Annotated in this window: 54 protein-coding genes and 1 pseudogene (2 of these 55 cut by a window edge); 36 read left to right on the forward strand and 19 right to left on the reverse strand. The window is 66.4% G+C overall.

Going from position 1 to position 55,139, the window contains the following annotated elements; all coding sequences use genetic code 11:
* Positions 1-665 (reverse strand): annotated as a pseudogene (locus BBA01S_RS43220) (2-hydroxyacid dehydrogenase) (its annotated part extends 286 nt beyond the left edge of the window); the annotation flags it as partial.
* A gap of 64 nt (positions 666-729) precedes the next feature.
* Positions 730-1,656 (reverse strand): AraC family transcriptional regulator, encoded by a 927-nt coding sequence (locus BBA01S_RS43225; protein WP_042298068.1) that lies wholly within the window; start codon positions 1,654-1,656, stop codon positions 730-732.
* Positions 1,657-2,067: 411 nt separating this feature from the next.
* Between BBA01S_RS43225 and BBA01S_RS28930 the strand changes: the two genes are divergently transcribed.
* The gene (locus tag BBA01S_RS28930; protein ID WP_027819497.1) at positions 2,068-3,120 is read left to right on the forward strand and encodes an NAD(P)-dependent alcohol dehydrogenase; all 1,053 of its coding nucleotides are present in this window, start codon (positions 2,068-2,070) and stop codon (positions 3,118-3,120) included.
* A 159-nt stretch (positions 3,121-3,279) separates the two neighbouring features.
* Here BBA01S_RS28930 and BBA01S_RS47100 read toward each other — a convergent pair whose 3' ends face one another.
* A complete protein-coding gene (locus BBA01S_RS47100; protein ID WP_156966120.1) occupies positions 3,280-3,474 on the reverse strand; it encodes a hypothetical protein in 195 nt (64 codons plus the stop codon).
* Positions 3,475-3,489: 15 nt separating this feature from the next.
* Here BBA01S_RS47100 and BBA01S_RS28940 point away from each other — a divergent pair, with 15 nt between their 5' ends.
* Positions 3,490-4,446: a LysR family transcriptional regulator gene (locus BBA01S_RS28940; protein WP_027819498.1), complete on the forward strand. Its 957-nt coding sequence runs from the start codon at positions 3,490-3,492 to the stop codon at positions 4,444-4,446.
* A 70-nt stretch (positions 4,447-4,516) separates the two neighbouring features.
* On the opposite strand, the gene BBA01S_RS28945 is transcribed toward BBA01S_RS28940, so the two are convergent.
* Entirely contained in the window at positions 4,517-5,212 is a 696-nt protein-coding gene (locus BBA01S_RS28945; RefSeq protein ID WP_042298090.1) for a C39 family peptidase, read from the reverse strand.
* Positions 5,213-5,573: 361 nt separating this feature from the next.
* Between BBA01S_RS28945 and BBA01S_RS28950 the strand changes: the two genes are divergently transcribed.
* A complete protein-coding gene (locus tag BBA01S_RS28950; protein WP_027819500.1) occupies positions 5,574-6,428 on the forward strand; it encodes a helix-turn-helix domain-containing protein in 855 nt (284 codons plus the stop codon).
* Here the strand turns inward: BBA01S_RS28950 and BBA01S_RS28955 are convergent.
* A complete protein-coding gene (locus BBA01S_RS28955; protein ID WP_027819501.1) occupies positions 6,425-8,278 on the reverse strand; it encodes an ATP-binding response regulator in 1,854 nt (617 codons plus the stop codon). The two genes, BBA01S_RS28950 and BBA01S_RS28955, sit on opposite strands and share 4 nt — an antisense overlap.
* Before the next feature lie 10 nt (positions 8,279-8,288).
* On the reverse strand, positions 8,289-8,897 hold the full coding sequence (locus BBA01S_RS28960) for a molybdopterin-dependent oxidoreductase (RefSeq protein WP_084162613.1): 609 nt from the start codon (positions 8,895-8,897) through the stop codon (positions 8,289-8,291).
* A gap of 219 nt (positions 8,898-9,116) precedes the next feature.
* Here BBA01S_RS28960 and BBA01S_RS28965 point away from each other — a divergent pair, with 219 nt between their 5' ends.
* From BBA01S_RS28965 to BBA01S_RS28975, 3 genes are all read left to right on the forward strand, one after another.
* Positions 9,117-10,064 carry a phosphoribosyltransferase gene (locus BBA01S_RS28965; RefSeq protein ID WP_027819503.1) on the forward strand — a complete coding sequence of 316 codons (948 nt, stop codon included), beginning with the start codon at positions 9,117-9,119 and terminating at the stop codon, positions 10,062-10,064.
* Between the two features lie 146 nt (positions 10,065-10,210).
* Complete coding sequence (locus BBA01S_RS28970; RefSeq protein ID WP_027819504.1) at positions 10,211-10,837, forward strand: glutathione S-transferase family protein; 627 nt, start codon at positions 10,211-10,213, stop codon at positions 10,835-10,837.
* Positions 10,838-10,913: 76 nt separating this feature from the next.
* A complete protein-coding gene (locus tag BBA01S_RS28975; RefSeq protein ID WP_027819505.1) occupies positions 10,914-11,540 on the forward strand; it encodes a Fur family transcriptional regulator in 627 nt (208 codons plus the stop codon).
* Between the two features lie 155 nt (positions 11,541-11,695).
* Here BBA01S_RS28975 and BBA01S_RS28980 read toward each other — a convergent pair whose 3' ends face one another.
* The 3 genes from BBA01S_RS28980 to BBA01S_RS28990 form a co-directional block, all read right to left on the reverse strand.
* Positions 11,696-12,106 (reverse strand): response regulator, encoded by a 411-nt coding sequence (locus tag BBA01S_RS28980; protein ID WP_084162614.1) that lies wholly within the window; start codon positions 12,104-12,106, stop codon positions 11,696-11,698.
* A 233-nt stretch (positions 12,107-12,339) separates the two neighbouring features.
* Entirely contained in the window at positions 12,340-14,046 is a 1,707-nt protein-coding gene (locus tag BBA01S_RS43230; protein WP_084162615.1) for a cryptochrome/photolyase family protein, read from the reverse strand.
* On the reverse strand, positions 14,006-14,698 hold the full coding sequence (locus tag BBA01S_RS28990) for a TetR/AcrR family transcriptional regulator (protein WP_042298069.1): 693 nt from the start codon (positions 14,696-14,698) through the stop codon (positions 14,006-14,008). Before BBA01S_RS28990 ends, BBA01S_RS43230 begins: the two co-directional genes overlap by 41 nt.
* 117 nt (positions 14,699-14,815) lie before the next feature.
* Between BBA01S_RS28990 and BBA01S_RS28995 the strand changes: the two genes are divergently transcribed.
* Both BBA01S_RS28995 and BBA01S_RS29000 read left to right on the forward strand, forming a co-directional pair.
* Entirely contained in the window at positions 14,816-16,333 is a 1,518-nt protein-coding gene (locus tag BBA01S_RS28995; protein WP_027819508.1) for an MDR family MFS transporter, read from the forward strand.
* Between the two features lie 137 nt (positions 16,334-16,470).
* Positions 16,471-17,784, forward strand: a complete 1,314-nt coding sequence (locus BBA01S_RS29000) for an MFS family transporter (protein ID WP_027819509.1) — start codon at positions 16,471-16,473, stop codon at positions 17,782-17,784.
* Positions 17,785-17,820: 36 nt separating this feature from the next.
* On the opposite strand, the gene BBA01S_RS29005 is transcribed toward BBA01S_RS29000, so the two are convergent.
* A complete protein-coding gene (locus tag BBA01S_RS29005) occupies positions 17,821-19,257 on the reverse strand; it encodes an aminotransferase-like domain-containing protein (protein WP_027819510.1) in 1,437 nt (478 codons plus the stop codon).
* Positions 19,258-19,395: 138 nt separating this feature from the next.
* Between BBA01S_RS29005 and BBA01S_RS29010 the strand changes: the two genes are divergently transcribed.
* The gene (locus BBA01S_RS29010; protein ID WP_042298070.1) at positions 19,396-20,298 is read left to right on the forward strand and encodes a DMT family transporter; all 903 of its coding nucleotides are present in this window, start codon (positions 19,396-19,398) and stop codon (positions 20,296-20,298) included.
* 113 nt (positions 20,299-20,411) lie between these two features.
* A complete protein-coding gene (locus BBA01S_RS29015; protein ID WP_027819512.1) occupies positions 20,412-20,954 on the forward strand; it encodes a GNAT family N-acetyltransferase in 543 nt (180 codons plus the stop codon).
* A 36-nt stretch (positions 20,955-20,990) separates the two neighbouring features.
* Here the strand turns inward: BBA01S_RS29015 and BBA01S_RS29020 are convergent, their stop codons facing one another.
* Positions 20,991-21,881: a LysR family transcriptional regulator gene (locus tag BBA01S_RS29020; RefSeq protein WP_027819513.1), complete on the reverse strand. Its 891-nt coding sequence runs from the start codon at positions 21,879-21,881 to the stop codon at positions 20,991-20,993.
* 113 nt (positions 21,882-21,994) lie between these two features.
* On the opposite strand from BBA01S_RS29020, the gene tam reads away from it, so the two are divergent.
* The gene (tam, locus tag BBA01S_RS29025) at positions 21,995-22,804 is read left to right on the forward strand and encodes a trans-aconitate 2-methyltransferase (protein WP_027819514.1); all 810 of its coding nucleotides are present in this window, start codon (positions 21,995-21,997) and stop codon (positions 22,802-22,804) included.
* 117 nt (positions 22,805-22,921) lie between these two features.
* Positions 22,922-23,797 (forward strand): mechanosensitive ion channel family protein, encoded by an 876-nt coding sequence (locus BBA01S_RS29030; protein WP_027819515.1) that lies wholly within the window; start codon positions 22,922-22,924, stop codon positions 23,795-23,797.
* On the opposite strand, the gene BBA01S_RS29035 is transcribed toward BBA01S_RS29030, so the two are convergent.
* Positions 23,794-24,339: a putative glycolipid-binding domain-containing protein gene (locus tag BBA01S_RS29035; protein WP_027819516.1), complete on the reverse strand. Its 546-nt coding sequence runs from the start codon at positions 24,337-24,339 to the stop codon at positions 23,794-23,796. The two genes, BBA01S_RS29030 and BBA01S_RS29035, sit on opposite strands and share 4 nt — an antisense overlap.
* 209 nt (positions 24,340-24,548) lie before the next feature.
* Between BBA01S_RS29035 and BBA01S_RS43235 the strand changes: the two genes are divergently transcribed.
* The 7 genes from BBA01S_RS43235 (at position 24,549) to BBA01S_RS29070 (ending at position 30,503) form a co-directional block, all read left to right on the forward strand.
* Complete coding sequence (locus tag BBA01S_RS43235) at positions 24,549-25,484, forward strand: urea transporter (RefSeq protein WP_042298071.1); 936 nt, start codon at positions 24,549-24,551, stop codon at positions 25,482-25,484.
* Between the two features lie 10 nt (positions 25,485-25,494).
* On the forward strand, positions 25,495-26,268 hold the full coding sequence (locus BBA01S_RS29045) for a class II aldolase/adducin family protein (RefSeq protein WP_027819517.1): 774 nt from the start codon (positions 25,495-25,497) through the stop codon (positions 26,266-26,268).
* A 40-nt stretch (positions 26,269-26,308) separates the two neighbouring features.
* Positions 26,309-26,497 carry a 4-oxalocrotonate tautomerase gene (locus tag BBA01S_RS29050; RefSeq protein WP_027819518.1) on the forward strand — a complete coding sequence of 63 codons (189 nt, stop codon included), beginning with the start codon at positions 26,309-26,311 and terminating at the stop codon, positions 26,495-26,497.
* A gap of 443 nt (positions 26,498-26,940) precedes the next feature.
* Positions 26,941-28,419, forward strand: coding sequence for a cytochrome ubiquinol oxidase subunit I (locus BBA01S_RS29055; protein ID WP_042298072.1), 1,479 nt, complete (start codon positions 26,941-26,943; stop codon positions 28,417-28,419).
* Positions 28,420-28,493: 74 nt separating this feature from the next.
* A complete protein-coding gene (gene cydB / locus BBA01S_RS29060) occupies positions 28,494-29,498 on the forward strand; it encodes a cytochrome d ubiquinol oxidase subunit II (RefSeq protein ID WP_027819520.1) in 1,005 nt (334 codons plus the stop codon).
* A complete protein-coding gene (locus BBA01S_RS47655) occupies positions 29,473-29,622 on the forward strand; it encodes a hypothetical protein (RefSeq protein WP_167336051.1) in 150 nt (49 codons plus the stop codon). The genes cydB and BBA01S_RS47655 overlap by 26 nt, the downstream gene beginning before the upstream one ends.
* An 83-nt stretch (positions 29,623-29,705) precedes the next feature.
* Positions 29,706-30,503 carry a hypothetical protein gene (locus tag BBA01S_RS29070; RefSeq protein WP_027819521.1) on the forward strand — a complete coding sequence of 266 codons (798 nt, stop codon included), beginning with the start codon at positions 29,706-29,708 and terminating at the stop codon, positions 30,501-30,503.
* Positions 30,504-30,518: 15 nt separating this feature from the next.
* Here BBA01S_RS29070 and BBA01S_RS29075 read toward each other — a convergent pair whose 3' ends face one another.
* Entirely contained in the window at positions 30,519-31,196 is a 678-nt protein-coding gene (locus BBA01S_RS29075; RefSeq protein WP_027819522.1) for a methyltransferase family protein, read from the reverse strand.
* 103 nt (positions 31,197-31,299) lie between these two features.
* Positions 31,300-32,151: an arylamine N-acetyltransferase family protein gene (locus BBA01S_RS29080; protein WP_027819523.1), complete on the reverse strand. Its 852-nt coding sequence runs from the start codon at positions 32,149-32,151 to the stop codon at positions 31,300-31,302.
* Positions 32,152-32,532: 381 nt separating this feature from the next.
* On the opposite strand from BBA01S_RS29080, the gene BBA01S_RS29085 reads away from it, so the two are divergent.
* From BBA01S_RS29085 to BBA01S_RS29110, 6 genes are all read left to right on the forward strand, one after another.
* The gene (locus tag BBA01S_RS29085) at positions 32,533-33,939 is read left to right on the forward strand and encodes a carbohydrate porin (protein WP_245641625.1); all 1,407 of its coding nucleotides are present in this window, start codon (positions 32,533-32,535) and stop codon (positions 33,937-33,939) included.
* Positions 33,940-34,035: 96 nt separating this feature from the next.
* Positions 34,036-35,196, forward strand: coding sequence for a hypothetical protein (locus BBA01S_RS29090; protein ID WP_042298073.1), 1,161 nt, complete (start codon positions 34,036-34,038; stop codon positions 35,194-35,196).
* 3 nt (positions 35,197-35,199) lie between these two features.
* Entirely contained in the window at positions 35,200-36,513 is a 1,314-nt protein-coding gene (gene efeB / locus BBA01S_RS29095; RefSeq protein ID WP_027819526.1) for an iron uptake transporter deferrochelatase/peroxidase subunit, read from the forward strand.
* Positions 36,514-36,591: 78 nt separating this feature from the next.
* On the forward strand, positions 36,592-37,611 hold the full coding sequence (locus BBA01S_RS29100) for an iron ABC transporter substrate-binding protein (RefSeq protein WP_027819527.1): 1,020 nt from the start codon (positions 36,592-36,594) through the stop codon (positions 37,609-37,611).
* Between the two features lie 77 nt (positions 37,612-37,688).
* Positions 37,689-39,332, forward strand: a complete 1,644-nt coding sequence (locus BBA01S_RS43240) for an ABC transporter permease (protein ID WP_245641623.1) — start codon at positions 37,689-37,691, stop codon at positions 39,330-39,332.
* A gap of 30 nt (positions 39,333-39,362) precedes the next feature.
* Positions 39,363-40,421: an ABC transporter ATP-binding protein gene (locus tag BBA01S_RS29110; protein WP_027819528.1), complete on the forward strand. Its 1,059-nt coding sequence runs from the start codon at positions 39,363-39,365 to the stop codon at positions 40,419-40,421.
* On the opposite strand, the gene BBA01S_RS29115 is transcribed toward BBA01S_RS29110, so the two are convergent.
* Complete coding sequence (locus BBA01S_RS29115; protein ID WP_027819529.1) at positions 40,409-41,278, reverse strand: LysR substrate-binding domain-containing protein; 870 nt, start codon at positions 41,276-41,278, stop codon at positions 40,409-40,411. The two genes, BBA01S_RS29110 and BBA01S_RS29115, sit on opposite strands and share 13 nt — an antisense overlap.
* Before the next feature lie 116 nt (positions 41,279-41,394).
* On the opposite strand from BBA01S_RS29115, the gene BBA01S_RS29120 reads away from it, so the two are divergent.
* Complete coding sequence (locus BBA01S_RS29120) at positions 41,395-42,333, forward strand: DMT family transporter (RefSeq protein ID WP_027819530.1); 939 nt, start codon at positions 41,395-41,397, stop codon at positions 42,331-42,333.
* A gap of 51 nt (positions 42,334-42,384) precedes the next feature.
* Here BBA01S_RS29120 and BBA01S_RS29125 read toward each other — a convergent pair whose 3' ends face one another.
* On the reverse strand, positions 42,385-43,683 hold the full coding sequence (locus tag BBA01S_RS29125; RefSeq protein WP_027819531.1) for an MFS transporter: 1,299 nt from the start codon (positions 43,681-43,683) through the stop codon (positions 42,385-42,387).
* 215 nt (positions 43,684-43,898) lie between these two features.
* On the opposite strand from BBA01S_RS29125, the gene BBA01S_RS43245 reads away from it, so the two are divergent.
* The 8 genes from BBA01S_RS43245 to mdcH are packed head-to-tail and all read left to right on the forward strand — an operon-like array spanning position 43,899 to position 51,011.
* Complete coding sequence (locus tag BBA01S_RS43245) at positions 43,899-44,765, forward strand: GntR family transcriptional regulator (protein WP_084162616.1); 867 nt, start codon at positions 43,899-43,901, stop codon at positions 44,763-44,765.
* A complete protein-coding gene (mdcA, locus tag BBA01S_RS29135) occupies positions 44,749-46,443 on the forward strand; it encodes a malonate decarboxylase subunit alpha (RefSeq protein WP_027819532.1) in 1,695 nt (564 codons plus the stop codon). The genes BBA01S_RS43245 and mdcA overlap by 17 nt, the downstream gene beginning before the upstream one ends.
* A gap of 5 nt (positions 46,444-46,448) precedes the next feature.
* Entirely contained in the window at positions 46,449-47,390 is a 942-nt protein-coding gene (locus tag BBA01S_RS43250; RefSeq protein WP_042298074.1) for a triphosphoribosyl-dephospho-CoA synthase, read from the forward strand.
* Entirely contained in the window at positions 47,378-47,692 is a 315-nt protein-coding gene (locus BBA01S_RS29145; protein ID WP_027819533.1) for a malonate decarboxylase subunit delta, read from the forward strand. The genes BBA01S_RS43250 and BBA01S_RS29145 overlap by 13 nt, the downstream gene beginning before the upstream one ends.
* On the forward strand, positions 47,689-48,573 hold the full coding sequence (locus BBA01S_RS43255) for a biotin-independent malonate decarboxylase subunit beta (RefSeq protein WP_042298075.1): 885 nt from the start codon (positions 47,689-47,691) through the stop codon (positions 48,571-48,573). The genes BBA01S_RS29145 and BBA01S_RS43255 overlap by 4 nt, the downstream gene beginning before the upstream one ends.
* On the forward strand, positions 48,570-49,394 hold the full coding sequence (gene mdcE, locus BBA01S_RS29155; RefSeq protein ID WP_027819534.1) for a biotin-independent malonate decarboxylase subunit gamma: 825 nt from the start codon (positions 48,570-48,572) through the stop codon (positions 49,392-49,394). The genes BBA01S_RS43255 and mdcE overlap by 4 nt, the downstream gene beginning before the upstream one ends.
* Positions 49,394-50,071 carry a malonate decarboxylase holo-ACP synthase gene (locus BBA01S_RS29160; protein WP_027819535.1) on the forward strand — a complete coding sequence of 226 codons (678 nt, stop codon included), beginning with the start codon at positions 49,394-49,396 and terminating at the stop codon, positions 50,069-50,071. The genes mdcE and BBA01S_RS29160 overlap by 1 nt, the downstream gene beginning before the upstream one ends.
* 4 nt (positions 50,072-50,075) lie before the next feature.
* Complete coding sequence (gene mdcH / locus BBA01S_RS29165; protein ID WP_042298076.1) at positions 50,076-51,011, forward strand: malonate decarboxylase subunit epsilon; 936 nt, start codon at positions 50,076-50,078, stop codon at positions 51,009-51,011.
* A gap of 94 nt (positions 51,012-51,105) precedes the next feature.
* On the opposite strand, the gene BBA01S_RS29170 is transcribed toward mdcH, so the two are convergent.
* Together BBA01S_RS29170 and BBA01S_RS29175 are read right to left on the reverse strand one after the other, a co-directional pair.
* Positions 51,106-51,705 carry an alpha-ketoglutarate-dependent dioxygenase AlkB family protein gene (locus tag BBA01S_RS29170; RefSeq protein ID WP_027819537.1) on the reverse strand — a complete coding sequence of 200 codons (600 nt, stop codon included), beginning with the start codon at positions 51,703-51,705 and terminating at the stop codon, positions 51,106-51,108.
* Positions 51,706-51,829: 124 nt separating this feature from the next.
* Positions 51,830-52,153 carry a hypothetical protein gene (locus BBA01S_RS29175; protein ID WP_027819538.1) on the reverse strand — a complete coding sequence of 108 codons (324 nt, stop codon included), beginning with the start codon at positions 52,151-52,153 and terminating at the stop codon, positions 51,830-51,832.
* 437 nt (positions 52,154-52,590) lie between these two features.
* On the opposite strand from BBA01S_RS29175, the gene BBA01S_RS29180 reads away from it, so the two are divergent.
* Both BBA01S_RS29180 and BBA01S_RS43260 read left to right on the forward strand, forming a co-directional pair.
* Positions 52,591-53,748, forward strand: coding sequence for a metallophosphoesterase (locus tag BBA01S_RS29180; RefSeq protein ID WP_027819539.1), 1,158 nt, complete (start codon positions 52,591-52,593; stop codon positions 53,746-53,748).
* A gap of 127 nt (positions 53,749-53,875) precedes the next feature.
* Positions 53,876-54,982: an AI-2E family transporter gene (locus BBA01S_RS43260; protein ID WP_042298077.1), complete on the forward strand. Its 1,107-nt coding sequence runs from the start codon at positions 53,876-53,878 to the stop codon at positions 54,980-54,982.
* 25 nt (positions 54,983-55,007) lie between these two features.
* Here BBA01S_RS43260 and BBA01S_RS29190 read toward each other — a convergent pair whose 3' ends face one another.
* Positions 55,008-55,139: the final stretch of a heavy metal sensor histidine kinase gene (locus BBA01S_RS29190; protein ID WP_027819540.1), read on the reverse strand. Its footprint extends 1,317 nt past the window's final position; 132 of the gene's 1,449 nt are visible here — the last part of the coding sequence; its start codon lies off the right edge, out of view; the stop codon is at positions 55,008-55,010.

The raw sequence follows: 55,139 nt of genomic DNA on the forward strand, positions 1-55,139 counted from the left end.
ACGGCGCGATCGACCAGGTGCTGCGTCTGCGCGCCGCCGGGCGTGGCGATCACGAGGCAATCGCTCCACTGCGCGAGCGCGAGCGTGGATTCGAAGTAACGCGCGGTCGTCGCTTCGCGCGGCTTGCGGTTGTGATAACCGATGACCATGTCGAAGCCCGCCGCGCGCCGCGCAATTTTCGCGCCGATATGCCCGTAGCCGACGATGCCGAGGCGCCGCCCCGTGAGCGTGGGCCGCATCGGCAAGGCGTCGCGCCAGACGCCCGCACGGCAGGCGGCGTCGTATTGGGGCACCGCACGCACGGCGGCGAGCAGCAGCGCCATCGCATGATCGGCGACGCAATCGGCGTTCACGCCCGCGCCGTTGCACAGCGCGATGCCGCGCGAGCGCGCATGGTCGAGCGCGATGTTCTCGTAGCCCGCGCCCAGTGCCGCCGCCAGTTCGAGTGCGGGCATGGCATCGATTTCGTCTGCGGTAAGGCCCGTCGTGCCGTTCGTGAGCACCGCGCGCACGGCCCCGCCCTGCTGCTCGACCGCCGCCGCGCGCTGCGAAGCGTCTGGCGCGTAGAGCACGTCGAAACGTTCAGCCAGCACGGCGCGGTCGCCGTCGGTGAGCGGGATCAGCACGAGCAGGCGGGGTTTGTCGGCGGGGATCGCGGCGTTCATATCGGCGTCATTCCTTCGGCATACGAATCAATTCGGCACGTTCAGCATCACGCTCGCATCACGTTCAGGCGGCAGTCGCGTAACGCGCCACGACTTCGACGCGCGGCACGGCGCCTTCGGCGGCGGAGCGCGCGCGGCGCATCTCGTCGGCGGGGCTGCAACCGAACAGGCGCTTGAACTCGCGGCTGAACTGCGAGGCGCTTTCGTAGCCCACACGCGTGGCCGCCGCGCTCACGTTCATGCCGTCGTGCGCGATCAGGATGCGTGCATGATGCAGGCGCGTGGTCTTCACGTACTGCATCGGCGAAGTCAGCGTGACGGCCTTGAAATGCGCATGAAACACCGCGAGGCTCATGCCCGCTTCGGACGCGAGCGTCACCACGTCGAGGTCGCCGCGATAATCGGCGTGAATGCGGCGCAGCGCCTTGGCGATGCGGCCAAAGTGATGCTGATGCGTGAGCGCCGCGCGGATCGCGTCGCCCTGCTCGCCCGTGAGCACGCGGTAGCAGATCTCGCGCACGATCGCGGGCCCGAGGATGCGCGCGTCGCCCGGATGCGCGAGCGCTTCGAGCAGGCGCAGCACGGCGTTCGAGAGCGGCGCGTCGAGCGGCGTGGCGTAAATGCCGACCGGCTCCGCCACGGCGCTGCCGCGCGTGTCGTCGAGCGCCATCAGCAATTCGGCGACCATCGTCAGGTCGACGCGCACCGAAATGGCCAGCAGCGGCTTTTCGGGCGTCGCTTCGGTTTCGCATTCGAACGGCAGCGGCACCGACAGCACGAGATATTGCTGCGCGTCGTAGATAAAAGTCTGGTCGCCGAGAAAACCGCGCTTGCGGCCCTGGCAGACGATAAAAATGCTCGGCTCGTACATCACCGGCTTGCGTGGGTGCCCCTCGCTGCCGCGATACAGGCGCACGCCTTCGATGGCGCTTTCGTGCGCGCCGTCGCGCTGCGTGAGTTGCAGCAACAGGTCGACGACGCGGCGCTGCATGGCGTCCTCGTTCTGCACGGCGACCTGCGCGGCGGGCTGGGATGCGCAATGAGCGGGAAGGGAAACTGCTGGGGAAACCGTGCTGGCCGCGAGCGGCGCCGCATCGGCGATTTGTGCGTTTTTCATGACAGAAGCGCCCCTAAATTCATCGACAAAGGCGGAGAAACAGGCTTGCCAATCTATCACCGAATGCCTGACTGCGCAGATGACCAGGAGAATCAGGCAAGTCTTCGATAGATTCAGGTATTCCCTGGGTGAGCCCCGATCCTTACGATGGGAACCCTGCCGCAACACCCGAATCGTCCAGCGCCGTCACGCGTTGCGCTTCGGCATTTGCGCTGCGTTTGTAGCAAATCAGTACCGCATTCTTCCGCGCTTTTTAAGGCAACCCAGTTTCAGGAGCCACACGATATGTACCCGACTTACGGATATGCCGCCCGCGACGCCCAGTCGCCGCTCGCTCCCTTCGAATTCCAGCGCCGCGACCTGCGCGAACTCGATGTGCGTATCGACGTGCAGTTCTGCGGCGTGTGCCACTCCGACCTGCACCAGGCGCGCAACGAGTGGCGCAACACGATGTTCCCCGTCGTGCCGGGCCATGAAATCGTCGGCCGCGTCGCCGAAGTGGGCCCGGGCGTCACGCGCTACAAGGTGGGCGACCTGGTCGGCGTGGGTTGTCTCGTCGATTCGTGCCGCACCTGTTCGAGCTGTGAAGAAGGTCTCGAACAATATTGCGAGAACGGTTTCGTCGGCACCTACAACGGCAACGACCGCGTGAGCGGCGACGTCACCTTCGGCGGCTATTCGACGCAACTCGTCGTCGACGAAGCATTCGTGCTGCGCGTGCCGGATAACCTCGACGCCGCTGCCGCCGCGCCGCTCCTGTGCGCCGGCATCACCACGTTTTCGCCGCTGCGCACGTGGGGCGCGGGCCCCGGCAAGAAGGTCGGCATCGTCGGCCTGGGCGGCCTCGGTCACATGGGCGTGAAGATCGCTCACGCAATGGGCGCGCACGTCGTGCTGTTCACGACGTCGCCTTCGAAGATCGAAGACGGCCTGCGCCTGGGCGCCGACGAAGTCGTGATCTCGAAAGACCCGGAGCAAATGGCGAAGCACGCCAACAGCTTCGACCTGATCGTCAACACGGTGGCTGCGCAGCACGACCTGAACCCGTTCATCGAGCTGCTCAAGCGCGACGGCACGCTCACGCTGGTGGGTGCGCCCGAGCACGATCACCCGTCGCCGCAGGTGTTCAACCTGATCATGAAGCGCCGCCGTCTGGCGGGCTCGCTGATCGGTGGCATCGCGGAAACGCAGGAAATGCTGGACTTCTGCGGCAAGCATGGCATTACGTCCGATATCGAAATGATCAAGATGCAGGACATCAACGACGCCTACGAGCGCATGCTCAAGAGCGACGTGAAGTACCGCTTCGTCATCGATATCGACACGCTGCGCAAGTAAGCGCGCAGCCCACGACGTAACGCTCTGCCCCGCCGGGCCGTCCATTCCGGACGGCCCGCCAGCCCTCCGCTTCGAGGCCAACTTTTCCGGCCTCCCGCAGTACCTCAGGTAGTCGAGCCGGCGCCCTTGTGCGTCGCCACCCAACGAAGCCTTTGCCGTTCAAGCCTGAACCAGCACGGTCAACCGCTGCCGCGCGTCGCTTTCCGCGAGACGCCGGCGTCGCGAAGCGTTTCTCAACGCAGCGCGGCTCACTGCTTTCCAGCCGTTTTGCGTCACCGCGCGCTTGAGCGCCGTCACGTGAATATTTCGCGGAAATCGTTCCAGCAGTTTTAGCTCAGTTTTCAAGCCCGTCATTGAAGGAGCTCGCCCGTGATCGACCGCATCCAGGCGATGCGTACGTTCGTGCGCATCGTCGACACCAACAGCTTCACCAAAGCCGCGCAGTCGCTGGACATGCCGCGCGCCACCGCCACTACGCTGATGCAAAGCCTCGAAGCGCTGCTCGGCACGCAGTTGCTCGTGCGCACCACGCGCCGTCTTTCGCTCACGCCCGAAGGCGCCGCTTATTACGAACGCGCTTCGCAGATCCTCGCCGATATCGACGATGCCGAAGCCAGCGTGCGCCAGTCGCCTGGCGCGATTGGCGGACGTCTGCGCGTGGAAATGCCGGGGCTGATCGCCAACGCGATCGTGCTGCCCGCACTCCACGATTTCCACGCGCGCTATCCGCAGATCGATCTGGTGATCGGCGTGAGCCTGCGCAATGTCGACCTGGTCGGCGAAGGCGTGGATTGCAGCATCCAGCTCGGCGAGTTGCCGGATTCGGGGCTCGCCGCGCGCCGCCTCGGCCTGCTCGAACACGTGACCTGCGCCAGTCCGGCGTATCTCGCGCGCCACGGCGCGCCCGCTTCGCTCGACGAACTCGCGCAGCATCGCGTGGTGAATTTCCTGTCGCCGCTGACGGGCCGCCCGTACGAGTTCGACTTCGAGGTGGACGGCAGCCCGACCAAGGTGAAGGTGGACGGCTTCGTGCATGTCTCCGACGAATTCGCCTATCTCACCTGCGGGCTGCAAGGCTATGGGCTCGTCCAGCCGCCGCTGCTGGCCGCGCAGCAGTACCTGGACAGCGGCGCGCTCATCGAGGTGCTGCCGCAGTGGAAGCCGCTGCCGACGCCCGTTTCGGTGGCGTTCGTGAAGGCGCGCCAACCCGCGCCGCGCGTGCGCGTGTTCATCGACTGGCTTGCGGAGCTGTTCGAGGACGCGGGCGCGCTCAACCGCGACCTGTCGCGCGTGCGTCAGTTGCTGGGCGGGTTGCAGCCGGCGTGAGGGGTTGTGATGAGAAAGCGGCGCGGCGGCCCGAATCAGAGCCGCCGCGCCGCCTGGATGTGCTACGGGTTTAGTCGTCGGCGAGGTTGTCGTCGACGATGCGCGTGAGCGCCATGCCGCGCCGGGCATGGAAGCGCGAGACAGTGTCGTAGGGCAGCCAGGCATCGGCCTGGTACGGCTTCACGCCCGACGGATTGTGGAACCAGACGCCGCCGTCGCTACGGCCGTGCAGCAGGATCAGATGGCCGCCCTGGCTGTCGTTGGGGCGTTCCGGGTAGCGGATCTCGGGGCTCACCGAGACAATCGCGAGCGTGTCCGCGGACAGACGCGCGGCGCTCGCCTGAATGGTTTCGTCGGTCATGACCTCGACGCGCACGCCGTAGGCCGACTCGGCCCAAGCCGCGAAAGGCGCATAGATCATCCCGTCCACGCCGCCGTCTTCGCGCATGCGATAGACGCCGTGCTTGAGCGCCTCTTCGAGCATCGCGGCGCGCGGCGCGTGCTCAATGCCCCAGTAATCGAGCGCCGATTCGAAGCAGGTCAGCCCGCACAAGCGCTTGGCCCAGAACCGGTATTGCTCCGGCTGCGCGAAGCCGCTCGCGCGCCACGCGGGGTCGTCGCAGGGATCGGCGTCGTCCATGACGATGCGCTCGACCCATTCCGGACTGCCCCACTGGCTGTAATACGGCACGCCGAAATGGCGGATTTCTTTCTCTTGAGCGAGCGCGCGGCGCTGCCCGGTTACCTGTTCGCGCGATGCTTGCATGTTGATTTCGTTCAAGCTTTTCTCATCCCAGTGACGTTATGCGACTGTAATCAGTCTGAAGGGCAAATCTGCGCCCCGGCTTCAGAAATGCGCGTACAAAGTCCATTGTCGCAAAGCCTCGTGACGCGTGCGGGTGCAATGCTCAAGACTCGCTGCCAGGCGCTTGCGCAGGGCGGTCGGGCCCGTCGGCAACGCCGATTCAATCCGACCCTTAATGTTGTCATACAAAAGCCAAGCGATTGTTAAATGATGCGTTTAGAATATTGAGCGCCCTTGCTCTGTCAGAATTTTTTCTTGTGGCAGACCTGCAGCGGCACGAGATAATTAGCCCAATCCGACTCGATCCTCCCCCATTAGCAGTATGCCGAACGTTGCACACACAACCGACTCAGCCGCGGTCGCGGAGCGCGTACGTGAGCTGATGAGCCGTCATGGCATTGGCAAGCGTCAGCAAACCACCGAGCTGTGCAGGATTCTTGAGCTGAGCTTCTCGCAAGGGCACCGCAAGCTGCGCGGCAACAGCCCGTGGACGCTCGCGCAGATCAAGAAAGTGGCCGAGGCGTTCGGCGAACCGGCGGCCCAGTTGTTCGGCGCGCAGTTGCTCGATCCGGGCATGGTGGGCGCGACGGCCCAGGACGCGCTGCTGTGCGTGAGCGCGGTGGAGCTGGCCTGCACGGCGTGGATCGGCGCGCCGGTGGAGCCGGGCACGCGTCCCGACTTCGTCGCCTACGAGAAGCAGGGTCAATGGCGCGTGGTGCGCCCGGACGGCGCGCTCTACCTGAACGCGCGCGAAGTCCACAAGATCGAGATCTATCCGCGCCGCGCAGAAGCCGACAAGCCGCTCATCGCCGTGGTGGACGACGACCAGGCGTCCGCCGACAACCTGCGCGACTATCTGGAGCACAGCGGCTACGCGGCCCATGCGCTCTACGGCCTCGCGGCGTTTGCGCAGGCGCTGGAGCACAACGTGTTCGACGGCGTGGTGATCGACTGGCTGTTCGGCAGCCAGACCGCCGCCGAGGCGATCCGCCAGGTGCGCGCCTCCGAGAACCCCGACGCACCGATCTTCGTGCTCACCGGCGAGTTGCTGACCGGCAAGGCAAGCGAGTCGGAAATCAGTCAGGTGGTGCGCCACTACAACGTCGCGTGTTACGAAAAGCCCGCGCGCATGGCGATCCTGGTCGCCGATCTGTCCAAGCGGCTCAATCGCAGCTAACCCGGCCGCTTCGCGTCCTGACCGGCGCGCGGCGCATTGAACGCGCGCTGCAAGGCGGCGCGCAGCACTTCGTAGTGCACGGGCTTCGGCAACGCGTCGAAGAACGGATTCTCCCCCAGCTCCGATGACGTGAGCGCGGCCACATCGGCGCTCACGGCGATCACGCGCGGCTGCTGACTGTAAGCGCGCAAACCCGCTTTCGCCCTGAGCCCCGCCACGAACGCATAGCCGTCGCGGCCCGGCATGTGCAGGTCGAGCAGCACGACATCGCAGGGCGTGGTGTCGAGGCTCGCCAGCGCGCTATCGGCATCGCTCGCGGCGAGCGCCGCGTAGCCCATATGCGCCACCATTTCGCACAGCGACTCGCGCACCAGCGGGTTGTCGTCCACCACCAGCACGAGCGGCGGCGCGGCTTCGGCGCGCAGGGGCGGCGCAGGCACGTCGGGCAACGGCGGCTCGACGGCCGTGACCGGGATCGTCACCGTGAAGGTCGTGCCCTCGCCCACGCGGCTATCGGTTTCGATCGTGCCGCCGAACAGGTCGACCAGGCCGCGCACGATCGCCAGCCCCATCCCCGCGCCCTCGAAACGCCGCGAACGCGACGTATCGAGCTGCGTGAACTCCTTGAAAATCAGCGGAATCTGCGCGGGCGCCAGACCCGGCCCGGTGTCGCTCACGACGATCGCCAGCGTCTGCGCGCCGCTTGCATCGGTGTCGCGCGCGGCGAACTCGATGCGCACCGACCCGCGCTCCGTATAGCGGATCGCATTGGTCACGAGGTTGTTCGCAATCTGGCGGATCCGGTGCGGATCGGCCACCACGTTGCGCTGCGGCCCGCGCCACGCATGCGCGAATTCGAGCCCGCGCGCACGCGCTGCCTGCTCGTTTTCATCGACGATCGATTGCAGCAGCTCGCGCGGACAGAACTCTTCCTGGCGCAGCTCCAGCTTGCCCGCGCCCAGGCGCGCGTAATCGGTCAGGTCTTTCATCTGCGCTTCGAGCTGGCGCGCGGCCGTTTCGAGCCGATGGATCACCTTGCGGTCGGCTTCAGAATGCGAGTTGAAGCCGAGCAGCTCGATCGACGAGACGATGGCGTGCAGCGGCGTGCGCAGCTCGTGGCTGATCATGCCGAGGAACGCGTCCTTGGCGTTGCTCGCCTCGCGCGCGGCGCGGGTCGCCTGGTGCTCGGCTTCCAGCGCCGCGTGCTGCTGGCGAATCAGGCGCGTGCGCCGATAGCCGTTCATCACGAGCAGCACGGCCGCCGCCGCCGAAAGCATCAGCAGCACCAGGCCCGCCGCGAACAGCTCGCGCCGCTTGGCGATGAAGTCGCGGCGTATCGCCTCGCGCTCGGTCACGTCGGCAAAGCGGCGGTTGAGCGCGAGATCGGTCACCTCAGTCCAGTGCGTGTCGAGCGCGGTGAGCATCGGCACGGCGCGCTCGGGCTTCTCGGCGAGCGTGGCGATCTGCGCGTCGAACGGCGCGATGGTGGCGTCGATCACGGCCAGATCCTGCTGCTGGAGTTTCATCAGGCTCGGCATGCTCGCGAGCGTGCGCGTCGAGCCCTTCATGACGTTGAGCTTCGATTGCAGCACCTCGTAGCGCAGCCGCACCTTGTCCAGATCGCGGTCGATGCCGTCGGCGTAGATCAGCAACTGGCTCTCGAAGCGAGCGTAGGCAATCTGCATCTGCGCGGCGTCCCAGTAGAGCCCGTCGTAGTTGCCGGTCAGGCGCTGGACGACCTTGGGATTGAGCAGGTTTGCGTAGAGCAGGTAGCCGACTGCCATCACCGGCGGCGCGAGCGCGACAATCCAGATCAGCACATGCAGGAAGCGCCGCAGCGGACGATGCATTACGTGGAACTCAAGGCTTGATGGTCATGGAAACAATCTGCCAGGCGAACTTGGAATCGCCCGCCGCGCCATCGAGTTCGAGCGGGAACTGGTCGCGCGGATAGATCAGGAACAGCGGGCCGAAGTCGCTCACTTTCAGGCGCCGCCCGTTCATCGCGTAGGCCAGCACCGCGCCGTAGCGGGTGGCGTCGGACACCGGCACGATGCAGGTGTAATCGTCGATGGTGTGAATCTCGATCTGGCTGCCGTACGCACCCACGGTCGCGAGCACGTCGGCCAGACGCGGCCCCGTGAAGGTCGAGCGCGGCGTCCACGTCGTGGCCGTCTCGATCGAATACTGGGGCAGCTTGAGCAGCTGCGCCTCGCTGAAGTGATAGGCCGTGTGCGCGGCGTTATTGGTCACTTTGACCGCGCCGTTCACGTCGAGCGCGAGGCTCCCGGCCTCGGCCGCCTGCGCCTTGCGCGACAGCGATAGTGACAGCGGCAGCGCGGCCGCCGCGATCAGCCCCGCCAGCGCCGCGCCAAAGCGCCGGCGCTCGCCGTTTGCGGGCCGGTCTTGCTGCCGGCTCTCGTCCCGTTTCGTCTCCTGCCCATGCTCCAGGCCATTGCGATCCTGCATCTGCTCGCCCCCTGGCGCTAGTCGGTCGTGTGGTCTTGCGTTCGAGCCCCTGCGCCTGCGGCGTGGCCTGCGCGGGATCCCCGAGTGCCGCCGGTCTGCATGAGACGGCGAGCATAGGCATAATATCGTCAAACATTGCTCCGACAATAGACGTGTTCTTCGCCTACACGCCTATAAGCGTCGCGTAACTGACCGTCATCGTGCTGCATTTGCCATCAAATGAATAAACCCGTCGTTCCGCTCACTTACGAACAGCTCGACCATTGGGTCGAATCGTTGCAGCCGTTGCTGGTCGAGGAGGAATTCGACGTCGTCGTCGGTATCCTGCGCGGCGGCGCGCCGCTCGCGCTGATGGTCTCGCACGCGACCGGCGCGAGCGTCGCCTTCCTGCGCTACTCGCGCGAGACCCGCGAAGTGCGCTGGGACTCCACGCTGCCCATGCCGGAGCCGGGCGCGAAGGTGCTGCTCTGCGAGGACATCGCCGGCCGCGGCCATACGCTGGTCGATTGCATGGCGTTCCTGCGCGAACACGGCCTCGTGGTGCGCACGCTCACGGGCGCCTATGACGACCTGAGCCGCCTGCGCCCCGATTACTCGATCGATGCGAGCGGCTACTTCGCGCTGTTCCCCTGGGAGCGCCAGGCCTACACCGACCGCTACCGTGCCGACTGGGTGCGCGAGGGCGCGCGCGAAGGCACGCGCATGGCCGACGACCACGAGTACACGGTCTATGCGATCGATCTCGACGGCATCCTGCTGCCCGATATCGCGCTGGCGCGTTACGACGAAGACCTGGAAACCGCGCTCGCCGAACGCGACGCGCTGCTGCCGCTCGACCGTATTCCCGATATCGACATCAAGCGCGCCCGCGCGATCATCACCGGGCGCCCGGAAGTCGACCGCGAGCGCACCCAGGCGTGGCTCGACCGCCATGGCTTCGGGCATCTCGAACTGATGATGCGCGCGCCGGGCGAGCACGACGACACGCCGTCGGGCGCCGCCGCCCACAAGGCCGCCGCCGCCGTGCGCTGCGGCGTCACGCATTTCATCGAAAGCGATCCGGTGCAGGCCATCTATATCGCGCAACTGGCCCCGTTGCTGCGCGTGATCTGGTGGAACGCGCAGGCGCGCGTGGGAACGATGATCGGGGCGTCGGCCTGGGGTTGAAGGCGCTGTAGCGCCTATCCTGTACAGATCGCTTCGCCGATCACGACCCGGATCGCCCACACGGTGCGCGCGAAAAAACCGCGCCGCATCGTGTATCGTGGCGATCCCAACCCGCCCTGTCATCGCTTTCAAGGAGAGTGCACCGGATGATCAAGATTTGGGGACGCGCCAACTCGGTGAACGTCCAGAAAGTGCTGTGGTGCTGCGACGAACTCGTCCTGCCGTTCGAGCGCATCGACGCGGGCGGCAAGTTTGGCCATCTGGACGATCCCGCCTTTCTCGCCATGAATCCGAACGGCAAGGTGCCGACGATTCAGGACGGCAACTTCGTGCTGTGGGAATCGAATTCGATCCTGCGCTATCTCGCGATGCAGTACGGCCCGTCGAGCCTGCTTTATCCGAACGAGCCGAAGGTGCGCGCCGGCGTCGAGCGCTGGCTCGACTGGTCGATCGGCACGCTCGCGCCCGCCGAGCGCCCGCTCTTTCTCGCGCTGGTGCGCACGCCCGCCGAGCAGCGCGACGCCGCGAAGATCGAAGCCGATCTCGCCAATACCGCCGCGCAGTGGACGCTGCTCGACCAGCATCTGCAAGGCCGCTTCTTCCTGGAGAACGAGCGCTTCTCGCTCGCCGATATCGTGCTGGGTGCGTTCGCGCGCCGCTGGTACGGTCTCGAAGGCGTCGAGCGCCCCACGCTGCCCAACCTCGAGCGCTGGTATCAGCGGCTCGCGCAGCGCCAGGGGTTCCGCAAGTACATCGACCTGCCGCTCACTTGAGCGGCGCGGTCTGCCCCCTGTGCGGGCGTGCCGCTAGCGCCGGGCGCGCGCGCGACACGCCCCGTATAATCGCAGGATGAAGACAGCAAAACCGTCCCCGGACACCGCGGCCCTGCACACGCACGACCAGGCCCACGATCACGTTCACGCCGCATCGGCGCACGACCACGATCATGCGCACGGGCACAGCCATGCAGCGACTGGTGCTAGTGGTGCGAGTGGCGCATCGCTCGAAAGCGCACTTGAGATGGCCGAGGCCTACTGCCGCGATCGCGGCGAAAAGCTCACGCCGATCCGCCGCAAGGTGCTCGAACTGCTGCTCGCGTCGGGTCGCGCGACCAAGGCCTATTCCCTGCTCGACGAAATGCGCCAGATCCACCCCGGATCGGCGCCGCCGACGGTGTATCGCGCGCTCGATTTTCTGCTCTCGGCGGGGCTGATCCACCGCATCGAATCGATCAATGCGTTCGCGGTCTGCCACGATCTGACGCAATGTCAGCACGGCATCCTGGTGGTCTGCCAGCAATGCGGCAACGTCACCGAACTGCACGAGCCCAAGCTGCGCCAGGCGCTGGTTTCACAGATCGAAGCGGCGGGCTATCGCCTGTCGGGCGATGGTATCGAACTCAAGGGCGTCTGCGCGCAATGCCAGGCCAACGAGCAAACCGGCGCCGAAGCCGCGAAAGCCCCAGCGCACTCGTAAGCTCACACCACCTCCAGAAGACGCCCACGATTTGAGGGCCGAATCCGCCAGCGAAGGTTGCGCGCACTCCGCGCGGCGCTCGGGCCGCGCACGTGCATGGCGCTATGCACCGGCGGCGCTCAAAACAAAGAACACCGCCGCGCTTCGTCAGGGCATCAGGACGACTGGCGCGCGTCGATCGCGTCGCTGAGCAACGCGACCAGCGCCTCCGGCTTGGCCGGCTTGGTCATGAAGTGCTGGAAACCCTCGCCGATGCTGCGCAAGCGCCAGCTTTCGTCGGTGTGTCCCGTGAGCGCCACCGCGACAGCCGGTGCGTGATCGCCGCGAATCTCGTGATCGCGCAGGCGCTGGATCAGGTAAAAACCGTCCATCGCGGGCAGATCGAGGTCACATACCACTGCATCGGGGAGCAGGCTGAGCGCTGCTTCGACGCCGGTTTCGGCGTCCTCCACCGCAACGACCCGGGCCCCTTCCGCCTCCAGCAGCGAAGCGAGGGAATCCCGGCTCTGCGGGTCGTCTTCGACCAGCACGATGGTCGCCTGGTCGAGCTTGTGTACTGCGTTCATTGTGTTTGCTTGAATGCCGTTCTGTCTGTTTGGCTTGCCGCGCGGCCATTTCAGGCGGCGCGGTTCGCAGCTGGCAACCCTGCCGGGGCGGCGCACTGTCGGGGATCCCAATGGTGCGGATTCACGCGACTGCCTGCCCAGGCGCTCCATTAGAGCAATATTGATGCCGTGCGTTCAGCCGCGCGCACGATAACCGCCGTCGGCGTCACGCCGATGACAGCCACGCTGCCCTTTTAATTCTTCGCCTTGCGCCCTGCCTTGGGCTCGTCCTTGTCTTCCTGATCGACCGAGGAGTTCTTGCCCTTGCCAGTCATGGCGAACGCTTCGAGCGCCCGCTGGCGCGCCATATCATGCTCGACGACCGGCAGCGGATAGTCGGTGCCCAGCCTCACGCCGGCTTCGGCCAGTTGAGCCTCGCTGGCCTTCCACGGCTGGTGGATGAACTTGTCGGGCAGGCCCGCGAGTTCCGGCACCCATTGCCGCACATAGATGCCGCGGGGGTCGAACTTCTGCCCCTGAAGCACCGGATTGAAGATGCGGAAGTACGGCGCCGCATCCATGCCCGAGCCTGCCACCCATTGCCAGTTGGCCGGATTGCTCGCGCCATCGGCGTCGACGAGGGTGTCCCAGAACCACGCCTCGCCCTCGCGCCAGTCCAGCAGCAGATGCTTGGCGACGAACGAGGCGACCACCATGCGCACGCGATTATGCATCCAGCCGGTGTGCCAAAGCTCGCGCATCCCGGCATCGACGAGCGGATAGCCCGTCATGCCGCGCTGCCACGCGCGCAGTCCCTTCGCGTCGCGACGCCACGGCATCGTGTCGAAAGCCGCGCGCAGGTTGCGTTCGGCGAGATCGGGCCAGTGGAAGCGCTGGTAGTAACAGAACTCCCGCCAGCCCAGTTCGCTGAGGAATTTTTCGGCGCTCGTCTCGCGGCGCGTGGCCGAACCGCTGTGCCTGCCGTGCTGCGCCGCCTTCAAGGCCGCAAACGCCTGGCGCGGCGAAATCGCCCCGACGGCCAGATACGGCGAAAGGCGGCTGGTGGCGGCGACGCTCGGGTCGTCGCGCTCCTCGGCATAGGCTTCCAGGTCGCCGTGCAGGAACGCGCGCAGGCGCTCCAGCGCCGCCTCTTCACCCGCCGGCCAGGCGTCGCGCATGCCGCCCGCCCAGTCGGGCTGCTTCGGCTCAAAACCCAGATCGTCGAGTTTCGATGCGAGTTGGGTAAGTCCTGCCGGTAGACGTTGAAAATTCATCCGTTCCGGTGCGGGTTCCGGCGGCGGCGGGTCGCCCGCGCGGCGGCAGGCGCGCCAGTACGCCGTGTAGACCTGGAACGGGCCGCCGGACTGGTTGAGCACTGTCCAGGGTTCGTAGAGCAGCGCGCCGTTGAAGCTTTCGACCGTCAGGCCGTCGTCGCGCAGGCGCGCCTTGAGCGCCGCGTCGGCTTCGCGGGCCTTGCCGCCGTAGCGGCGGTTCCAGAACACGCCGGTCGCGCCGCTCGCCTTGATGCAGGCGTCGAGCACCTCGTCCTGCGCACCTTGCACGATCAGCAGCTGCCCGCCGTGTTCGCGCAGCGACGCGTCGAGCGCCTTGAGCGTGCCGTGCAGCCACCAGCGCAGTGCAGCGCCGGGCGCTCGCTCGCCCGCTGCCTGCGGGTCGTGGATATACAGGCAGATCAGCGGCTGGCCCGTGGCGGCGGCGTGCGCGAGCGCGGGCTGGTCAGCGAGGCGCAGATCGTCGCGAAACCAGACGATCACGGGCGCGGAAGCGGATTTTTTCGGAGACAGACGAACCTCGACGAAGATGTTGCCGTGCGCGGCGGCCGCGGCTTGCGACGCGCAGCGTACCACGCGCGCCGCAAGCCACCGCAAGCCACCAGTACGCTGGCCGGATCGGCGAGGTTCAAGCAGGTCGTATGCCTTGCGTGATGAGCGCGACGGCATGGCGCGCGATTTCCTCCGCGCCGACGTTGCGCGGCACCACGTCCTTGCGCCAGATCGGGGCGGTGGCGAGCGGCAGCAGCGTGAGGCCGAGCAGCGACTGGAACAGCAGCGACGGCTCCAGCGCCGGGTTGAGCTTGCCTTCGCGCTGCCAGCGCACGATGGCTTCGTGCACGCGATGCTGCTGCGCCTGGCCGAAGCGCTCATGCATGCGCTGGCGCAGCAGCCCGCCTTCGGTGATGACTTCGCGCACCCACAGCGGCGCGAACCACGGATTAGCCTCGCCCACCTCGACGAAACGCCGCGTGAGCGCCGTCAACGCGGCGACGGGATCGTCGGGATGCGCCTCGAAGCAGCCGCCAAACGCGGCGCGCTGCGGCAGGAACCGCTCGTCGATCAGCACGTCGATCAACTGGTCGCGCGTCTTGAAGTAGTAGTGAACCATCGCCGACGTGACGCCCGCCTCGCGCGCAATCGCCGCGAGCGTGGTGTCCAGGATGCCCTGGCGAGCGAACAGGTTGAGCGCCGCGGCGATCAGGCGCTCGCGCTGCTCCGCCCCGCCCGCGCCGCCGCTCGGGCGGCCGGGACGGCGTCCAGCGGGCTTGTCCGGCTTTGCTTGAACCTCTGGATCCTTCGATTCGTTCGACTCTTTCATCTCGTTACTTCTTCTGGCTTTGACCGGCAACAGGAATTGTCCTAATATTAATCGCTGAGTTAATTAATTTCAAGATTCCCGATGCCTTCCAGGTTCTACAAGGCTGGAGATTCCCCCATGCAATCCAACACGCAAACCGCCGGCCCGGCGCCTGAGATCGCCGCCCCGGCTCACCCGCCGCTGCGCCTGCTGTTTCCCGCGCTGCTGCTCGTCATGCTGCTGGCCGCGCTCGACCAGACCATCGTGTCGACCGCGCTGCCCACCATCGTCGGCGAACTGGGCGGGCTCGACCGGCTGTCGTGGGTCGTGACCGCCTACCTGCTCACCTCCACCATCGTGGTGCCGCTGTACGGCAAGTTCGGCGACCTGTTCGGCCGCAAGATCGTGCTGCAGGCGGCCATCGTGATCTTCCTGGTGGGCTCCGCGCTGTGCGGCGTCGCGCAGGACATGCCGCAGCTGATCGCGCTGCGGGCGCTTCAGGGCATTGGCGGCGGCGGCCTCATGGTCGTGACGATGGCCGCCGTCGGCGACGTCATTCCGCCCGCGCAGCGCGGCAAGTACCAGGGCATGTTCGGCGGCGTGTTCGGCCTCGCGACCGTGGTCGGGCCGCTGCTCGGCGGCTTCCTCGTCGAGCATCTGTCGTGGCGCTGGATCTTCTACATCAACCTGCCGCTGGGCGCGCTCGCGCTCGTGGTGATCGGCACGGTCTTCAAGCCGCGCGTCGCGCAGGTCAAGCACGTAATCGACTATATGGGCGCGGGCTGGCTCGCCGCTGCGCTCACCTGCCTGATCCTGTTCACGAGCGAAGGCGGCTCGCTGCTGCCGTGGAACTCGCCGCAGCTCTGGCTCACCTTGCTGATGGGCGTGGTGGCCGTCGCGGGCTTCATCCACGAGGAAAAGCACGCCGTCGAACCGATCATGCCGCTGGCGCTGTTTCGCGAGCGCACCTTCGTGCTGTCGAGCCTGATCGGCTTCATCGTGGGCGTGTCGCTGTTCGGCTCGGTGACGTTCCTGCCGCTTTATCTGCAGATCGTGAAGGGCTCGACGCCCTCGCAGGCCGGCGTGCAGATGCTGCCGATGATGGGCGGCGTGCTGCTCATGTCGGTGATCGCGGGCCGCATCATCAGCAAGATCGGCAAGTACCGCATGTTTCCGATCATCGGCACCGCCTGTGTCGCCGTGGCGATGATGCTGCTTGCGCGGCTCGAAATCGCCACGCCGATCACGCAGATGTACCTGTACATGGGACTGCTCGGCTGCGGACTTGGCATGGTGATGCAGGTGCTGATTCTCGCCGTGCAGAACACGGTGGAATTCCGCCACATGGGCGTGGCGACGTCGGGCGCGACGCTGTTTCGCTCGATTGGCGGGTCGGTCGGCGTGGCGGCCTTTGGCGCGGTGTTCTCGCACGGCCTGCATACGCGCCTGGCCACGCTGATGAGCGCCGATGTCGAACTGCCCCAGCCGCTCACGCCCGAAGTGATCCGCCATCTGCCGCCCGCGCTCCACGCGCAGTATCTCGACGCGTTCGCGGGGGCGCTCCACACGGTTTATCTCTCGGCGGCGTGCGTGGTCGTGCTGGCCTTCGTGCTCTCGTGGCTCATGCGCAACGCGCCGCTGCGCACGCATCACTAAAACAGGGCGGCATTGCCCTCTCAAAGCCCGGCCATTGCGCCGGGCTTTTTTCTTTCAAATGCCATTCGATTAATTACAATACGCCCGCTCTGGGCGATTGCATTCCGCCGCCCGGAGGGACATAACAGGAGACCCTCATGGACGTCAATTCCGCGCCTGCCGCAGCCAGGGCCAACGACCCGCACGACACCCGCCGCCGCGTACTCGCCATCGTCGGCGCATCGTCGGGCAACCTGGTCGAATGGTTCGACTTCTACATTTATTCGTTCTGCGCGCTCTATTTCGCGCCCGCGTTCTTCCCGAGCGGCAACACCACCACGCAGTTGCTCAACACCGCCGGCGTGTTCGCCGCGGGCTTCCTGATGCGCCCGATCGGCGGCTGGCTGTTTGGCCGCATCGCCGACCGCCACGGCCGTCGCGCCGCCATGATGATCTCCGTGCTGATGATGTGCGGCGGCTCGCTCGTCATCGCCGTGCTGCCGACCTATGCGCAGATCGGCGCGCTCGCGCCGTTGTTGCTGCTGGTCGCGCGCCTGTTCCAGGGCCTGTCGGTGGGTGGCGAATACGGCACCAGCGCGACCTACATGAGTGAGGTCGCGCTGCAAGGCCGGCGCGGTTTCTTCGCGTCGTTCCAGTACGTGACGCTGATCGGCGGCCAGCTTTGCGCGCTGCTCGTGCTCGTGATCCTTCAGCAGACGCTCTCGACCGAAGAACTGAAGGCGTGGGGCTGGCGCATTCCGTTCGTCTGCGGCGCGGCGGCGGCGCTGATCTCGCTGTACCTGCGCAAGTCGCTCGACGAGACCTCGACCAACGAATCGCGCCACAAGAAGGACGCGGGCACGATTCGCGGCGTGTGGCAGCACAAAGGCGCGTTCCTCACGGTGGTGGGTTTCACCGCGGGCGGCTCGCTGATCTTCTACACGTTCACGACCTACATGCAGAAGTACCTCGTCAACACGGCGGGCATGCACGCCAAGACCGCCAGCAACGTGATGACCGGCGCACTGCTCGTGTACATGCTGATGCAGCCGCTGTTCGGCGCGCTGTCGGATCGCATTGGCCGCCGTCAGTCGATGATCCTGTTCGGCATCTTCGCGACGCTCGGCACGGTGCCGCTGATGCACGCGCTCAAGGACGTTGCGAACCCCTTCGCGGCCTTCGCGCTGATTACGGTGGCGCTTGCCATCGTGAGCTTCTACACGTCGATCAGCGGCCTCATCAAGGCGGAAATGTTCCCGCCCGAAGTGCGCGCGATGGGCGTGGGCCTGTCCTACGCGGTCGCGAACGCGCTGTTTGGCGGCTCGGCGGAATACGTCGCGCTGTGGTTCAAGTCGGTCGGCAGCGAAACGACCTTCTACTGGTACGTGAGCGCGCTGTGTGCGATCTCGCTGATCGTCTCGTGGCGCATGCGCGATCCGAGCAAGGAAGGCTACCTGCGCCACGAGCCCTGATCGCTTAAGGCCTTGCTTGGCCGCCTGACGTAGCGCTCAGGCAGGCGTTGCAGCGCGCTCCATCGCGCGCTGCAGCGTTTCGTAGACCTTGGGCCGGTTGCACTGCGAGACATTGAAACGCAGAAAGCTCGCCGCATTGCGCGCCACGCTGAACACATTGCCCGGCGCCAGCACCACGCCATCGGCTAGCGCCTCGCGCGCGACCTGCGCGGCATCGAGTCCGCCAGGTAGTTGCGCCCACAACAACATGCCCGCCTGTGGACGCGTCCAGGCCGTCAAGCCCGCCGACGTGAGGCGACGCAAGGTCTCGCCCATCGCGTCCGCAAGCTGCGCGCGCAGCCCGTCCAGATAGCGCCGATACGTGCCGTCCACCAGCAGCCGCTGCACCAGATCGGCCGCCAGTTCTCCATTGCCGAACGACACCGCGAGCTTGAGATCGACGAGCGGCTCGACCCAGTCCGCGCGCGCCGCGATATAGCCGCAGCGCGCGGCGGCGGTCATCGTCTTCGAGAAACTGCCGATGGCCACTACGCGCGCGAGGCCGTCGAAGGCCGCAAGACGCGGCGCAGGATCGGTCTCGAAGTCGGCGAAGATGTCGTCCTCGACGATCAGCAGGTCGTGTTCTTCGGCGAGCTTGAGCAGGCGGTGCGCGACCGCGGGCGCGAGCGTCGCGCCGGTCGGATTGTGGATCGCCGAATTGGTCACGTAGAGGCGCGGGCGGTGCGCCTTGAGCACGCGCTCGAACGCGGCGAGATCGGGGCCCGTGGGTGTATAAGGCACGCTCACGACCTGCACGCGATGCACGCGCAGCAGCGCCTGGAAATTGAAGTAGCACGGATCGTCGACGACCACGGTGTCGCCCGGTTCGAGCAAGAAACGGCACAGGAGGTCGAGCGCCTGGCTGCCGCCGTCGGTGAGCATGATCTGGGCGGGCGCGGCCTCGATGCCGTGCTGGCCGAGCCGCCACGCAAGCTGCTGGCGCAACGCGGGCAAGCCGAGCGGCGTGGCGTAATCGGTCAGCTGGGCACGCGGGTCGCGGGCAATCGCGCGCAGCGCGCGGCGCACCGCGTCCTGCGGCAACCAGTCGGCGGGCAGCCAGCCGCAGCCGGGACGCAGCGCACGCGCATCGGTTTCGAGCGACTGGCGCGTGAGCCATAGCGGGTCGATTTCGCGGTCGATTTTCGGGCCCGGCGTTCCGGCCAGGCCGATCTGTCCGCGCGCCAGCGCGGCCCCATGGCCCGCGACGAAGAAACCGGAACCGCGCCGCGACGCCAGCGCCCCTTCGGCTACCAGCCGTTCGTAGGCCTCCACCACCGTCGACTTCGACACGCCCATCTGCTCGCTCATCGAGCGGATCGACGGCACCCGCGCGCCCGCCGCAAGCGCGCGCGTGGCGATGCGCTCGCGTACCGCCTGCATCACCTGTTCGACGCGGGTCAGTGGAACCGGTGTCCCGCCCGCTGCATGACGCATGTCTTCCATCTGTACTGCTCCGTATTCAATACAGTTTGTCGAAATTGTACTGATGCTTAGCTTACCGGTTTGGCCCCGCGCGCGCATGATCGGTCAACCGGTTTACGCCACTCCTTGCATCGCATTCACGCCCACTCCATGCGCAAATCCCTCGACTCCACCACCGACGGCTGGCTCTGCGGCCTCGCAGGCGTACTGATCTTCAGCGGCTCGCTGCCCGCCACGCGCGTGGCCGTGCTCGGCCTCGATCCGCTCTTTCTGACCGGCGCGCGCGCGACGCTCGCCGGGGCGCTCGGCGCGCTGCTGCTGGTGCTGTTTCGCGCCGCACGGCCCGAGCGGCGCGAGGTCTGGCCGCTCGTGATCGTGGCGCTGGGCGTGGTGGTGGGCTTTCCGCTGCTCACGGCGCTGGCGCTGCAGCATGTGAGTTCGGCGCACGCGATCGTCTTTGTCGGCCTGTTGCCGCTGTCCACCGCGCTGTTCGGCGTGCTGCGCGCAGGCGAGCGTCCGCAGCCGGTGTTCTGGCTGTTCTCGGCGCTCGGCAGCGCGGCCGTGGTCGCCTTCGCGCTGCGCCATGGCGCCGACGCCTCGCCCGTCGGCGACGCGCTGATGCTGGCCGCCATCGTCGTCTGCGGGCTGGGCTACGCGGAAGGCGCGCGGCTCTCGCGGCGGCTGGGCGGCTGGCAGGTGATCTGCTGGGCGCTCGTGATCTCGCTGCCCGTGATGGCGCCGCTCGCGTGGTGGTTCCTGCCCGCGTCGTTCGCCGCGGTGAGCGCCGCGTCGTGGTGGGGACTCGCCTACGTGTCGCTGTTCAGCATGTTGATCGGCTTCGTGTTCTGGTATCGCGGGCTCGCGCTTGGCGGCATTGCGGGCGTCGGGCAGTTGCAGTTGTTGCAGCCGTTCTTCGGCTTCGTGCTGGCCGCGCTGCTGCTCCACGAAGCCGTGCCGCCCGCGATGATCGCCGTGACGGCCGTGGTGATCGGCTGCGTGGCGGGCGCGCGGCGCTTCGGACGCGCCGCAGCGGCTCCGGCGCGGGCGGGTTGAGCGCTTCGCAGCGAGACCGGATTTTTGACGCGCTTCATTTCGGTGCGCGCGCAGGGCATAGTGGATGCGAGCGCCGCGCTGCTTGCGCGGCGCACTGAATCCGCAAGCCGATCATGAACGCACCGCACACCAGCGCGCCCCTGCTGCGCGACGCCACGCCCGCCGACTTCCCCGCCATCGCCGCGATCTACGCCCATCACGTGCAGTTTGGCGCGGCTTCCTTCGAAGAAACGCCACCGTCACTCGACGAGATGTTGCGCCGTCATGCCGCCGTGCGCGAACACGGGCTGCCGTGGATCGTCGCGGAAATCGACGGCCATGTTGCGGGTTACTGCTACGCCACGCCTTATCGGCCGCGCCCGGCGTATCGCTATACCGTCGAGGATTCGATCTACATCGACGAGAACTTCCGCGGGCGCGGACTGGGCCGCACGCTGCTTGCCGCGCTGATCGAGCGCTGCGAAGCGGGGCCGTGGCGGCAGATGATCGCCGTGGTGGCCGACCCGAAGGGCGGCTCGCTCGCGCTTCATGCGAGCCTGGGATTCGAGCCGGTGGGGACGCTGCGATCCGTTGGGTTCAAGCACGGCGAGTGGCGCGATACGGCGTTGATGCAGCGCGTGCTGGGTGAAGGCGCGCAGAGCCTGCCCGCCGATTAAAGCCAGGGATTCCCAGGTAAATAATCAGGCGGCTGTTTAACCCGTCGCCTGATCCAGCAACATGTCATAAAGCGCCTGCGCCGCGGGCGAAAGATGCGCGGCCTTGCGCGTCAGCAGCACCAGCGTGCGCGAGACCGCAGGCTCGGCCAGCTCGATCACCCGCACCATCGGAAACACGTCCTTCTGAACCGCGAGGCGCGGCACCACCGCCGCGCCCAGCCCTTCCGCCACTAGTCCAAGCGCCGTCGAACTACGCTGCACTTCGTAGAACGCGCGCAGGTTCACCCCATTCGTTTCGAGCGCCACGTCGAGCGGCCCGCGGTTCGCGCTCACCTCGCCCGCCAGGATCAACGCGTGCGCGCCCAGCGCCGACCACTTCACGCGTCGGCGCTTCGCCAGCGGGTGATCGTCGCGGCACACCAGCACATAGGGATCGGTCGTGAGCGGCACGCTCGCCAGTTCGGGATGCTGCTCGCCCGCCACGCCGATGCCGAATTCCGCCTCTCGCCTGAGCACGGCGGCGCGCACATGCGCGGACGCGTGATCGAGGATGCGTACGCGGTCATGCGGACGGCTCGCCGAAAAGCGCCGCAACACGCGCGGCAGATACTGCACGCCGACCGTCGGCACGCACGCAATCGACACGTCGCCGCGCTGGCTCATGCCGGTTTCGCGGATTTCGGTGAGCGCGTCGGCCAGTTCGCCCAGCAGCCGGCGCGCTTGCGGCAGGAACCGCTCGCCGATTTCCGTGAGCGCGCAATGCCGCGTGGTGCGCTCGACCAGCACGACGCCCAGATACGATTCGAGCTTGCGCAGCCGCTGCGTGATGGCCGTCTGCGTGACGTTGAGCGTCTGCGCCGCTTGCCGGAAGCTGCCGCCTTCCGCGATCGCCACGAATGCCTGCACACCCAGCGTGTCAATTTTCATAAGAAATTTGCATCAATCCGTCAATTTATTTCATTTTACTGATTTCCAGCCGGCGACCAGAATACGCGCATTCCCCGTCGTCCCCACGACACCGCACGCATAAGGAGAACGCAATGGCGAACGCAAACCTGACCCAGGGTGCTGGCTATGCGAAGCAGTACGTACAGTTTGAAAGCGAGCGCTCGCGTCCCGTGCGCGACCTGCTCGCCGCCGTGCCTGCAACCCCTGTGTCGAATGCCATCGATATCGGCTGCGGGCCTGGCAACTCCACGGAGCTGCTGATCGCGCATGCGCCGCAAGCGCGCGTAAGCGGTCTCGATGCGTCGGCGGATATGCTCGATGCCGCGCGTGCCCGTCTGCCGCAGATCGATTTCACGCTCGCCGATATCGCGCAGTGGAGCGCCGACGCGCAAGACGATGCGCCGCGCTTCGACCTGATGCTCGCGAACGCCGTGCTGCAATGGCTGCCCGATCACGACACGCTGTTTGCGCAGCTCGTGCAACGCCTCGCGCCGGGCGGCCATCTCGCGATCCAGATGCCCGACAACCTCGACGAACCCGCGCACCGGCTGCTGCGCGAGATCGCCGCGTCGGGCCCCTGGGCGAGCCGTCTTGCCGGCACCGCGCGCACCGAACGCTTTGACGCGCGCCACTATTACGCGCTGCTCGCGCCGCTCTGCGCACGCGTTGACGTGTGGCGCACGACCTATTACCACGCGCTCGCGGGCGGTGCGCACGCCGTGGTCGAGTGGTTCAAGGGCAGCGCGTTGCGGCCTTTCCTCGCCGCGCTCGCCAACGATGAGGAGCGCGCGGAATTCACGACGCGTTATCGCGAGGCCATCGCACAGGCGTATCCGGCATTGCCCGACGGCACCGTATTGCTGCCGTTCCCGCGCCTTTTCATCGTCGCGACAAAGGCCTGAGCGCACAGACGCGCAACGTTAGCGAACGCATTACGGGCGCATGCGCCCTTAAAATAGATCCTCCACGTGCGCCGGTTCCTCACCGGCGCGCCCGCTTACATCGAGGATCATCGCCCCATGCAATCGCTACTCGTGCACGTCCATCCGTCCAACTGGAGTTTCCTGTGGGACGCGCTCACCGCCTTCGCGCTGCGCCTGTGCGCGGCGGTGGCGATACTCTGGCTCGGCTGGTGGGTCGCGCGGCGCGCGGGCAACTGGCTCTCGCGCCAGGGCAGCATCGACGCCACGCTGCGCCTCATCGTTCGCGACAGCGCCGTGTGGGGTGTGCGGCTCGTGGCGATCGTCGGCGCGCTCTCGCAGATCGGCATTCAGACCGCGAGCATCGTCGCGGTGCTGGGCGCGGCGGGCCTGGCCATCGGCCTCGCGCTGCAAGGCACGCTGCAGAACATCGCCGCCGGGATCATGTTGCTGCTGCTGCGCCCCTTCAAGGTGGGCGACTATATCGACGGCGGCACCAACGTCGCGGGCACCGTCGAGGAAGTCAATCTCTTCACCACGCGCCTGACCAAGCCCGACGGCATCTGCGAATACGTGCCGAACAGCGCGCTGTGGAGCAATTCGATCCGCAACTACAGCCGCAATCCCACGCGCCGTCTCGACCTGGAAGTGGAGATTTCGGTGCGCGACGACGTGAACCGCGCCATCGACGCGCTGCGCGCGCTCGCGGCCGCCGATCCGCGCGTGCTGGCCGCGCCCGCGCCGCAAGTGATGGTGACGCGCTTCGACGATAGCATCGCAGTGCTGAACATTCGCGTCTGGGCCAACATCGACACGTTCTGGGACATGCGCTGGGCGCTTTCGCGCCAGGTGCGCCAGACGCTCAATGACGCGCATTTCGCCTTGCCGCTGCGCTCGCGCGAACTGCATATCGTGCAAAGCGGCGAGAGCGGCGAAAGCGCAGCCGATGCACCTGCCGCACAACAGACGCCCTAAGGCAAGCGCCGGAACAAGGTGGGATAGTCGATCACGAGGCCATCCTCGTCGATCTTCAGGTTCGCGGTGAAGTCGCGAAAAATGCCTTCGTAGCGGTACTCGCGATTGGGCTCGATGCACACGTACGCCTGGGCGACGCGCGTGGCCCCGAGTTCTGGTGCTGCGACATAAGCGACTTCGATCGGTTGACGCTCGCCGCGCGAGAGACCCAGGCGGCGAATCGGCAGCGTATTGGTGAACGGCGTCGCAGCAAGGTCGATGTCGATGCAGCCTTCGATCGCGTCGAGTGCACGGCCCTCGCCGTCGCGCCAGTGCCCGCGAGCGTCGCTGTGCATTGCGAAGCTCGCGCCGCCCATCACGCGAAACGCCGCGTAGGTCACGCGCCACTGTCTGTCGCAGTGCACCGTGTAGCACAGGCCATAAGCCCTACCGTAGCGCTGCCCGACCACCACGCTTTCGACGCGGATCGCGCCGCCGCTCGCATCGAATGCCAGATGCTCGATGCCCTCGCCTTCCTCCGAAGCCCAACGTACTTCGCGCATGGTGCGTCTCCGTGTTGAACGTGCCGTGTTGAACGTCGATCCGTGCGGAACAGACGGCTATCCTGGCACAACCCGCAAATAGCGACTATCACGCCCGCGCACGCGCAAGACGGCGCGCTTCGCCTATCCTCGCGAAGCGGCGCGCACGCGGTGCTTCGCCGCGCTGTATGCCCCACTGCACGTCGATTTCACTTCGCATTCGCCCCGCCATGTCATCCCCTGCGACCGTTCGAGCCGCTTCCGCCGACTCCGCCGCCAGCCTCGCCGAGCCGTTGCGCACGCTGCTGCGCAGCCTCGGCCAGATCGTCCTGCAAAAGCACGCGGGCACGGGCGCGTGCGTCCTTGCCGCGCTGGCGCTGTGCGACTGGCGGCTGGCGTGCGCGGCGCTGATGGGCGCTGCGGCGGCCAATGTCTGCGCGCTGCTGGGCCGCGCGCCGTTCGACGCGATCCGCGACGGCCTGGCGGGTTTCAACGGTGCGCTCGCGGGCCTCGCCGCCTTCACCTTCGCCGCCGATACGGCCACGGCCTTCGCGCTCGCGCTGCTCGCAGCGGCCTTTAGCGCGTGGATCGGCACGCCGATGGTGCGCGGGCTCGGCCGCGTGCGCCTCGCCGTGTATTCCGCGCCGTGTCTGGCCGCGACGTGGCTCTGGATGGCGCTGGGGGCGAGTGGGGAGCACGCCGCCCTGACGCCGGTTTCAGTGCCGACGGCCCTGAACGCGGCCGATGCGTTTGCGGGCCTGATGAGCGGCGTCGCGCAAACCGTTTTCGCGTCGGGCACGCTGCCCGGCATCGTGTTGCTTGCTGGCATTGCGTGGTCGTCGCGGCGCGCGGCGGCCTACGCGCTGGGCGGCGCAGCGCTGGCTAGCGTGCTCGAATACCTGGCGGGCGCGCCGCCCGCCAGCTTCGCGGCAGGCCTGTGCGGCTTCAACGGTGCGCTCGCCGCGCTGGCCGCTTCAGCGCTCGGGCCGCGCGCCGCGATCTGTGCGACGATGCTGGCCGCAGCGCTGCATCTGGCCGCCTCGCGCCTTGGCCTGCCCGCGATGACCGCGCCGTTCGCGCTCGCGGGCTGGTGCGTGCATCTGGCGTGGCGTCTGCCGTTGCGCCCGCGCCAGCCGACTACCCCAACCGCACGCCAAGAGAGCTAAAGGAGCCGCCATGTCATTCGCCCATCGCCCGGCCGGCATCGCCGACGCCACGCCGATTTCCGCAGCGGAGCACCAAACGCGCGTCGATCTCGCCGCCGCCTACCGGCTGATTGCGCTCCACGGCTGGGACGACCTGATCTACACCCATGTTTCCGCAGCCGTGCCCGGCGAGCCGGGCCGCTTCCTGATCAACCCGTTCGGCCTGGCCTTCGACGAAGTGCGCGCGTCGAACCTCGTCAAGATCGACACCGAAGGCCGCATCGTCGGCAACAGCGAACATCCTGTGAACGCGACCGGCTTCGCGCTGCACGCCGCCGTGCATCTCGCGCGCGCCGACGCCATCTGCGTGATGCACCTGCACAACACGGCGGGCATCGCCGTATCGATCCAGCGCGACGGCCTGCTGCCCGCCTCGCAGCACGCGCTGCGCTTCTACGGCCAACTGGCCTGGCACGACTACGAAGGCCTCGCGTTCACGCCTGCCGAAGGTGCGCGCCTCACGGCAAGTCTCGGCGACAAGCCCGCGATGCTGTTGCGCAATCACGGCACGCTGACCACGGGCCGCACCATCGCCGAAGCCTTCGTGCTGATGGCCACGCTCATCAAGGCCTGCGAAATCCAGTTGCAGGCGCAGGCGGGCGGCGTGCCGCTCGTCGTGCCGCCGCCTGAAGTCTGTGCGCGCACCGCGACGCAGTTGTTCGATGGCGGCGCGATCGAAGGCGTGCTCGAATGGCCCGCGCTGCTGCGCAAGCTCGATCGCCTCGACCCGTCGTACCGGGACTGAACAATCCTTTATCGCTTTGAACACCCACCAGGAGATCCCCATGCCCACGTTCCATGTCGAACTGTTCGAAGGCCGTAGCGTCGAGAAAAAACGCGAACTCGCCGCCGCACTCACCGAAACCACCGTCAAGGTGCTGGGCTGCGACGCCCAGTCCGTCGACATCATTTTCCATGACGTCAAACCGGAAAACTGGGCGACGGCAGGCAAGCTGTGGAGCGACCCGCGCTAATCATCGCATCGCCGCATCGCCAGTTAAGTCGGTATCCTGATTATTTTTTCGCGAAGCATCGCCTTGCCCGCGATGCTTCGCTTCTCGCCTCTCAGCCCCTCCCGGCACCTTCCCAAAAATCCGGTTCGAACACCGTTTCTTCGCGCACCTGGGCCAATTGACGCACCGCACGCGCGCACCTTGAAAATTGACGCATATTGCCGCAGCGCGCACATCTTGCGTTAAATCAAGACTCAGCGAATTCATCGCCTAAATTAATCCATATCAATGCTTTAGCGCAGCCAGTCGCCGGTCGACGATTGACTGCTGCGACATGCTGGCGCATAGAGCGGCGCAGCAAAACGGGCGCGCTTCCCCTACGCTTACGTCCAATCGCACGACGCTTCGCGCGACGGTTTTCCCGACGATCAAGCAAGCAAACAGTACGCACAAAAAGCACGCCTATGCCCCCGTCACTCCCCGCCTTGCCGGCACTATCGGCATTCGATCTGGCCCGGCTCCAGTTCGCCTTCACCGTCTCATTCCACATCGTCTTCCCGGCGCTTTCGATTGGCCTTGCGAGTTTCATCGCGGTGCTCGAAGCGTGCTGGCTCAAGACCCGCAAACCGTTCTACAAAGAGCTCTGCCAGTACTGGTCGAAGATCTTCGCCGTGGCCTTCGGCATGGGCGTCGTCTCCGGCGTGGTCATGAGCTATGAGTTCGGCACCAACTGGGCCGGCTTCTCGTCGTTCGCGGGCCCCGTCACCGGGCCGCTGCTGATGTACGAAGTCATGACCGCGTTCTTCCTGGAAGCGGGCTTCCTCGGCATCATGCTGTTCGGCTGGAACCGCGTGAGCGAGCGCGCTCACTTCGGCGCGACGCTGATGGTCGCCATCGGCACGCTGATTTCGACGTTCTGGATTCTCGCGTCCAATAGCTGGATGCAGACGCCGCAAGGCTTCAAGATCGAAAACGGCCATGTGGTGCCGGTCGACTGGCTCAAGATCATTTTCAATCCGTCGTTCCCGTACCGGCTCGCGCACATGGCGATTGCCGCCTTCATCGTGGCCGCGCTCGTGGTGGCCGCGACGGGCGCGTGGCACCTGCTCAAGGGTCGCCGCGATCCGGCCGTGAAGAAGATGTTCTCGATGGCGCTGGGCCTGCTGCTCGTGCTCGCGCCGGTGCAGGCTTTCGTGGGCGACGCGCACGGCCTGAACACACGCGAATACCAGCCCGCCAAGATCGCCGCGATCGAAGGCATCTGGGACACCGAAAAGGGCGGCACCGCGCTCAACCTGTTCGGTATTCCCGACATGAAAGCGGAGACCACGCGCTACGCCGTGCAGGTTCCACACCTGGGCAGCCTGATCCTCACGCATAGCTGGGACGGCGAGATTCGCGGCCTCAAGACCTTCGCGCCCGAAGACCGCCCGAATTCGACGCTGATTTTCTGGACGTTCCGCGTAATGGCGGGATTGGGCGTCCTGATGATCGTGCTGGCCCTGTCCGGCTGGTGGCTGCGCAAGCGCGGCACGCTCTATGAATCGCGCCTGTTCCAGCGCTTCACGCTGCTGATGGGCCCGACCGGTTTCATCACGCTGCTCGCGGGCTGGATCACGACCGAAGCAGGCCGCCAGCCGTGGGTGGTGTATGGCGTGATGCGCACGTCGCAAGCGGTTTCGCCGCTGACGGCACAGCAAGTGGGCATTTCGCTGATGGCCTTCGTGTTCGTGTATTTCCTCGTGTTCGGCACGGGCATCTACTACCTGCTCAAGCTCATGCGCAAGGGCCCGGCGCTGCCTGGCGAGCCTTCGCATGGCGGCCACGACGGCCATGGCGATCGCGATGACGGCGAGGCTGTTGCCGAAGTCCATCCCGCAATCGCCGCGAACCAGACCGCGCGCCGCCCGATGGCTGCCGCCGATCAACTGATCGACGCCTGACGCGACGCCTGATGCAGGCTTAAACGCCGCAACCAGCGCCCCAACATACGCACACAGAAACGAGGCAACGCAACATGGATGTCACCGTCATCTGGGCCGCGATCATCGCGCTCGGTCTTTTACTCTACGTCGTGCTGGACGGCTTCGATCTGGGTATCGGCATCGTCTTTCCGTTCTTCCCCGACGAGGAAGAACGCAACCTGATGATGAACACCGTCGCGCCCGTCTGGGACGGCAACGAAACCTGGCTCGTGCTGGGCGGCGCGGGACTGTTCGCCGTGTTCCCCATCGTCTATTCGACGGTGCTCTCGGCGCTCTATCTACCGCTCATCTTCATGCTCGCATGCCTGATCTTCCGCGGCGTGTCGTTCGAGATCCGCGCCAAGGCCAACCGCACGCGACACCTGTGGGATCTCGCCTTCATCGGCGGCTCGACGGGCGCCGCGTTCTTCCAGGGCATCGCGCTGGGCGCCTTCCTGCAAGGCATTCCGATGCAGGACGGCCATTTCGCGGGCGACGCGTTCGGCTGGCTCACGCCGTTCAGCCTGCTCACGGGCTTCGGCCTGGTCGCCACGTATGCGCTGCTCGGCAGCTGCTGGCTCGTCGCCAAGACCGAAGGCGACCTGCAACGCCGCCTGCACAAGCTCGTGTGGCCGCTCACGGTCATGCTGCTCGGTTTTATCGCGCTCGTGAGCCTGTGGACGCCGCTGCAAGACCCGTCGATCGCCAACCGCTGGTTCTACTCGGGCCTGTTCTGGCGTCTCGCGCCGGTGCCGCTGCTGGTGATCGCCTGCACTGTGTGGATGCGCTGGGCCGTGCAGTCGCGCCATCACAAGACGCCGTTCATGGCCGCACTCGCGCTGGTGCTGCTCGGTTATGTCGGCCTGCTCGTGAGCCTGTGGCCTTATGCGATTCCGCAGCACCTCACGCTCTGGGAAGCCGCCGCGCCGCGCGAAAGCCAGACCTTCACGCTGATCGGCGCGTCGGTCATCCTGCCGATCATCCTCGCCTATACGGCGCTCGGTTACTGGGTCTTCAGAGGCAAGCTCAATCATGGCGACGCTCACCACTACCATTAAGAAACGCGCCCTGCCGGGCTGGCTCTGGTTCGTGCTGCTGTGGTGCGGCGGCGTGGCCGGGGCAGTCTCGCTCGGCTATGTGTTCAGGATTTTCATGAACCTCACGCTGTTTGCCGTGAAATAACCCACAATCCAGCGCGCCAAGCCGCGCCAAACGCCCACGCCGCGTTAGACTGTAGGCCGTCTGTAACTTCGATCATAAGAACCATGCAACAGATGACCTTCATGGAATGCGTGAAACGCGCGTGGGCCAGCGCCGGGGAAGCCATCACGCGCATGCCCGCGGTGATGCTCGGCGCATTTGTGCTGTACGCGGCGCTGGGCTGGCTCGCGCTGGCCGGCCGCCCCATGCCGGGCGAAGGCGACATGCCGTCCACCGGCCTCGTCCTGCTCGGCAACCTGGCGTCGATCTTCAACGCCCTCGTCTACCTCTGGTTCACGCTCAAGGTCTACCGCTTCGTGCTGCTCGGCGAGCACGCGTCGCCGTTCCTGCCCAACGGCGCGCGGCCGATGCTGCGCATGCTCGGGCTGGGCGTGCTGATGGTGCTGTTCTTTATCGGCACCGGCGCGGGGCTGTGGATCGCGCTGACGCCTCATAACGTAGCGAGCGAGCTCTTTCTGGCATTGGTCGTCGCGGTCATCTGGATGTTCGTCGGCGTGCGCGTGTGCCTGCTTTATCCGGCACTGGCGATCGGCGGGCGCTTTTCGCTGGGCGCCGCGTGGCGCGACACGCAGGGGCACTTCTGGAACCTGCTTGGCGTCTCGTGCGTCGCGGCGCTGCCGCTGATCGTGTGCTGCGTCGTTGCGCTGATCGGCATGGGTCTTGTGGGCATTTCGCCCGCTGTGGTGCAGACGCCCGGCTGGTACACGGCGCTTGCGATCATGCAGAGCGTCGTCAATCTCGCCTTCGCGCTGCTCACCAGCACCGCGCTGGCGTGGCTCTATCGGCGCTATGCGAATGCGCTGAGCCCGGCTTCCGCTGCAGCGTCCTCTTCCGCGCAGTGAGTCTTCTGCCCGGCTTCACCAGATGCCGGGCACGAAGCGATACCTCACCCGCTCCAGATACGCGCGATAGCCCGGCAGTTCGGCGGCTAGCGCGCGCTCTTCGCGTACGGCGCGCCAGCCGACGCCTGCCACCATCGGCGGCACCCACAGCAGCCCCCACCACGATCCCAGCATGAGCGGCGTGCCCGCCAGCAGCAGGATCGCGAATGCGTACATCGGATGGCGCACATACGCATACGGCCCGCGGTCGCTCACCGCATGGCCGCGCTCGTGCTGGATCTTCACCACCGGCGCCGCGTAACGGTTAGCCGCGAACACGCCACGCGTGGCGTAGATATCGACGAAAATCGCCACCGCTCCGCATACGCCCAGCCACGTCGGCACACGCGACCAGTGAAAGCGCACGGCGTCCATGCCGATAAAGCACAGCCACGCGCACCACGCCAGCGCGACGGCCATCATGAACACGCGATCCCAGCGCGCCTGCTCGCGCTGCATGAACGGCGCGAGACGTTCGGCGAGCAGGCCGGGATCGGTGCGCGCGAGCCACATGCCGATCCACGCACAGCACGCAGCCCATTCGAGCAGCCACAGCCATGCGGCAGTCCACGCGAGCGTCCCCGCGCCGACAAACAGCAGCACGCCCTGGAACACCAGCCAGATGAAGGTTTGCGCGAAGAGCCGCGCGACCAGCGGCTTGTTCATCGTCTCCTCCTTCGCGCACACCGCGCGGGGTATCGGGCGCGATCAGCGCAGAGCCGCGCTCGATCACGCTCGATCACGCGTAAAGCGTGCGTCAGCGATCGCTGCTCCGCTCGCGCCCTTCCACACGCGCGAACAATGCAGGCAGATCGAAACCCGCCGTATCGAGATTGAAACACTCGTGCAAGCATTGCGCGAGTTCGTCCACGCTCTCGATGAAGCGCTCGGTCAGCCGCTGGCCGTTGGCGTCGCGCTCGGTGTAGCGATCGTTGAACAGCACGGCGCGCCGCCCTTCATGCGCGACGCATGCGATCAGGTTATCCCTGAAGAACGATTGCGGCGATGCGCACGTGTACCAGTTCGCCACTTCGTAGTCGACCCACTGCGCGGGCTTGTCGTCGAAGCGATAGACGTCGAGCCACGCGGTGCCGTCGAAGGTCTCCAGCTTCCACTCGGTCGAATCGATCGGCGTCAGGCGCGCCGGTTCGAGCAGCGTCGGTTGCACGCCACGCTCGTCGAACCTGAGCGGCGCGCTCAGCGATGCACCGCCGAAGCCCACGTCGACCAGCCACGCCTGCCCGTCCACGTGCACGCGCAGCAGCATGTGCGTGCGCGGCGTACTCGCGCCTGCCGGATGGCCGTACAGCACACGCGCCGCCATGGGCTCCACGGCGAAGCCCAGTTGCATGAGTACGTGCGCAAACAGCGTGTTGTGCTCGAAGCAGTAGCCGCCGCGCCGCGACGACACCAGTTTCGCGACGATCTCGTGCAGCGCGACCGAGACGCGCCGCGCCGAAAACGGGTCGAGGTTCTCGAACGCTATCGCGCGGGGATGCCGTTCATGCAGCGCGCGCAACACGTCGAGCGACGCCTCACGCGGGCCGTCATAGCCGATGCGGGAGAAATAATCGTTCAGATTTACCTGGTATTCGTGGAATGCAGACATCGATCACCTGCGGGCAAATAAATGAAATAACGACACAAGAAAATGGCGTTTGCGAATAGCGATTTTCGCGTCAATTCCTCATACCGTATAGCTTCAAAGCTGACCATCTGTAATTATCAGGATCACCTATGAAAGCGCTGTGTAAACAATGCGCTTACGGCACGTAATTAATGTGAGAATCATTCTCATTTGTGTTGACGCTTATTTTACCGATGAGTACGATTGCGCCGTCTCGGAGACAAACGATTCACGCGCGCCGATTACGGCGAGCATGGAGATTCGATCCCGCTATAAAGAATTAAATAAGTAAGGAATACGATGAAACTCAACCGGTCATCCCGTTCGTTCGGACGGCGTGTGCCTGCCCTGCGCGGTCTCGCGATGTGGGCCGCCTGTGCGACCTTCGCATGCGGCGCTGCGCAAGCCCAGACGAGCAACCCCGATGCCGCGCCGGAAGCCCCCGAGGCCGATCTCTCGATCAAGGCGCAGCCGTCGAACTTCTGGACGGGTATCTGGACGCGCCAGAACCTGCTCGGCGACATGGGTGGCCTGCGTCCGTGGCTCGGCAAATACGGCGTCACGTTCGAGCTGACCGAGACGAGCGAATATCTCGCCAACCTGCGCGGCGGCCTGAATCGCGGCGGCACCTATGACGGTCTCACGACCGCGACGGTGCAGGTCGATACGAGCAAGGCGCTCGGCATCCAGGGTGGCCTGTTCAACATCAGCGCATTGCAGATTCACGGCTCGAATCTGAGCGCGAACAATCTGGGCACGCTCAACACGGCGAGCGGCATCGAGGCGCAGGACACCACGCGCCTGTGGGAGATGTGGTACCAGCAGTCCTTCTTCGACAAGAAGCTCGACGTCAAGGTCGGTCAGCAGAGCATCGACCAGGAATTCATCACGAGCCAGTACGCGGCGCTGTTCGTCAACACGATGTTCGGCTGGCCCGCGCTGCCTTCGTACGACATGCCCTCGGGCGGCCCGGCCTATCCGCTCGCTGACCTGGGCGTGCGCGTGCGCGGCCAGATCGCGCCTTCGCTCACCGGCTTGATCGGCGTGTTCGACGGCGATCCGCTCGGCAACAATCCGAATAACCTTAGCGGTACGAACTTTAACCTGCATAACGGCGCGCTCGTGATCGGCGAGTTGCAGTACGCCATCAACCAGCCGTCCGAAGGCGAGCTTGTGAGCGCGGACAACCGTGGCTTGCCGGGCACCTACAAACTGGGCTTCTGGTACAACAGCGGCACGTTCAGCGACCAGCACTACGACAACACCGGCCTCTCGCTGAACAACCCGGCAAGCACGGGCGTCAACGCGACGCACAAGGGCGACTACAGCATCTACGCCGTCGCCGACCAGATGATCTGGCGTCCCGATCCCGACGAGCCGCGCAGCATCGGCGTGTTTGCGCGCGTGATGGGCGCGCCGGGCGACCGCAACCTGGTCAGCTTCTCGGCCAATGCGGGCATCGTCATGAAGGCGCCGTTCAAGGGCCGCGATAACGACAGCGTGGGTCTTGCAGTCACCTATATCAAGGTCAGCAACGCCGTGCACGACCTCGACCTGGACTACCGCGATTTCAACGCGTCGACCTATGGCGTGCGCACCCAGGAAACCACGCTCGAAGCGACCTATCAGTATCAGGTCACGCCGTGGTGGCAATTGCAGGCCGACGCGCAATACACCTTCAATGCCGGCGCCGGCCAGAATCCGAACGATCCGACCGCGGCCCTGCGCAACACCTTTGTGCTGGGCGTGCGCACGAACATCACGTTCTGATCGCTGCATCCGTTTATGACCCACACCAAGCCCTCACGCCCCAACGCCGCGCACATCGACGTGCGCGCGCGCCTGCGTGAGGCACGGAGAATTACCATGAATCACGCCATGCGCAAGCTGCTGCTGTGCTCGGCTCACGCCACCCGCGCGGCGCTCGCGCTTTCCGCTGCCGCCATGCTCGGCGCACCGCTCGCGGCCCATGCCGATCCGCAAGGTCTGCTGGAGACCGTTCACCATCACACCACGCTCATCAACACGGTGCCCGACAACGGCGACCAGAACCCGTACGCACTCTTCGTCGCGCCGGTGAGTGCGGGCACGGTGAAACAGGGCGACGTGCTGATCGACAACTTCAACAACGCCGCCAACCTGCAGGGCACGGGCAGCACCATCGTCGACTATCACCCCGATACGAAGCAGATGACGCTGTTCGCGACGATCCCGCGCGACCTCAAGGAATGCCCCGGCGGCGTGGGACTGTCCACGGCGATGACGATGCTGAAGTCGGGCTGGGTGATCGTCGGCAGCACGCCCAGCAACGACGGCACGACCGGCACCAAGGGCGCGGGCTGCATGATCGTGCTCGACAGCGGCGGCAAGATTGCGAAGGTCATCAGCAGTCCGAACATCAACGATCCGTGGGGCAACATGGCCGTGGTCGACAACGGCGACCACGCCACGCTGTTCGTGAGCAACGCCGGTTTCGGCGTGGGCGACGCGAACGGCAATCCGCCGCCCGTGTTCAAGCAGGCCACGGTGCTGCGCTTGGATCTCGACATTCCGGCCGGCCAGGCGCCGGTCGTGAAGAGCGAAACGGTGGTGGCAAGCGGCTTCGGCGCGCAGGCGGACAAGGGCGTGTTCCTCGTCGGCCCGACCGGCCTCGCGCTGTCCGCCGACAACAAGCTGCTGTACGTGTCCGACGCAATCGGCAACCGCATCAACGTGATCGAAGATCCGCTCACGCGCGACACGAGCGCAGGCGTGGGCCGCCAGCTGACCGCCGACGGCCTGCTGCACCGCCCGCTCGCGATGATCACGACGCCGCAAGGTCACCTGCTGGTGACCAACGCACTGAACGGCCAGGTCGTGGAAATCGACCCGGTCGCGGCGAAGCAGCTCTACGCGCGCTGGATCGATACCGACAAGGCGCAGACGCCACCCGGCAACGGCGACCTGTTCGGCATCGCGCTGACGCCTGCGGGCGACGGCTTCTACTACGTGGAAGACGATGTGAATACTCTTGTGCTGGCGAAATAAATCATGTCCTCCGATGATTCCCAAGACCGGCCGCGGCAACCCGCGCGGCGCGGTTTCCTGAAGGCGGGCGGCGCGGCCGTCGCGGCGAGCGCCACGCTCGGCGCGACGCTCGGATCGTCCCAGGCCCAGGCTGCCGAAGCGAAGCACCGCACGGAAGCAGCCGACCCGCTGGCCGCCGTCGAGCCGTTTTACGCGCCGCATCAAGGCGGCATCGTCACGCCGCAGCAGGCGCATACCTATGTGGCCGCGTTCGATCTGACGACCACCTCGCGCGACGACGTCATCAAGCTGCTGCGCCAGTGGACTGACTCCGCCGCGCGCATGACGCAAGGCCATAGCGCCGTCGCGCTCGACGGCGTGAGCGACCAGCAACCGGCGCCCGATTCGGGCGACGTGCTGGGCCTCGGCCCTGCCGGCCTCACGGTGACGTTCGGCTTCGGCCCTGGCCTCTTCATGTCCGAAGGCAAGGATCGCTACGGCATCGCGCACAAGCGCCCCGCCGCGCTCGTCGACCTGCCGCGCTTTAACGGCGACCAGTTGATCCCCGAGAAAACCGGCGGCGATCTCTACGTGCAGGCCTGCGCGAACGACGCGCAAGTGGCCTTTCACGCGGTGCGCCAGCTCTCGCGCCAGGGCTACGGCATGCTGCGCATGCGCTGGGGCCAGGCGGGCTTCCTGTCCGGCCCGCGCGGCCAGACGCCGCGCAACCTGATGGGCTTCAAGGACGGCACCAACAATCCGCCGACCGGCGACCCCGCCGCGATGAAGGAATTCGTCTGGGCGACGTCCGCCGAAACGCCGTGGATGCAAGGCGGCACCTACACGGTCGTGCGCCGCATCCGTATCACGCTCGAACACTGGGACCAGATGGAACTGGGCTTCCAGGAGCAGGTGTTCGGCCGTCGCAAGTACAGCGGCGCGCCCATCGGCAAGGAGAAGGAGTTCGACCCGGTCGACCTCACTGCCGAGGACAAGGACGGCAATGCGCTGATCCCCGATAACTCGCACGTGCGCCTGTCGAATCGCGCATCGAACAACGGCGCGCAGATCCTGCGCCGCTCGTATTCGTACAACGACAGCACGAACTTCTATATCGAGCGCTGGCCGCCATGGCGCCAGGAAACCGAATATGACGCGGGCCTCATCTTCATCGCCCACCAGGCCGACCCGCGCACGGGCTTCATTCCGATCAACGAGAAGCTCGCGAAGTTCGACATGATGAACCAGTTCACGACCCACGTGGGCAGCGCGATCTTCGCGTGCCCGCCGGGCGCGAAGCCGGGTTCGTACATTGGCGCCGAACTGTTCGAAGCCTGAAAAAACCGGCCTTTTCGCCGACGTATTCGACACACGCATTTGCCTGAAGCAATCGACAAGAACGGATAACGACCGATCATGAAAACAACATTCCCTGGCGCGCGCCTGCGCGCCGCTGCCCTCGCACTGGCTATCGCTGGCCTGGCGCCGCTTGCTGCGCACGCCGCTTCGATCACGCTCTACAACGCCCAGCACGAGCAGGTCGTGAACCAGCTTGCGAAGGACTTCGAACAACAGACCGGCATCGACGTGAAGATCCGCAGCGGCGAAGGCCCGGCGCTGGCCGCGCAGCTCGTCGCCGAAGGCGCGAAGACGCCCGCCGATGTCTACTTCACCGAGAATTCGCCCGAGCTGATGCTGCTCGAAGAAAAGGGCCTGCTCGCGCCCGTGCAAAAGAGCACGCTGGGCGTCGTGGCCGATCGCTACAGCTCGCCGGCCGGTGAGTGGGTGGGCGTCACGGCGCGTGAAAACGTGCTCGCCTACAACACGACGAAGGTGCAGGCCGCACAACTGCCGCAGTCGATCTTCGATCTGGCCAAGCCCGAATGGAAGGGCAAAGTGGGCATCGCGCCGAGCGACGCCGACTTCCTGCCGCTCGTGGACGCCGTGCTGGCCGCCAAGGGCGAAGCCGCCACGCTCGCGTGGCTCAAGGGCTTGAAGACCAACTCGCAGGTCTTCGACGACGACGAAGGCGTCGTCGCCGCCGTGAACCGCGGCGCAGTGGCCACGGGCATCATCAACAACTACTACTGGGACCGCCTGCACGCCGAGATCGGCGACAGCAAGACGCGCAGCGCCGTGGCGCACTTCGCCGACGGCGACGTGGGCGCACTCGTGAACGTCTCGGGCGCAGCCATCCTGAAGGCGGCGCACAATCCGGACGGCGCGCAGAAGTTCCTCGCCTACCTGGTGAGCGAGCGTGCGCAGAAGCTCATGGCGCAAGGTCGCATCAGCTTCGAATATCCGCTGCGCCCCGGCGTGGCGGGCGACCCGATCAACAAGCCGTTCGACCAGCTGAAGCCGCCTGCGCTGACCATCCAGCAGCTTGGCGACGATAGCCAGGCCGCACGCCTGCTGCGCCAGGCGGGGCTGCTGTAAAGCCACGACGATTCACAAGGATGTCTAAATAAATTGTGAGTGAAGCTGTTTCACCGGCACGTCCCCTGCCGGATACATTGAACGACCAGGACGGCGCGGCGGGCAAGCCCGCGCGCCGGCGGGCGCCGCGTGCCTTGCTGCTGGCCGCGGCGCTCGGCCCGTTGCTGGTTCTCCTGCCGCTCGCGCTGACGTTCTGGCGCGCGCTTTCGTATGCCCAGGACTCTGGTTTCGCCGATGCCGCCGACCTGATCTTCCGGCCGCTGGTGGGCGAACTGCTCGTCAATACGCTTGAAATCACGGTCAGCGCGACGCTGGCGTCGGCGGTGCTCGGCACGGCCTGCGCATGGTTCGTCGAGCGCACCGACGTCCCGGGCCGACGCGCCTGGGCGCTGCTCGCTGCCGCGCCGCTCGCCATGCCCGCGTTTGTCACGAGCTATGCGTGGGTCTCGTTGAGCCTCGATTTGCAGGACTTTCTGGGTGCGCTCATCGTCATCACGACCGCGTATTTCCCGCTCGTCTACCTGCCCGTGGCCGCCGCGCTGCGCGGGCTCGATCCCGCACTCGAAGAAACCGCGCGCGCGCTCGGCTGCAATCGCTGGAGCACCTTCGTGCGCGTGGTGCTGCCGCAGTTGCGCCCCGCCCTGCTCGGCTCCATGCTGCTGGTGGCGCTGGGCGTGCTGTCCGAATTCGGCGCTTTCACGCTGCTGCGCTTTCGCACTTTCACCACCGAAATTTACGCCGAATACCGCACGAGTTTCGATGGCGGCGGCGCGTCGCTGCTCGCCTGCGTGCTGATCCTGCTGTGTCTCGTCTGCCTTGTGTTCGAGTTCCGCGTGCGTGGCAGCGCGCGCTATGAACGCGTCGATCGCGGCACGCGCCGCGCGAGCGTGCGCCATGTGCTCGGACGCTGGCGCTGGCCTGTGGCGCTCGGCTTTGTCGCGCTCAATATCGGCACGCTGGGCGTGCCGCTCGGCATGATCGGCTATTGGCTCACGCAGCCAGGCGCCGCCGCGATCACGCCCGCCGAAGTGTCCGCCGAACTGCTGGTCTCGACCACGTTCGCATCGCTGCGGCTCGGCCTGATGGCCGCCGTGTTCACGACACTGCTGGCGCTGCCGCTTGCGTATCTGCTCGCACGTTTCCCGAGCCGTGCAGCCACCTTCCTCGAACGCACCGCGTTTATCGCGCAGGGCGTGCCGGGGCTCGTGATCGCGCTGGCCATCGTGTCGCTCGCGGTGCGCGCGCTGGAGCCGCTTTACCAGGGCACCACGCTGCTGATCGTGGCCTACGCAATCCTGTTCCTGCCGCTTGCGCTGGTGAGCGTGCGCGCGGCCTTGTTGCAGGCGCAACAACGTCTCGAAGAGACATCGCGCGCGCTCGGCCTCGGCTGGTTCGCCACGCTGCGGCGCGTGGTGCTGCCGCTCGCCGGGCCGGGGCTGGGCGCGGCGGCGTCGATGGTGTTCATCTCCGTCGTCACCGAACTCAACGCCACGCTGCTGCTCGCGCCCATCGGCACGCACACGCTCGCCACCCAGGTCTGGTCGGATACCTCGACGCTCGCGTTCGCCGCCGCCGCGCCCTATGCCGCGCTGCTCACGGCGCTCTCGCTCGCGGCCTCGGGGCTGCTGTTCGCTTTCGCGGGGAAATCCGCGCTCGCGGCGCACACGTCGGCGCCCTTGCCTGCGCAACCTGCCGACGCGCCTTCAGGCGACGCGGCCTGATCTACGTTCGATCGACGTTTTCAAGTTTCCATGAGCACACTTCGCATTTCCGGCGTCTCCAAGTCCTTCGACGGCCACCCCGTGCTGCACGACGTCCATCTCACGGTGAAGTCGGGCGCGCTGGTCGCCCTGCTCGGCCCGTCGGGCAGCGGCAAGACCACGCTGCTGCGCCTGCTGTGCGGTTTCGAGCGCGCCGATGCGGGCACCATCGAAATCGGCGGGCGGCGCGTGGCGGGCGATGGGTTGCACCTGGCTTCGGAGCAACGCCAGATCGGCTATGTGCCGCAGGAAGGCGCGCTGTTTCCGCATCTCACGGTCGCAGAGAACATCGTTTTCGGCCTGCCGCGTGCGCAACGCCGCGTGGGTCATCGCGTGGCCGAGTTGCTCGAACTCGTGGGCCTGCCGCAGTCGTATGCGAGTCGCGCGCCGCAGCAGCTCTCGGGCGGGCAGCAGCAACGCGTGGCGCTGGCGCGCGCGCTCGCGCCAACGCCCGGACTCGTGATGCTCGACGAACCGTTTTCATCGCTTGACGCCGCGTTGCGCGTGGAAACGCGCGAAGCCGTCGCGCGTGCGCTCGCAGCGGCGGGCGCAACCGCCGTGCTGGTGACGCACGATCAGGCCGAAGCGCTGTCGCTCGGCCATGAAGTCGCGGTGCTGTGGCGCGGCCGCCTCGTACAGACCGCCGCGCCGCAGACGCTTTATCGCCGCCCCGTCACGCGCGAACTGGCCGCGTTCGTGGGCGAAGCCGTGTTGCTGCCGGGGCGCGTCACGGCCGGACGCGCGCATTGCGCGCTCGGCGAATTGCCCCTTGCAGAAGGCGCACGGCCCGATGACGGCGATGTTGACGTGATGCTGCGCCCCGAACAGATCGACGTGCTTAACGCAGACGAAGCCGCAGACGGCAACGCACACGGGCTCGAAGCGCTCGTGCGCGATGTCACGTTCCAGGGCCAGGACGCCGCGCTCACGCTCGAACTGACCGCCACGCCGACGACGATCCGCGCCCGCGTGCCCGGCTATCGCACGCCGCGCGCGGGCGAGCGCGTGCGGATCGCCGTGGGCGGCGAAGTCAACGTCTATCCGCGCTGACGTTTGATCGAGAGATCCTGCATCATCTGTTCTACGAAGTAATCGCAGGTTGGCCGGTTCGATTTCACGCTGCGCGCGACGATGATGTCGAGCGGCTCGATCTTCGGCAGGCCATGCGCCTCGCCGAGCAGTTCGAAGCGCGGCGGCACGCTGCAGCGCGTGAGCGCCACCACTGCGATGCCGGCCTCCACGGTCGCCATCAAGCCCATCAGGCTCGCGCTGCTATACGCCGCGCGATAGCGGATCCGCGCTGCATCGAGCGCCGCCACCGTATGCGCGCGCGCCACGCTGCCGTGCTCGTACAGGCCCACTGGCAACGGTGACATCGAAAGCGGCGCGGGATCGTCGGGCGAGCCCACCCACACCATGTCCTCGCTGCGCACGAATTCGCCGCGCAGCTTGCGGTCGCGCGTGACGAAGGCCACATCGATCTTGTTGTCCGCCAGCATCGGGCCGAGCGCCACGCTCTGCGCGCAGACAATCTCGATCTCCACATGCGGATAAAGCGTCGAAAAGCGCCGCAGCACCGGCGACAGCAGCGCGGCCATATAGTCATCGGGCGCGCCCAGCACGACGCGCCCCGTCACCTCCGGCCGCACTAGCGCCGACCACGCCTCCTCCTGCAAATCGAGCGCGCGCCGCGCGTATTCCAGCAGCGTGTTGCCGGGCCGCGTGAGCGCCAGGTTGCGCGTGTCGCGCGCGAACAGCGTGGTGCCGAGCATCTGCTCCAGCCGCTTGATCTGCATGCTCACGGCGGCCTGCGAGCGATGCACGGTCACGGCGGCCTTCGTGAAACTGCCCGCGTCCGCGACGGCCGCGAAGGTGCGCAATAGATCGAGGTCGAACTCGGGATTCATGATTCATCAGCTGCGTTGATGGAATTCTTCAATTTAATTCGTTTGCCGACACCCCGCAACTGACGAATACTGGGCCGTTCCACCACGCACCATCAGCCGATACCCGCCAAACGCCCATGCAATCCGATCTCCAGACCAGCCGCCGTCACGGCGTCGCCATGCTCGCGGGCGGCGGCCTGCTGATGGGCACGATCGGCGTGTTCGTCGAGGAAGCGCGTTTGGGCGCGCTCACGCTCGTGTTCTTCCGCTGCTTCTTCGGCATGCTCGCACTCGCGGCTTACTGCGCGTGGCGCGGCTGGCTCACGCCGCGCCAGCTCGCCCAGCAGTTCACGCGCCGCACCTTCGCGCTGGCCTTTATTTCAGGCCTGCTGATGGTGACGCAGTGGGTCGGCTTTTTCGATTCGATCCATCGCACCAGCATTGCGGTGGCGACGGTCGTGTTTCATGTGCAGCCGTTCTGGGTCGTGCTGATCGGCGCGGCGCTCTTTAACGAGCGTCTGGGCGCGGACAGGCTGTGCTGGATCGCGATTGCGTTCGTGGGCCTCGTGCTGGCTTCGGGCGTGCTGGCGGAAAGCCATGTCGCCGATCATTCGAGCTATCTGATCGGACTCGCCGAAGCGCTGGGCGGATCGGTGCTCTACGCGAGCGTCACGCTGATCGCCAAGAGCCTGCGCGATTTCCGCCCGCATCTGCTCACGCTCACGCAATGCGCCGTGGGCGCGGTGTGTCTGCCGATAATCGCACCCTTCGTCGCGCCGCTCGAATTCACGCATGTTTCGCCGGTGCAATGGGGCTGGATTGTCGGCATGGGCGTGCTGCATACGGGGCTGTCGTATGTGCTGATTTATGGCGCGCTGCCCAGGCTCACGACGCCGGTGATCGCCGTACTGCTGTTCGTGTATCCGCTTACGGCGATTGCCGTCGATGCGCTCGTTTATGGCCGCGCGTTGAGCATGCCGCAATGTGCGGGCATGGTGTTGATCGTGACGGCGAGCCTCGGCGTGAATCTCGGCTGGCGTCTGCTGCCGCCACGGCTGGCATTCAGGCGACGTTAAGACGCCTGTAGCGCAGACGCGCGCCGCGCACGCGTCTGCCACTTCATCACGTCAAACCGGCAGCTTTTCGCCCTTCGTTTCCGGCGCAAACGGAATGATCAGCAGCCCGATCACGAACGCGATTGCCGTCAGTGCGACCGGCACGCCCAGCGTGTGCATATGCAGCACCGCGGCGCCCAGCAGGAAGTTCACGCCCGCGCCCACGAAGCGCCCGAACGACGTGCAGAACGCGAACGCCGTGGCCCGCACGCGCGTCTCGAACTGCTCCGGCAGCCACAGGCTGAACAGCGCGAAATTGCCGCCGAAGAATCCCAGCACGAACAGCAGCGCGATGAACGGCACCAGCCCGTTTTGCAGGTAGTAGGCCCAGCCGAAGCTCGCCGCAATCGTCACCGCCATCCCGGCGAAATAGACCGCGAGCGTCCAGCGCCGGCCGATACGCTCGGCCATCGGCGGCAGGGCGAGGCAACCGAGAATCGTGCCGATCGAGAGAATGCCGGTCGCGATCGACGCCGTGCGGATCGCCTCGGCCTTGCTTGCGCCTGCGCGCGTCGCCAGCTGGATCACCGCCGACGGCTCGTACACCGCGCCCGCCCACAGCCCGATAATCGCAATCGTCAGCAAGCCGCATGCAACGACGGTGCGCTTGCGATAAGCACTCCCGAAGATCTCGCGAAGCGGGCTGCCGCGATGCACGTGGCTCGCTTCGGACTTCTTCCACGTGGTCGGTTCCTCGACGCGCGTGAGCACGAGAATCGCCACCACGACCGGAATCGCCCCGGTCAGGAACATCGCACGCCAGCCGAAGTGCACGCCCACCGTGTAGTTGAGCGCCGCTGCGATAAAGAAGCCTGCGTAATAGCCCGTCTGAAGATAACCCGCGCCCATCTTGCGGCGATCCTCGGGCCACGACTCGGCGACATAGGTGCCCGCCAGCGCCCACTCGCCGCCGATCCCCACGCCCGCGAGAAAGCGGAAGACGCCCAGCGCCCACACGCTCTGCGCGGTGGCGGAAAGCCCCGTGAAGATCGCGAACATGAAGATGGTGCCCGCCAGCACGCGCGTGCGTCCGAAGCGGTCGGCCAGCGGCCCCCAGATGAACGACAGCCCCCAGCCGACCAGAAACAGCGCGAACAGGATCGAGCCCGCAAGGCCGATGTTCGACGCCGTGGCCGCATAGCCCGACTTGGGCAGCAACTCGGTGAGCGCGGGCGTGAGCACGAGCGCGTAGATGAACGAGTCCATCCCGTCGAGTGTCCAGCCGGCCCATGCGCCCCAGAAACCTGCGATCTGCGAACGGTTCAGCGGCGTCTTCTGCGCTCGCCGCGCCGACCCGGTAATCGAATTCATGATGCTTGTCTCCTCCTGTGGGTCGGCAAGGTGCCTGCACACCTGGCCGATCCCGTGCAACGTGGTTGCCTGGAATGCGCGCTGGCCTGGGGCCCGCGCGCCGTGGAAGCTCGCTGTAAGGCCGTCGCGAGCTGGCTGTTGTCTGCCCCGTCTATGCTGTGTTGCGGGTTTGCGAGACTTTCAGTGTCACCGTTTTATATATAATATTTGATGTCATGAGTAACGCAACGAATGGTTTTCCCCTGGATGGGGCTGCGGCAACCTCGTCGCGAACGGCAATGCCGGGCGTGGCGGCCCCGCTCGCGCCGCCCACCAGCACCTCGCATGTGATCGCGGACGCGTTGCGCACCGCCATCGTCGAGGGCACGCTCGCGCCCGGCGCACCGCTGCGTCAGGACGCCATCGCGCGGCATTTCTCGGTCAGTGCAATTCCCGTGCGCGAGGCGCTGCGCCAACTGGCGAGCGAAGGCTGGGCGCGCATCGAACTGAACAAGGGCGCGAGCGTCGCGCCGCTCTCGCGCGACGAAGCGCGCGAGATCTACGAGATCCGCTCGGCGCTGGAGAGCCTCGCGCTGGGACTCGCGATCCCGAACCACACCGAGGCAACGCTGCGCGAAGTCAGCGCGCTGGCCGCGTCCGGCTCGCACGAAACCGATCCGTCGCTGTACGTCGCGCGCAACGAGGCCTTCCATATGAGCCTCTACGCGCCCGCCGGACGTCCGCAACTGATGGAGATGCTCAGCACGTTGCACCGGCGCGGCGAGCGTTATTTGCGCCTCAAATTCGGCTTTCCCGCCTACAAGGGCGAATCCGATGCCGAGCACGCCGAAATCCTCGCCGCCGTGCAGCGCCGCGACATTCCCGCCGCCCAGGCGCTCGTCGCCGGGCATCTGCTGGGCACCGGCGAATTGATCTACCGTTTCCTGACCGAGCGCGAGGCGGCCCAACCCGCCCGCAAAAAGCGGCGTGCGGGCCAGGCCACGCGCGCTGCCTCGGCCCCTTATTCCGCCGATTCCACCGATTCCGCCTCTCCCGCAACACCCCGTTCCCGGAGCCGAACATCCGATGAAGCCTCAAGCTGAAACGCCCTCCTCGCCGAATGCGGCCACCCATGCGGGCCCGCGCTCGTGGACGACGCGCCGCGACGAGAAAGCCCGCCGCCTTGCCTCCATCGCCGGCTGGCTTGAAGACGGCGTGCTGCCCGCCGCACGCATGACCGATGCACTCGAACTGCTGATCCGCCCGGGCGACCGCGTCGCGCTCGAAGGCGACAACCAGAAGCAGGCCGATTTCCTCTCGCGCTCGCTGGCCAAAGCCGATCCCGCCAGGCTCAACAACGTCCACCTGCTGATTTCGACGATCAACCGGCCGGAACACCTGACGCTGTTCGAGCGCGGCATCGCGCATCGTGTGGATTTCTCGTTCGCCGGCCCGCAGAGCTTGCGCGTCGCGCAACTGCTTGAAGACGGCAAGCTCGAAGTAGGCGCGATCCACACCTATGTGGAGCTGTACGCGCGCATGTTCGTCGACCTGATTCCGCAGGTCGCGCTGCTGTGCGCCGAGAAAGCCGACCGTCACGGCAATCTCTACACCGGCCCGAACACGGAAGACACGCCGACGATTGCCGAAGCCGCCGCGTTCAGCCAGGGCATCGTGATCGTTCAGGTCAACGAAATTGTCGACGAGCTGCCGCGCGTGGACATTCCCGGTTCGTGGGTCGACGTGGTCGTGCAGGCCGACCGGCCTTTCGCCGTCGAGCCGCTGTTCACGCGCGACCCGCGCCACATCGGCGACCTCCAGGTGCTCACGGCGATGATGACGATCAAGGGCATCTATGCGCCCTACAACATCACGTCGCTCAATCACGGCATCGGTTTCGACACTGCCGCGATCGAGCTGCTGCTGCCCACCTACGGCGAATCGCTGGGGCTGCGCGGCAAGATCTGCCGCAACTGGACGCTCAATCCGCATCCCACGCTGATTCCCGCGATCGAATCGGGCTGGGTCGAAAGCGTGCATTGCTTCGGCAGCGAAGTGGGCATGGAAGGCTATATCTCCGCGCGCCCCGACGTGTTCTTCACGGGCAACGACGGCAGCCTGCGCTCGAACCGCGTGCTGTGCCAGCTTGCGGGGCAGTATGGCGTCGACCTGTTTATCGGCTCGACCTTGCAGATCGACGCCGATGCGAATTCGTCGACCGTCACGCGCGGGCGCCTTGCGGGTTTCGGCGGCGCGCCGAACATGGGTCACGACCCGCGCGGACGCCGCCATGCGAGCGAGGCGTGGCTGAAACTGCTGCGCAAAGCCGATCCGCAGTCGCAGATCGCGCGCGGCCAGAAGCTGGTCGTGCAACTGGTGGAGACGTGGAAGAAAGGCGGCGAGCCGACTTTCGTCGATGAACTCGACGCCATCGCCGTGGGCGAAAAGAGCGGCATGCCGGTCGCGCCCGTGATGATCTACGGCGACGACGTCAGCCACGTCGTCACAGAGGAAGGCATCGCGCATCTGCACCGCGCGGAAGGCATCGACGAACGGCGTGCGGCGCTCGCGGCGGTTGCGGGCGTGACGCCCATCGGCCTGCGCGCGAAAGCGGACAAGACCGCCGAACTGCGCCGTCGCGGCATCGTGCAGTTTCCGGAGGATCTGGATATCCGGCGCGGCGACGCCAAACGCTCGCTGCTCGCGGCGCGCAGCATCGACGATCTCGTCACGTGGTCGGGCGGCCTGTACATGCCGCCCGCGCGCTTTCGCAGCTGGTAAGCGCCATGCAGACCCAGCTGCTGGACACGCTCGCGAACAGCGCCGCGCCGCATTACACACGCGACCCCGCGCCGAGCCCCGAGGCGCAACTGGCGCGCTTCGCACGCGACGCGCTGATCGAGGAGGCACGCCTCACGCCCAAGCCTGCGCTCGTGGATGCACGCGGCAGCGGCGCGCATGTCGACCTCGATCTCGCGACGATGCTGCGCTCCGCCCACGCACTCGAACCCACGTTTGAAGCGCTCGCGCGCGCCTCGCGCGGCGCGACGCCGGGCAGCGCGCTGCGCACCGACCTGGCACGCATCGGCCGCGCCGGCGAAGTCGCAATGATGCGCGCCACGGGCGGCAGCAACGCGCATCGCGGCGCGATCTGGATTGTCGGCCTGCTGGTTGCGGGCGCAACGATCATGCATACCCCTGCCGGTGACGCGAGCGCATTCGCACACGCCCATGCCATCGCCGATACGGCCGCGCGGATCGCGCGCTTCGACGACTGCCTGGCGGCACCCGCTGCGCCCAGCAACGGCGAGCGCGTGCGGGCGCGCTACCAGGTCGGCGGCGCGCGCGAGCAGGCGCAGCACGGTTTCCCGCACGTGATCCGCGTCGGCCTGCCCGCGCTCCACGCGGCGCGCGCGCAGGGCCATGACGAAGCCACGGCGCGCGTCGACACGCTGCTCGCCATCATGGCCTCGCTCGACGACACCTGCGTGCTGCATCGCGCGGGCCTCGCCGGTCACGAGGCCGCGCAAGGCGGCGCGCAACGCGTGCGCGACGCGGGCGGCATTGCCACGCGCGCGGGCCGCGCCGCGTTCGACGCGCTCGAACGCTCGCTGCTCGCCCTTAACGCATCGCCAGGCGGCGCGGCCGATCTGCTCGCCGCGACGCTCTTCATCGACAGACTGCTTCAGCACCGCATCGGCGGAAGGACGGTTTCATGGAACAACTGACATTCGACTATCCGGCGCAGCGCGCCGTGACGACGCGCGCCCATGTGGGCGTGGTGGGTTCGGGCGATCTCGAAGTGCTGCTGCAACCCGCCGCCGATATGCAGGCGCGCGTGGTCGTGCATACGAGCGTGGATGGCTACAGCCACATCTGGAAGAGCGTGCTTGACCGCTTTTTCACGCGCTACGACGGCGCGGCGCTCATCGAGATCAACGACTTCGGTGCGACGCCGGGCGTCGTGGCATTGCGGCTCGCCGAGGCCGTCGAAGCGACCCAGGACGGCGCACCGGGAGGCCAGCCATGAGCGCGTTGCCCAATTCCACTGCGACGACCGCGCTGCTGCGCGACAGCTTCATCGAACTGGGTGCGCGCGAACGCGCCGCCGCGTTGCTCGACAAAGGCAGCTTCCGTGAACTGCTCGGGCCGTTCGATCGCATCGAGTCGCCGTGGCTGCCGCTGCAAGGCATCGTCTGCCAGGCGGACGACGGCGCGGTGATCGCGCGCGGCACCATCGACGGCGAACCGGCCGTGGTGTGCGCCATCGAATCGGCGTTCCAGGGCGGCAGCATCGGCGAAGTGTCGGGCAGCAAGATCGCCGCCGCGCTCGAACTCGCGCTCGCGGACTGCGAGCGCGGCAAGATCGTGCGCCCGGTCGTGCTGTTCGAAACCGGCGGCGTGCGTTTGCAGGAAGCGAACCTGGGCCTCGCAGTGATCTCCGAGATCCAGTCGGCCATCGTCGCGCTGCGCCGTCACGTGCCCGTGGTCGGCGTCATCGCGGGCATGGTGGGCTGCTTTGGCGGGATGTCGCTGGCGGCTGCACTGTGCTCGTATCTTGTGATGACGAAGCAAGGCCGCCTGGGCATGAACGGCCCCGAGGTGATCGAACAGGAAGCGGGCATCGAGGAACTCGATGCAAGCGATCGCCGCCGCGTGTGGCAACTGATCGGCGGCGAGCAGCGCTCGAATACCGGTTTTGCCGATGCCCTCGTCGACGATGCCGTGGATGACGTGCGCGCCGCCGTGCAGGCCGCGTTCGCGCAAGGCGTGCCCGCGTCGCATCGCAGCGAGCGCGTCGAAGCGACGCTCGCCAGGCTCGCGCAGATCGATCCCGCGAGCGTGACGCCCGAAACGATGCGCGCAGTGTTCGCCGCATCGCCGCTGACCATCCCCGGAGAAAAGGCATGAACGATACGACGCATACGACGACGAGCCGGGGCGCAACCTGGCTGCGCGCGCTCGCGGGCGACCAGGTGCACGGCGCGTGCGTGCAATACGCCGATGCGCCGCTCGACGGCGAGACCGCGCGCTTCATCGCGGTCGTGCCCGATGCGCAGAACCGCTTCCCGCGTGCGCGCGATAACGTGGTCGGCCTCGAACAAGGCTGGCGTCTGGCCGAAGCCGTGCGCACTGCAATCGCCGAAGACGAAGCCAGCGGCAAGCGCCGCCCGATCATCGCCGTGGTCGACGTGAAAAGCCAGGCCTACGGCTTTCGCGAGGAAATGCTGGGCATTCATCTGGCCTGCGCGGCGGGCGTCGATGCCTATGCGAGCGCGCGCCTTGCGGGTCATCCCGTGATCGCGCTGATCGTCGGGCCTGCGATGTCGGGGGCATTTCTCGCGCACGGTTACCAGGCTAACCGCATCGTCGCGCTCGACGCGCCGGGCACGATGGTGCACGCGATGGGCAAGGAAGCGGCGGCGCGCGTCACGCGACGCAGCGTGGACGATCTCGATGCACTCGGCGAAAAGATCGTGCCGATGTCGTACACGATGGCGTCGTTCGCGAAGCTCGGCCTGCTCGACGAACTGATCCAGGGCGTGGACGCCGATGCCCCCAGCGAGGCGCAGGTCGCCCAGGTGCGTGACGTACTCGCACAGAAAGTGCGTGAGGCGCGCGACGACAACAGCGGCCTCGCGCATCGTCTGCAAGGCGATGCGGCGCAGCGCACGCGCGCGGCGTCGATCGAGGTGCGCAAGCGTCTCGCGCAGCAGTGGGATGCAGCCTGATGCGCGTGTGCGCCGCCCCGCCGTTTGCCGCCGACGCGCCACGCGTCGAGCAATCGCGTTGGCGCGCGCACGATCTGTTGCGACTGGCGCGACTTGCGCCGGTCGCCGATGAACCGGCATGGGTGCGCGACGCGTTCGCGCGCGCACCGTTTGCGGTGGTTCGGCGTGCCCAGGCGGCGGCGGGTTTCGTGGCGGCAGGCGTGCGCGGCGTCACGCGTTCGGAGCGCTTCGGGACGTGGATCAATGCTCAGGATATCGAATCATCCATTTCGCCCGAATTGCTGCTTGCCGTCGAGCCTGTTGCGCAGCGCGCGTCATTAGCGGCGTTCGTGGCGCTTGCGACCTTGCGTAACGACGCCGATGTCCTGAACGCGTTCGCGTGGGGGCCAACGGGCAGCGCGGGGTTCGAACTCGCCGCACAAGTGCCCACGATCAGCGCGACCAGCGACCTGGACTTGCTGATCCGCATGCCCGAGCGCTGCGATACCGCGACGATCGAGGCGCTCTTTGAAGCGCTCACGCATGCGGCGCAGCACGCCGGTACGCGCATCGATGCGCAGGTCGAAACGCCTTCTGGCGGCGTCGCGCTGGCCGAACTCTCCGCGCGCAAACCACGCGTGCTCGTGCGCGCGAGCGACGGCGCACGCCTCGTCGCCGATCCCTGGATCCCTGGCTAACGTCATGACACTCGCCTGCCTTTTTCCCGGCCAGGGCGCGCAAAGCCCCGGCTTTCTGCATCGGCTGCCCGAGCATGAGGTCGTGCGTGCGACGCTCGACGAAGCTTCATCCGTGCTCGGCAGCGATGTGCTCACGCTCGATAGCGCCGAGGCCTTGCAATCGACCGTTGCCGTGCAGATCGGCTTGACGGTCGCCGGTGTCGCGCATGCACGCGCGCTCGCGCATGCGGGACTGACGCCGCAGTTCAGCGCGGGCCTGTCGGTGGGCGCGTATCCCGCCGCCGTGGGTTGCGGCGCGCTCGCTTTCGACGACGCGCTGCGTATGGTGCGCAAGCGCGCCGAACTGATGGAATCCGCGTGGCCATCGGGATATGGCCTCACGGCCGTCTCGGGCCTCAGCGAAACGCAGGTCGAGACGCTTGCCGCCGCGCACATGCAGGACGGCGGCGAACGCGTCTACGTTGCCAACGTGAACGCGCCGCGCCAGATAGTCGTGGCAGGCGCCGACGCAGCGCTCGAAGCCTTCGCGGCGCGTACGCTCGCGGCAGGCGCGCGCAAGGCGCAGCGCCTGGCGGTTTCGGTTCCTTCGCATTGCGAATTATTATCCGATGCCGCGGAACAGCTCGTGGACTGGGCGCGCGATATCCCGTTCCGCACGCCCGAGGGCACCTATATCGACAATCGCGGCGGACGGCCGCTCTATGACGGCGACGCCATCCGTGCCGATCTCGCCACCAATATGCGTTACACGGTGCGCTGGTTCGATGCGCTCACGGTCATGATCGAATCGGGCGCGACCGTGCTGGTCGAAGCGCCACCCGGTCAAGTGCTGACCGATATCGCGCGCGAGCAGTATCCGGAGACGGCGGCATTGAGCGCCGCCACGTTGCCGCTCGACCAGCTGGTTGCGACGGTGCGGCGACGTTTGGGTGAAATCTGACGAGCATTCGCGCTAAATTTCAAATTCGATTTTTATGCGCATAAAGTCAAATTGATGACTTCGCGCAACTCGCCGCCAACACACGTCAATTCGCTCACTTCTTACGCAGTTCCGGCATCACCACCCGAAACGTCAGGTTCACGCGCTCCCCGCTGACCGCTGGCTCCTTCGGCACCCTATGCCGCCATTGCGCCTGCGTCTGTCCGCGCATCACCAGCAAACTGCCGCCGGATAGCGCGAACGAGCGCGTCACGCCGCTTGCCGTATGGCGCAGGTCGAAGCGCCGCGTCGCGCCCAGGCTCAGCGAGGCAATCACCGGTTCCGGGCCGAGCTCGGGTTCGTGATCGGCGTGCCAGCCCATGCTGTCGGTGCCGCCGCGATAGCGGTTGAGCAGCACACTGTTGAAGCGCACCTCGCAAAGCGCAGAAATCGCCTCGCGCAGTTCAGCCACGGCCGGCGTCCACGGCTGCGGCTCGTTGCGAATGCCGGAGTAGATATAGACCGCGCCGGGGTCGCCCTGCCAGGCGGTCAGGCGCGGCTGGTCGACCCAGCCGCCGGGCGTACGGATGCGCTCCTGCCGCCAGCCGGTTTCGGCGACGATGCGCGCGAGGTAATCGGCGGCCTGCGTGGCCTTGAGCCACGTGGGATGCCAGTCGACGTCGGGTTGCGGCGTATCGTCGAAGAGATCGAACATCGGGGACGCGTGCATGAGACCTGAAGCGCAAAGCGAAAACGGCAGTGTCGCACGCCTGCCCTCTCCCATCCTTGCGCATCCTTGCGCACTTCTTCGGTGGGTCGCTGCCGCGCTCCGCGCCGGATCAGGTCAGCAGCGCGATGTAGAACACGACTGCGCCGATCAGCGCGCCGACGAAGCAGAAGCCCTCGGGCGCGGCGTCGGTGGTGCGAGAGTGCAGCCAGCCGCCCGCCACGCCGAACAGCCCCGCGATGCCGAGCGCGACGAACACCATCACAATGTCGAATAACGCGCTGCGGCCGATTTCGAGGATATCGACATGCTTGACGGCGAAATACAGCGCGATCGCCATGATCGACAGCACGACGAGCGGCAGCATGACGTGGCTGCCTTCATGCCCGACGTGACGACCATGAAGCCCTTGCACAGCCGGTCTGGTAATTTTCATGACCCGTCTCCCCCAGAGCGCCCGAAACCGCACGGGCCTCGATTCGAGCATAGTTCACAGTTCGCGCGGGTTCAATGGACGTTTAATAGCGCTCATTGCCGATGAATTGCCCACGTGAAAATAGTGCTGCGCGTCCCACATTTTGGCAATCCAGGGTTATGCCGCAGTGCCACAGTCTGCCTGTACGGCGCGCTGCAAGCCATGCGCAAGGCCGCTGCAAGCTTGAGCAGACGACGAATGCCGCGCTGCGCAAATCCTCCTGCCTGGGTCGCGCCTGGGTCGCACTTGGGTCGCGCCTGAATTGCGCAGATGCCGCCTCCCAGGCCCGCTCGCCCGCCCAAGGCACGAAGTCTGCGCTGTCGATAAAATGCTTCGTGGCTCGCGTGGATCTTCGCGACGCCCTTCCGCCGAACCCCTCCATTGCTTGCGCGCCCGCCATGCCCCGACTTTCGTTTCTGGTTCGTTTCGTTTCCATCGGTGTGCTGCTGCATATCTATGTGGGTTTCCGGCTCATTCCCGATCTGCCCGTGCCCGCCGCCGGCAAATGGCTCGCGGCGCTCTGGCTCGTGCTGTCGGTGCTGGTGATCCCGCCTGGCCTGCTCGCGCGCCGCTTCGAGCGCCAGCCCTTGGGCGACCGCCTCGCATGGATCGGCATGCTGGCGATGGGCTTCTTTTCGTCGCTGCTGATGCTCACGATCCTGCGCGATCTCGTGCTCGCGTCGCTCATGACCGTCGAATCGCTGTGGCCCGGCATCGTGGATCTCGCGCACTGGCGCATCGCGAGCGCCGCCACGGTCGTTGCGCTCGCATTCTGTTCGAGCGGCATCGGCTTTTTCAATGCGCGGCGGCGCGCGCCCGTGCGCAACGTCGAAGTGCCGATCCGCAACCTGCCCGCCGCACTCGATGGCTTCACGATCGTGCAGCTCAGCGACATTCACGTCGGGCCGACGATCAAGCACGATTACGTCGAGGCCATCGTGCGCGCCGTGAACCAGCTCGACGCCGATATCGTGGCTATCACCGGCGACGTGGTCGACGGCAGCGTGCAGCATCTCTCGAACCACACCGCACCGCTCGGGCAGCTTGCCGCGCAACATGGCGTGTACCTCGTCACGGGCAATCACGAATACTATTCGGGCGCCGATGCCTGGGTCGCCGAGTTTCGCCGTATCGGCCTGACCGTGCTGATGAACCAGCATGTGGTAATCGAACACGATGGCGCGCGGCTCGTGCTAGCGGGCGTTACCGATTACACGGCGGGCCATTTCGATCCCACGCATCGCAGCGATCCGCAAGGCGCGCTGCGCGGCGCACCCGACGACGTGAACACGCGCGTGCTGCTCGCGCACCAGCCGCGCACCGCCCATGCCGCCGCCGATGCAGGCTATACGCTGCAACTGTCCGGCCACACGCACGGCGGCCAGATTTTCCCGTGGAATTTCATGGTGCGGCTGCAACAGCCGTTCACGGCGGGCCTCGAAAAACTCGGCAGCCTGTGGGTGTATACGAGCCGCGGCACCGGCTACTGGGGGCCGCCGAAGCGCCTGGGCGCGCCTTCGGAAATCACGCGCGTGCGCCTCGTCGGCGCGCATTGATTAGCGCGTCATTTTTTGTTGCGTACGCATCCAATCTGCACCGGCAGCGTCTTCGCATGGCCGCATGCGTAAAGCCGCTATCATGCCCTGACTAGTCCTTGCCCGGAACCACAGGAATCCATCGCTCATGGACGGCAACAAGCATCTTCATCAAACCGCCTTTTACCTGCTGTTGTTCGTCGTTTCCATCGCGCTGTGCTTCGTGCTCGCGCCGTTTTTCAGCACCGTGCTGTGGGGCGCGATACTCGCGCTGATCTTCCAGCCCGTGCAGCGCCGCATCGTCGCGCGCCTCGGGCGGCGGCGCAACCTGGCCGCGCTCATCACCCTCGCGATTTGCCTCGTGATCGTGATTTTCCCGCTGACGCTGGTGGCCGGCACGCTGATCCAGCAAGTGGGCTATGCCTACGCACAGGTGCGTGCGGGCAGTCTCGACTTCGGCGCATTTTTCAGCCAGATCGTGCATGCGCTGCCGCAGTCGATCCAGAACGTGCTGGCCCGTTACGACCTGATGGACTTGCCCGGTTTGCAGCAACGTCTTTCAGCGGGCGCGGCGCAGATCAGCCAGTTCGTCGCCACGCGTGCGCTCAGTCTCGGGCAGAACACCGTGCAGTTCGTGGTGAGTTTCTGCGTGATGCTGTACCTGTTCTTCTTTCTCGTGCGTGACGGCCGCGAAATCTCGCGCCTGGTTCGCGACGCCATTCCGCTCGATGAATCACACAAGCAGCATCTGATCCGCAAGTTCACGACGGTGATTCGCGCGACGGTGAAGGGCAATGTGGTGGTGGCGGTCGTGCAGGGGACGCTGGGCGGCATCGCGCTCTGGGTGGTCGGCATCCAGGGCGCGCTGCTGTGGGGCTTCGTGATGATGCTGCTGTCGCTGCTGCCCGTCGTCGGCGCGGCGCTGGTATGGCTGCCGGTGGCGATCTACTTTATTTCGACCGGTGTGCTCGTCAAAGGCATCGGCCTTGCGCTGTTCGGCACGCTGGTGATCGGCACGGTCGATAACGTGCTGCGGCCGGTACTGGTCGGCAAGGACACGCGCCTGCCCGACTGGGTCGTGCTGATTTCGACGCTGGGCGGCATATCGCTTCTCGGCATCAATGGCTTCGTGATCGGGCCGCTGATCGCCGCGCTGTTCATCAGTTGCTGGGACTTGCTGCGGCGCGACCAGCACGAGCAGTACGACCAGGGCGACAGCGTCGCCGCGCCCGATCCGGACGACGATCCGGTCTGACGCGGCACACGAGCTACAGCGACACTCAGGACGAGACGTGCATCGGCAAGCCCGCGCGTCCCTGACGCGGCGGTTCGGGCACGACCGGCGCATTCGCGCTCGGTGCCGAGCCGCCCTGCGCCGACACCGAGAAGCCGAACGTGTTGATACCGTTGGC

The organism is Paraburkholderia bannensis NBRC 103871 (assembly GCF_000685015.1).
In the GTDB taxonomy this organism is placed as follows: domain Bacteria; phylum Pseudomonadota; class Gammaproteobacteria; order Burkholderiales; family Burkholderiaceae; genus Paraburkholderia; species Paraburkholderia bannensis.

Bases quoted from the DNA above. Each gene is read 5' to 3' on its own strand.
- cydB (WP_027819520.1), top strand. From the start codon at position 28,494: ATGGATGTCACCGTCATCTGGGCCGCGATCATCGCGCTCGGTCTTTTA.
- BBA01S_RS29080 (WP_027819523.1), bottom strand. From the start codon at position 32,151: ATGTCTGCATTCCACGAATACCAGGTAAATCTGAACGATTATTTCTCC.
- BBA01S_RS29015 (WP_027819512.1), top strand. From the start codon at position 20,412: ATGAACGCACCGCACACCAGCGCGCCCCTGCTGCGCGACGCCACGCCC.
- mdcA (WP_027819532.1), top strand. From the start codon at position 44,749: ATGAAGCCTCAAGCTGAAACGCCCTCCTCGCCGAATGCGGCCACCCAT.
- BBA01S_RS29180 (WP_027819539.1), top strand. From the start codon at position 52,591: ATGCCCCGACTTTCGTTTCTGGTTCGTTTCGTTTCCATCGGTGTGCTG.
- BBA01S_RS29090 (WP_042298073.1), top strand. From the start codon at position 34,036: ATGAATCACGCCATGCGCAAGCTGCTGCTGTGCTCGGCTCACGCCACC.
- BBA01S_RS28965 (WP_027819503.1), top strand. From the start codon at position 9,117: ATGAATAAACCCGTCGTTCCGCTCACTTACGAACAGCTCGACCATTGG.
- efeB (WP_027819526.1), top strand. From the start codon at position 35,200: ATGTCCTCCGATGATTCCCAAGACCGGCCGCGGCAACCCGCGCGGCGC.
- mdcH (WP_042298076.1), top strand. From the start codon at position 50,076: ATGACACTCGCCTGCCTTTTTCCCGGCCAGGGCGCGCAAAGCCCCGGC.
- BBA01S_RS28975 (WP_027819505.1), top strand. From the start codon at position 10,914: ATGAAGACAGCAAAACCGTCCCCGGACACCGCGGCCCTGCACACGCAC.
- BBA01S_RS43230 (WP_084162615.1), bottom strand. From the start codon at position 14,046: ATGCCGTCGCGCTCATCACGCAAGGCATACGACCTGCTTGAACCTCGC.
- BBA01S_RS29170 (WP_027819537.1), bottom strand. From the start codon at position 51,705: ATGTTCGATCTCTTCGACGATACGCCGCAACCCGACGTCGACTGGCAT.
- BBA01S_RS43260 (WP_042298077.1), top strand. From the start codon at position 53,876: ATGGACGGCAACAAGCATCTTCATCAAACCGCCTTTTACCTGCTGTTG.
- BBA01S_RS28990 (WP_042298069.1), bottom strand. From the start codon at position 14,698: ATGAAAGAGTCGAACGAATCGAAGGATCCAGAGGTTCAAGCAAAGCCG.
- BBA01S_RS29010 (WP_042298070.1), top strand. From the start codon at position 19,396: ATGCGCAAATCCCTCGACTCCACCACCGACGGCTGGCTCTGCGGCCTC.
- BBA01S_RS29100 (WP_027819527.1), top strand. From the start codon at position 36,592: ATGAAAACAACATTCCCTGGCGCGCGCCTGCGCGCCGCTGCCCTCGCA.
- BBA01S_RS43235 (WP_042298071.1), top strand. From the start codon at position 24,549: ATGTCATCCCCTGCGACCGTTCGAGCCGCTTCCGCCGACTCCGCCGCC.
- BBA01S_RS29070 (WP_027819521.1), top strand. From the start codon at position 29,706: ATGCAACAGATGACCTTCATGGAATGCGTGAAACGCGCGTGGGCCAGC.
- BBA01S_RS28945 (WP_042298090.1), bottom strand. From the start codon at position 5,212: ATGCAAGCATCGCGCGAACAGGTAACCGGGCAGCGCCGCGCGCTCGCT.
- mdcE (WP_027819534.1), top strand. From the start codon at position 48,570: ATGAACGATACGACGCATACGACGACGAGCCGGGGCGCAACCTGGCTG.
- BBA01S_RS43250 (WP_042298074.1), top strand. From the start codon at position 46,449: ATGCAGACCCAGCTGCTGGACACGCTCGCGAACAGCGCCGCGCCGCAT.
- BBA01S_RS28930 (WP_027819497.1), top strand. From the start codon at position 2,068: ATGTACCCGACTTACGGATATGCCGCCCGCGACGCCCAGTCGCCGCTC.
- BBA01S_RS28950 (WP_027819500.1), top strand. From the start codon at position 5,574: ATGCCGAACGTTGCACACACAACCGACTCAGCCGCGGTCGCGGAGCGC.
- BBA01S_RS29120 (WP_027819530.1), top strand. From the start codon at position 41,395: ATGCAATCCGATCTCCAGACCAGCCGCCGTCACGGCGTCGCCATGCTC.
- BBA01S_RS28980 (WP_084162614.1), bottom strand. From the start codon at position 12,106: ATGAACGCAGTACACAAGCTCGACCAGGCGACCATCGTGCTGGTCGAA.
- BBA01S_RS29045 (WP_027819517.1), top strand. From the start codon at position 25,495: ATGTCATTCGCCCATCGCCCGGCCGGCATCGCCGACGCCACGCCGATT.
- BBA01S_RS29110 (WP_027819528.1), top strand. From the start codon at position 39,363: ATGAGCACACTTCGCATTTCCGGCGTCTCCAAGTCCTTCGACGGCCAC.
- BBA01S_RS29050 (WP_027819518.1), top strand. From the start codon at position 26,309: ATGCCCACGTTCCATGTCGAACTGTTCGAAGGCCGTAGCGTCGAGAAA.
- BBA01S_RS29035 (WP_027819516.1), bottom strand. From the start codon at position 24,339: ATGCGCGAAGTACGTTGGGCTTCGGAGGAAGGCGAGGGCATCGAGCAT.
- BBA01S_RS28955 (WP_027819501.1), bottom strand. From the start codon at position 8,278: ATGCATCGTCCGCTGCGGCGCTTCCTGCATGTGCTGATCTGGATTGTC.
- BBA01S_RS29115 (WP_027819529.1), bottom strand. From the start codon at position 41,278: ATGAATCCCGAGTTCGACCTCGATCTATTGCGCACCTTCGCGGCCGTC.
- BBA01S_RS28970 (WP_027819504.1), top strand. From the start codon at position 10,211: ATGATCAAGATTTGGGGACGCGCCAACTCGGTGAACGTCCAGAAAGTG.
- BBA01S_RS29055 (WP_042298072.1), top strand. From the start codon at position 26,941: ATGCCCCCGTCACTCCCCGCCTTGCCGGCACTATCGGCATTCGATCTG.
- BBA01S_RS43255 (WP_042298075.1), top strand. From the start codon at position 47,689: ATGAGCGCGTTGCCCAATTCCACTGCGACGACCGCGCTGCTGCGCGAC.
- BBA01S_RS29000 (WP_027819509.1), top strand. From the start codon at position 16,471: ATGGACGTCAATTCCGCGCCTGCCGCAGCCAGGGCCAACGACCCGCAC.
- BBA01S_RS29145 (WP_027819533.1), top strand. From the start codon at position 47,378: ATGGAACAACTGACATTCGACTATCCGGCGCAGCGCGCCGTGACGACG.
- BBA01S_RS29160 (WP_027819535.1), top strand. From the start codon at position 49,394: ATGCGCGTGTGCGCCGCCCCGCCGTTTGCCGCCGACGCGCCACGCGTC.
- BBA01S_RS29175 (WP_027819538.1), bottom strand. From the start codon at position 52,153: ATGAAAATTACCAGACCGGCTGTGCAAGGGCTTCATGGTCGTCACGTC.
- BBA01S_RS47100 (WP_156966120.1), bottom strand. From the start codon at position 3,474: ATGACGGGCTTGAAAACTGAGCTAAAACTGCTGGAACGATTTCCGCGA.
- BBA01S_RS29020 (WP_027819513.1), bottom strand. From the start codon at position 21,881: ATGAAAATTGACACGCTGGGTGTGCAGGCATTCGTGGCGATCGCGGAA.
- BBA01S_RS29005 (WP_027819510.1), bottom strand. From the start codon at position 19,257: ATGCGTCATGCAGCGGGCGGGACACCGGTTCCACTGACCCGCGTCGAA.
- BBA01S_RS29085 (WP_245641625.1), top strand. From the start codon at position 32,533: ATGTGGGCCGCCTGTGCGACCTTCGCATGCGGCGCTGCGCAAGCCCAG.
- BBA01S_RS28960 (WP_084162613.1), bottom strand. From the start codon at position 8,897: ATGCAGGATCGCAATGGCCTGGAGCATGGGCAGGAGACGAAACGGGAC.
- BBA01S_RS43245 (WP_084162616.1), top strand. From the start codon at position 43,899: ATGAGTAACGCAACGAATGGTTTTCCCCTGGATGGGGCTGCGGCAACC.
- BBA01S_RS28995 (WP_027819508.1), top strand. From the start codon at position 14,816: ATGCAATCCAACACGCAAACCGCCGGCCCGGCGCCTGAGATCGCCGCC.
- BBA01S_RS43225 (WP_042298068.1), bottom strand. From the start codon at position 1,656: ATGCAGCGCCGCGTCGTCGACCTGTTGCTGCAACTCACGCAGCGCGAC.
- BBA01S_RS47655 (WP_167336051.1), top strand. From the start codon at position 29,473: ATGGCGACGCTCACCACTACCATTAAGAAACGCGCCCTGCCGGGCTGG.
- tam (WP_027819514.1), top strand. From the start codon at position 21,995: ATGGCGAACGCAAACCTGACCCAGGGTGCTGGCTATGCGAAGCAGTAC.
- BBA01S_RS29125 (WP_027819531.1), bottom strand. From the start codon at position 43,683: ATGAATTCGATTACCGGGTCGGCGCGGCGAGCGCAGAAGACGCCGCTG.
- BBA01S_RS29030 (WP_027819515.1), top strand. From the start codon at position 22,922: ATGCAATCGCTACTCGTGCACGTCCATCCGTCCAACTGGAGTTTCCTG.